Source organism: Burkholderia sp. HI2714 (assembly GCF_002223085.1).
Classification (GTDB): Bacteria; Pseudomonadota; Gammaproteobacteria; order Burkholderiales; family Burkholderiaceae; genus Burkholderia; species Burkholderia lata_D.
Map to the genome: position 1 here is coordinate 516,761 of NZ_NKFM01000053.1, position 56,422 is coordinate 573,182.

A 56,422-nucleotide genomic window follows, 5' to 3' on the forward strand; every position below is an offset into this window, starting at 1 on the left:
CCCTACGTAACCGCTGCCGATGATAGTCAGATTCATGATGTGTCGGACCCCTTGACCAATGATTCGAAATTCGTAAAACCGGAATGCCTGCGTGGCGCGATCTCGGTGCTCAGTACGCGTTGCTGCCGGTGAAGCCTTTCCAGAGCGTCAGCACGACGATCTTGATGTCGAGCCAGAACGACCAGTTCTGCATGTAGTACAGGTCGAGCTTCACGCGTCCCATCATCTTCTCGATCTGGTCGGTCTCGCCGCGAAAGCCGTTGATCTGCGCCCACCCGGTGATGCCCGGCTTGATCCGGTAGCGGAACATGTAGCCCTTGACCAGATCCTTGTAGATGTCGTCGTGCGCGAGCGCATGCGGGCGCGGCCCGACGACCGACATCTCGCCCTTCAGCACGTTGATGAACTGCGGCAGCTCGTCGAGGCTCGTGCGGCGCAGGAACCGGCCGACCGGCGTCACGCGCGAATCGTTCTTCTTCGCCTGCGTGACCTGCCCCGCCACTTCCTCGTGCACCTTCATCGAGCGGAACTTGTAGATCTCGAACTCGTGCCCGTCGATGCCCTTGCGCTTCTGGCGGAAGAACACGGGCCCGCGCGACGTCAGCTTGATCAGGCACGCGATCACCAGCATCACCGGTGCGAGGCCCGTGAGCGCCACCAGCGCGAACGCCCGGTCGAACACGAACTTCGGCAGGATCCGCACGTCGGTGATCGGCGACGCCGCGAGGTTGATCGCCGGCACGCCGAGCACCTCGACCACTTCCTGGTTGAAGAACGACAGCGTGCGCACGTCCGGGATGAAGCGGATATTCACGAAGTCGTGGCGGAACACCGTCACGATCTGGTGAATCCGGCGCTCTTCCGTGATCGGCAGCGTGAGCCACAGCTCGCTGATCGCGCGGCTGCGCACCAGCCACACCAGCGATTCGAACTGCCGCTCGATGCGCACGTCGTCGAGCGCGACTTCGCCCGGCGCTTCGCTTTCGTCGTACACGCACACCGGGTTGAAACCGGCTTCCGGCCGCGCCCGCATCTGGGCGATCAGCCTCCGCGCCGCCGGCGTCCCGCCGACGATCGCGACCGCCTTCAGGTTGTAGCCGCCGCGGCGCAGTTGCCGCAGCACGACGTGCACGCAGGCCTTCGAGCCGGCGAGCAGCGCCATCGTCACGAGCGCCCAGTAACCCAGCCACAGCCGCGACAGGTCGCCCGACTGATGAAAGCTGAAGCTCAACAGGATGCCCGCGAGCTCGACCACCAGCCACGCGAACGCGACCCGCCCCACCAGCCCGACGAGACGCTTGCCGCGCCACGACTGGTAAATGCCGAAGGCGGGAAAGCACACGACGACGAGCAGGCAATCGAACAGCATCATCGTGCGCTGCAGGTCGTTGAGCCAGATGCTGCCACCGTGCAGCGCGGCGGCGATCAGCGCCCCCGTCACGACCATCGCAATATCGATGACTCTCGCCAGCACGCTCAACATGTCTGCTTCCTCTTTGAACAGGCGTTTGCCGAACAGCTCCTTGTGCGACCCGTGCCGCACATTCGATTCAAACGTTGCATGACGTTATTGAAGCGGTAAGAAATTTTCGCCTCAAGCGTACAAGTATTTCGAAAAATAATCGGAAATTATTGCCGCCAAGTTTTTGAATTAATTCGGCACGTTTTCCCGAAACGCCCGGAAACCGGGAATATTTCGGAAGCTTTACGATTTCCGCTCACCCTTTGCGGGCGGTCAAGACCAGCCGATTCATCGATTTATTTTTTATTTTTTTATTTGCATCGGATGCCGGCGCGGAAAATTCTTCCCGATGAATGCGTGGCGAATATCCGGCAATGGACCCGGTTTTATTGTCGATTTACTTCATGCTACAACGACAGGCATTGACTTCAACCGTGGAGAGTGTCCTCATGAATGCTCCGGCCGTGGCTGCCGAAACGCGCCATTCTTCTTCCACCACGCCCGCCGCCGGCACGCGCGTCGCCGTGCAACCGGTGATTCTCGCCGGCGGGTCCGGCACGCGCCTGTGGCCGATGTCGCGCGAACGTTTTCCGAAACAGCTGATCGGCCTGCTCGGCGAACATTCGCTGCTGCAATCCACCGCGCTGCGCCTCGACGGCCTGACGGCCGACCATCCGCTGAACGACGACGTGCTGATCGTATGCGGCGAGGATCACCGCTTCACCACCGCCGAACAGCTGCGCCTGACCGGCAAATCCGCGTCGATCATGCTCGAGCCGATCGGTCGCGACACCGCGCCCGCGCTGACGCTCGCCGCGTTTCGGCTGGTCGCCGGCGGCAACGATGCGGTGATGACCGTGATGCCGGCCGACCACGCGGTCGCCGACCTGCCGCGCTTCCATGCGGCCGTCGCGGCCGGCGTGCACTGCGCGATGCAAGGCAAGATCGCGACGATGGGCATCGTGCCGAAGCACGCGGAAACCGGCTACGGCTACATCCGCGTCGGCGTGCCGCTCGGCGACGCCGCCACGGGCAAACTCGACGTGCGCCGCCTCGACCGTTTCGTCGAGAAACCCCATCTCGAACTCGCTCAGCAGTACGTCGCATCGGGCGAATACTGGTGGAACAGCGGCATCTTCATCGTTCGCGCCTCGGTCTGGCTGAAGGCGATCCGCCAGCTCGAACCGGCAATCTACGCGGCCTGTGAACAGGCCGTCGCCCTGGGCAAGGCCGACGGCGATTTCTTCCGCATCGATCGCGAAGCGTTTGCCGCGTCGCCGTCGAATTCGATCGACTACGCGGTGATGGAACCGCTCGCGAACCTGCCGCAACTGTGCGAAAGCGTCGTCGTGCCGCTCGACGCGGGCTGGTCGGACGTCGGCTCATGGGACGCGATCTGGCAGATCTCGCCGAAGGACGAGGCCGAGAACGTCGGCCGCGGCCACGTGCTGTTCGAAGGCGCGGAATCGACGTTCGCGCATTCGGAAAGCCGGCTCGTTGCCTGCGTCGGCACGCAGAATCTCGTCGTCGTCGAAACGCCGGACGCCGTGCTCGTCGCGGACAAGTCGCGCGTGCAGGACGTGAAGAAAATCGTCGGGCGCATCAAGGCGCAACGCGGCGCGGAAGCGACCGATCACCGCAAGGTGCATCGTCCGTGGGGCCACTACGACTCGGTCGACACCGGCGAGCGCTTCCAGGTGAAACGCATCGTCGTGAAGCCGGGCGCGCAACTGTCGCTGCAGATGCACCACCACCGCGCCGAGCACTGGATCGTCGTGCGCGGCACCGCGCGCATCACACGCGGCGACGAAACGTTCCTGCTGTCCGAAAACGAATCGACGTACATTCCGCTCGGCGTATCGCACCGCCTGGAGAACCCGGGCAAGATGCCGCTCGAGCTGATCGAAGTGCAGTCGGGCGCGTATCTCGGTGAGGACGACATCGTCCGCTTCGACGATACCTACGGCCGGCAGTAACGCGTCATGCAACAAAGGGCGCCGCTTCGACAGCGGCGCCCCGGGCAAGGCAGGCATGGAAAGACGAGACTTCCGCGCGGGCGTCGTGGCACACGACGGCCCGCGCGTTTCAGCGGGTCGGCGATCAGCCGACGCGGTACCCGTATTCGCGGCGCTCCGGCTGCACCGGATCGTTGCGGCTTTCGGACAGCACGCCCGCATGGCGCTCGGCGATGAAGCGCTGGATGTCCGACTCGGCACGCGCAAGCGCGGACAGGCCGGCCAGCACCTCGCCTTGCGGCTCGCGCGCCGGTTCGTCGCTCGCGCCATGGCGATCGATCCACTGGCGCGCCCAGTCGAGCGCGAACTGCTCGGCTTCCTCGGCATCGGTGAAGCGCGGGCCGATCAGGCCCGAGCGTTCGACACGCCGGTCGTCCTGCGTAATCTCGGCCCACGCGCGATACATCAGGTTCTGCACGGGCTGCGCGATGCCGCAGATCGTATAGCCGCGATATCGGTCGACTTGCGGTTCGACCGCGGCGAAGCTCGCCGACGACGCATGCGCATGGCGCAGCTCCGTCGACGGCGCACCGGGCACCGCGAACGACACGGCCGACGGCTCGACGACTTCGTCGACCGGCCTCGCGCTCATCGACGCGCCCTCGCCCTCCCAAACGTTTGCCTGAGCGACCGGCAATTGCCACGACTCGGGGTTCTGCCAGAACACGCCGCGCAAGCGATCGTTATCGGGCACGGGTTCGGCACGGCGCGCGGGCACGACCGGCACCGGTGGCGGCGGGATATACGCGAACGTGCGCCCGCTGAACTGGGTCAGCACGTCGATCATCTTCAGCAGCGTGCCGGACGCGAGCCACTCCTCGTAGCGGCGACGGCACGTCGGCCCGGACGGATAGCGGCCGGGCAGCTTCGACCAGGCTTCACCGGTCGTCAGGATCCAGAGCACCGCGTTGGCAACGACGCGCGGTTCGGCTCGTGGACGCCCACGGCGGTTCAGCCGGATGGGTTCATCGGCGATCAGCGTTGAAAGACGAAACCACTCTTCATCGGTAAGCTCATCGAAGAACATAGTAGATCTCTCCACGCAGCCAGGCCGGGGCTGCGATTGGCGGCGCCGTCGCGACACATCGCATCGCGGGGCGGCCAGGTTGCACATTATGTTTATCCGGAATTGTGCATGCCGGTACGGCACCGCACTTTCACGGTGCCGACATTCCCGGCAATGACGCACAAATCACGGTCTCACTCCAATGTGGGAATTTTTGTGCACGAAGCATACCATCCCTAGGGTTTATCTCAATATGACAATGACTTAATGTTACGCACTGAAACAACCTGCCACGGATGAGTAATGTATTTACGCTTGAATTTTTTTGCTGGATCTTTATGCCCATCGCTGTAAAGGCCCGCCTGGCGGGGCTCTGCAGCGTATCAACCATGCCTTTTCATGGGCATTTTCGGGCTGCTCCGACCCCTGTCGGCAACAATCCCGCGCATTGCTGCCGGACATCGGTAAATCAGGGAAAAAAGCGTAACAAGATATTCACGAATCGGTAAATCATTCAAATTCGACCGATTTTAATTATCTCCATGCACAATCTTTTTATTGTTTCTCTGCGAGTGATGAAAGCATGGTGACGTGTGGCGCACATTTTTCGCCGCGCGCAAACTCGTGACGTCTGTTACATCTTCGGGGCGACGGGCGGGCGATCGCGCCGCCGCAGGGGTGGTCATTGCGTTTCGGGTCGGAACGGAAAAAGGGAAACCGGCGGGCAGGCTGTGCCGGACGTGGCAGCGGACGCGTCAGCGCAGATCGACGGCCAGCGACGCGGTCACGTCCGCGTCCACGCGCTGCGGCGGCATCGTGTAGGCCGGGTGATCGCAACCGATCGACAGCGCCGCCCCACCCCTGAGCGCCGCGCGCATCGGCGCGTCGAGCTCGAAGCGCACGAAGTGCACGGCCGACGTCTTCTCGGCGTTGTCGCGGTCGAGATCCTCGTCCGCGATCGCGTAGACGCGCGCGTGCCCGTCGACCTGCAGGTACACGCGATCCTCGACACCGATCAGCCGCGCGAGCGCCGCGCGCCGTTCGATCTCGTGCTCGTACTCGATCTGCATCGTCGCCTTCAGGTTCGTGCCGTCGGGCACGAGCGGCAGATACGCGTCCAGTTCCCCTTCGATGCCCGCCTGGTCGAAGATCTTCTCGATGTGCAGCATCTCCTGGATCTGATAGCGGATCGTCGTCTCGTCCTCGAACAGGAAGCGCAGGTGGTTGCCCAACGCCACCGCGCGGCGGCGCTTGTACGCGACGAGCCGCGCGTGTTCGGCCTTGCGGATCTTCGCGTACGCCTCGAGCGTCAGCAGGGAATCGCGGGTCAACGTCATGGGAGGTCCTCGTGGGTCGGCCGGCGGCGGCTCAGATGCCGTACGCGCGGCGCAGCAGCGTAAGCGGATGCGCAAGCGGCGCGGACGGCAGCCCCTTGTCGTCGATGCCCTGCACGATGTGATGGCCGGCCAGCGCGCAGTCCGACGACACGACATCCGGCTGCGGCTCGGCCATCGCCTGGAACACGGGCCCGCCGATCCGCATCGCGTCCGCGTGAAATCCCTTCTTCACGCCGAACGTGCCCGCATGGCCCGAGCAGCGCTCGACGACGTTCACGCGCGTGTCGGGCACGAGCGACAGCGCGTCGGCCGTCTTGCGGCCGATGTTCTGCACGCGCGCATGGCACGGCACGTGATACGACACGGTGCCGAGGCCGGTCTTGAAATCGGTCTTCAGCAGTCCGTCGCGATGCCGCGCGATCACGTATTCGAACGGATCCCAGAACGCTTCGGCCACCGCGCGCACCGCTTCGTCGCCGGGGAACATCAGCGGCAGCTCGCTCTTGTACATCAGCACGCAGCTCGGGATCGCGCCGATCAGCGCATAGCCTTCGCGCGCATAGCGTTCGAGCACGGGCAGGTTCACGTCCTTCTTCGCGGCCACGCCGGCGAGATTGCCCTGCTCGAGCAGCGGCATCCCGCAGCAGGCTTCGCGCGTGACGAGTTCGTACGGGATCTCGTTGTGCGCGAGGATCGCGAGCAGGTCGTGGCCGATGCCGGGCTCGTTGAAATTCACGTAGCAGGTTGCATAGATCGCGACCTTGCCGGGCGTGCGTTCGCCGTCGCGCACGGGCAAGCCGTCCGACGGCTTCGCCGTGCGCCGGAACTTGCGCGGCGCGAATTCCGGCAGCCATGCGTTGCGATCGACGCCGAGCGTCGCTTCGAGCGCATGGCGCGCGGGCGGCGTGCGGTTCACCGCGTTCACCGCCTGCGTGACGATCGGAATGCCGGCGAAGTGGCCCAGCGCGTCGGTGTTCGACAGCACCTTGTCGCGCAGCGTCGCTTCGCCGCGCTTGTAGCGCGCGGCCTTGCCGCGCAGCATCAGGTGCGGGAAATCGACGTTCCATGCGTGCGGCGGCACGTACGGGCATTTCGTCATGTAGCAGAGGTCGCACAGGTAGCACTGGTCGACGACCTTGCCGAATGCTGCCTTCGGCACCTCCTCGATATCGCCCATCGGCGTGTCGTCGACCAGATCGAACAGCGTCGGAAACGCGCCGCACAACGACACGCAGCGCCGGCACCCGGCGCAGATGTCGAACACGCGCGTCATTTCCGCATCGATCGCGGCCTGGTCGTAGAACGCATCGGACTGCCAGTCGAGCGGATGCCGGGTCGGGGCTTCGAGACTGCCTTCCTTGTGGGGCATGGGGCGCTCCATCCAGCGTGGCGCGCATGCGCGCCAGCGCCGCCCGCGCGATGCGGGCAGCGATGAACGAACAGGCGGCCGCTTGCCGGTCGCACGGCCTGCCGTGCGGCCCGCGGCGGCCCGTCAGTCGACGAGACTGTCCAGCGCCTTCGTGTAGCGGTTCGCGTGGCTGCGTTCAGCCTTCGCGAGCGTCTCGAACCAGTTCGCGATTTCGTCGAAGCCTTCGTCGCGCGCCGCCTTCGCCATGCCCGGATACATGTCGGTGTATTCGTGCGTTTCGCCGGCGATCGCCGATTCGAGATTCTGCCGCGACGAACCGAACGGCAAGCCCGTTGCCGGGTCGCCGACGGCTTCCAGGTATTCGAGGTGGCCGTGCGCATGGCCGGTTTCGCCTTCGGCGGTCGAGCGGAACAGCGCGGCGATGTCGTTCTGGCCTTCGACGTCAGCCTTCGAAGCGAAATACAGATAACGCCGGTTCGCCTGCGATTCGCCCGCGAATGCGGCCTTCAGGTTCTCTTCGGTTTTGCTGCCCTTGAGTTTAGCCATTTGCGCCTCCGTTCGAGTCGGCGCGGCCGCGTGCGACGCCGGGCCGATCAGGTATGTGGGGAACGATGCGTGTGCCGGGGCGCGCGCATCGTGCTCTTCAATCTAGGCGCTCGCGTTCGCATCCCCCAATAGGCTTTTTCAATCCGGGCGATAGTGCTTGGCGGGACGTGGGGCGCTGCCGGCCGCGTACGGTGCGCGGTGCGCGGTTGCGCGGCATTCGCGCGTGCTGCGTGGGTCACGCGTCCATCGCGCGCCTGAGCAGCAATTCGCGTTCGCGTTCGTTGCGCGTCAGTTCCGCCGCGCGGCGGAACTCGGCCTTCGCCTCGTCGGCACGGCCCAGCTTCGCCAGCAGGTCGCCGCGCACGCTCGGCAACCAGTGATAGCGCACGAGCGCGGGATCGTCGCGCAGCGCGTCGACGAGTTCGAGCGCCGCAGCCGGCCCGAACGCCATCCCGACGGCCACCGCGCGATTCAGCTCGACGACGGGCGACGGTGCGACTTCGGCGAGCGCGTCATACAGCGCGACGATCTGCGCCCAGTCCGTATCCGACGCCTGCCGCGCACGCGCATGGCAGGCCGCCAGCGCGGCCTGCAGCGCATACGGCCCGCGCACGCCGCCGAGCTTCGTCGCGCGTTCGAGCGCCGCGAGGCCGCGCCGGATCAGCAGCGGATCCCAGCGGCTGCGATCCTGGTCGAGCAGCAGCACGGGCCGGCCCTGCGCGTCGGTGCGCGCATGCATGCGCGACGCCTGCAGTTCCATCAGCGCGACGAGCCCGAGCACCTCGCTCTCGTCCGGCGCCAGCCCGGCCAGCACGCGGCCGAGCCGCAACGCCTCGTCGCACAGCGCCGGGCGCGTCCAGTCGTCGCCCGAGGTCGCCGCGTGACCTTCGTTGAACACGAGATAGATCACTTCGAGCACCGACGCGAGCCGCGCGGGCCGTGCATCGGCAGCCGGCACCTCGAACGGCACGTGCGCCGCCGCGAGCGTGCGCTTGGCGCGCACGATCCGCTGCGCGATCGTCGGCTCGGGCGTCAGGAACGCGCGCGCGATCTCGCTTGTCGTCAGCCCGCCGAGCAGCCGCAGCGTGAGCGCGACGCGCGCATCGGTCGACAGCACCGGATGGCACGACGTGAAGATCAGCCGCAGCAGGTCGTCGCCGATGTCGTCGTCGCGCGCGTCGGCGAGCGCCTCCGCGATGTCGGGGACGACATGCGCTTCGAGCGCGTCCATCTCGTGGCCGAGCTGGTCGCGCTTCGCCGCGTGGAGCGACTCCTGCCGGACACGATCGAGTGCGCGACGCTTCACGGCCGTCATCAGCCATGCGGCCGGGTTGTCGGGCACGCCGTCGACGGGCCAGTGCTCGAGCGCCGCGACGAGCGTGTCCTGCGCCAGTTCCTCGGCCACGCCGACGTCGCGCACCACGCGCGCGGCGCGCGCGATGATCTTGGGCGCCTCGATCCGCCAGACCGCTTCGATCGCACGGTGAGTCGCCTCACGCGTCACGACGCCTGCCCCTCGGCGGACGCGTCCAGCGGCATGGCCATCAGCTCCCATGCGTGGCCGTCCGGATCGTCGAACCCGTGACCGTACATGTTCGGGTACTCGCGCGGCGCCTGCGGCGCGGACCCGCCGGCCGCCAGCGCCTTCGCGACGATTGCGTCGACCTCGGCGCGGCTGTCGCACGACAGGCACGACAGGACCTGCACCTGCGTTGCCGGATCGATGATGGTTTTGCCGGTGAACGTCTGGAAGAACGGCCGCACGAGCAGCATCGCGAAGATCGTGTCGCTGATCTTGATGCAGGCGGCCTGGTCGTTGGTATAGGCCGGTACGATCTCGAAGCCGAGCGCCTGGTAGAACGCCTTCGAGCGCGGCAGGTCGGCCACGGGCAGGTTGATGAAGACCATCTTGTGCATGTCGGATACTCCCGGTGAGGTTGGATTCAGGCGGCAATCAATCAGGCGCCGGCGCGGCCGACGTGGAGTTCGCGGAACCGCTCGACCGCGTCGCTCGGCGTGAGGTCGTCGAGTTCGAACAGCGGCCGCACCTCGATCTCGCAATCCATCTCGGCGCCGAACGGCGCGGGAAACCGGCGCGTCCATTCGAGCGCTTCGTCGCGCGAACGCACCTGGATCAGCGTATAGCCGGCAATCAATTCCTTCGTTTCGGCGAACGGGCCGTCGACCACGGTGCCCTTGCCGCCCGCGTAGCGCACGCGCCAGCCGCTCGCGCTCGGTCGCAGCCCGTTCGCGTCGAGCAGCACGCCGGCCTTGGCCAGTTCCTCGTGATAGACGGTCATGGCTTCGACCAGCCGGTTGTCCGGCAACGCGTCGGACTCGCTGACGGCGTTCGCCCGGATCATGATCATGAATCGCATCGTTCACTCCTTGTCGTCGGTGGAAGGCAGCGCCCATTCTTCGGCGCCTTATCCGGACGACGGCCGGACGACCGCCGGATCGACATATTCCGCGACATATCAGGGTAAATACCGAGTCTCGACCTTCACAGGAAGCACGGGCCGACCGCCCGCACCTCGACCGTGCACCATTGCGCGGCCGGGCACTGGCGCGCGATCTCGATCGCTTCCTCGCGCGTGTCGACGTCGACGATGAAGAAGCCGCCGACCATCTCCTTCGCCTCCGCGAACGGGCCGTCGAGCAGGCGCGTCTCGCCGTCGCGCACCTGCACGCGCGTGCCGCGCTCGGAGCGCTCCAGCGACTCGACGCCGCGCAGCACGCCGCGCGCCTTCAGCGTCTCGGCGAAATCGACCATCCGCGCGTACAGCGCCTGACCTTCGTCCAGTGTGCGTTCGGCGCGCTGCTCGGTCGGCTCGACAATCAACAGCATGTAAGACATGGATTTCTCCTGTGGGAACGGGGCGTGGCGGCGTTCGCTGCGCGATCGGGATGCGCCGGCCGATGCAAAAGCGTAGCAGCCGCCGCGCGGCTGCATCGTCGGCCGATCGGCAACTGGCCGGACGGCCAATTCGGCCGCTTCCTGACATTTTGCCGTCAAGATGCCTTCCCGAACCGTCGGATTTTCTTCCTGTGGACCGCCCCATGTCACGCCTGCTTGTGCCGCTTGCCGTTGCACCGTTCATCGCCCTCGCCGCGCTCGCCGCCCTCTGTGCCCGGCCGGCCATGGCCGCGCCGCCGGTGAGTGCCGGCTGCGGCGGCGCAACCACGCCGATTGCCGACTTTCGCGGCGCCGGCGGCCCGTCGCCGCTGGCCGGGCAAACGACCTCGATCGAAGCGGTCGTCACCGCGGCGTTCGGTGGCGCCGACGGCCTCGGCGGCTTCTTCGTCCAGCAAGCCGACGCGCAGCGACGGCACCGGCCGGGCGTCCCGGAAGGCGTGTTCGTGTACGCGCCGAACGCACGCGCGAAGGCCGGCGATCTCGTGCATCTCACGGGCCGCGTCGACGAGCGCTACGGCCGGACGCAATTCACGCTGTCGGGCGGCGTAACCGTCTGCGCCCGCGGGCAAAAGGTCGCGCCTGCCACGCTCACGCTGCCCGTCGCCACCCAGGCGGTGCTGGCCGCGCTTGAAGGCATGCGGGTGCGCCTGCCGCAAACACTGACGGTCAGCGATACCCACGAACTCGGCCGCTACGGCAGCGTCGTCCTCAGCAACGGCCGGCTGCGCATCCCGACCCACGTCGCACCGCCGGCCGAGGCCACCGCGATCGCGACCGCCAACGCACGCAACCGCATCGTGCTCGACGACGGCTCGACCCGCCGCGATCCCGCGACCGTGCGCTATCCGCCGCCCGCGCTGAGTGCCGCCAACACGCTGCGCGCGGGCTACACGGTACGCGGCGTCGAAGGCGTCCTCGAACTGCGCTACGGCGCATGGCGGCTGCAACCGGTGGCCGGTGCGGCGCCGGTGTTCGATGCCGCCACGAACCCGCGTACCGAGGCGCCGGCCCGGCACCCGGATGCCGACCTGCGCATCGTGTCGTTCAACGTATTCAACTATTTCAACGGCGACGGGCGTGGCGGCGGATTCGATGCCCCGGCCAACCGCGGCGCGAAAACGCCCGCCGCGTTCGCGCGGCAGGAGGCAAAGATCGTCGCGGCGTTGCGCGCGCTGCGTGCCGACGTGATCGGGCTGATGGAAATCGCGAACAACGGCCACGGTGAAACAAGCGCGGTACGCCGTCTCGCCGCGCAACTTGGCGACGGCTGGCGCACCGTCGAGCCCGGCACCGCGCGCCTCGGCCACGATACGATCGCAGTCGCGCTGCTGTACGACAGCCGCACCGTCGAGCCGGCCGGGCGCGCCGCGACCGTCGCACTCGGCGGCCGGCATCGCCCGCCGCTCGCGCAGACATTCCGGCGCATCGGCGGCACGCGCGCCTTCACGGTCGCGGTCAATCACCTGAAATCGAAGAACTGCCCGAACGCGACCGGCGCCGATCGCGACCAGTCGGACGGCCAGGGCTGCTGGAATGCGGCGCGCACGCGAGCCGCCGCGCGCGTCGCCGACTGGCTCGCCGCGTCGCCGACCGGCACCACGGCCGATGGCGTACTGCTGATCGGCGACCTGAACAGCTACGCGAAGGAAGACCCGGTGCGCGCGCTCGAGTCGCGCGGCTACGAGAACCTGGTGCCCCGCTTCGTCGGCGATGCTGCGTACAGCTACGTATTTCGCGGCGAAGCGGGCAGCCTCGACCACGCGCTGGCCACGCCGGCGCTCGCCGCGCGCGTGAGGGCCGCACACGTCTGGCACATCAACGCCGACGAACCGGTCGCCCTGCAACCCGTGCCTGATTACAAAACGTCCGCGCAACGGTCGATTTATTACGCACCCGACGCGTACCGGTCATCGGATCACGATCCCGTCGTGATCGATGTCGCGCTTGGCGATGGCGGCACGTCGGCAGCCCCGGGCACGAACCGTGCTCGTCGACCAAGCGTCGATTAGTGCATTTGCATCAGCACAAGGCCTGCAACGGCACTATTTACCGGGTGGCCCTGGCGACGCGATATTTACCGCACCTTCACCGCGTACCGCAGCCCGGTAGCCGCTTCGCCCGGAATACGAATTTTTTTCAATCGCCACGCCGCCCCGTGCGGCGGGACTGTGCGGCAATCCTGCCGACGAATTGAAAATTTGTCTCGAAACAAAATCGGGCCAAGTGAATCACATAGGTTGCTGGGATTCGCCGTATCTTCAAATTTGCCTTGAATCGAAGGAGGATAAACACCATGGCGCTCACCGACTCGATCGAACACAAGCTGGACCGCGGCCTGTCCGACATTCGTCGCACGGGCCGGCGCGTGGGGCGCACGACGCGCTCGGCCGCCCGCGACCTGCATGCCGACGTCACCGACGATCTGCGCGGGCTGGTCGACGAACTGGAAGATCTGCTGAAAAACGATGGCGACGGCGATATCGCCGCGCTGCGCAAGCGTGTGCAATCCAGGCTCGATGAAGCGCGCAGCGCGCTCGACCATGCATCGGGCAGCGCGGCCGCCCGGCTGCGCGAATCGGCCGAACGCGTGTCGCAGGTCGTGCAAGACAACCCGTGGCAAACCGCCGGCGTCGTCGCCGGCCTCGCGTTCGTTGCGGGCCTGCTCCTTGCCCGCCGTTGACCGGAGCCGGCCGCCACGCGCCCGCCCCGTCCGTCCTCAATCAGACAAACGAAGGAGAAACGCCATGCAGAAGACCTTTGCCATGAAAGCCGCCGCCGCCGTCCTGCTCGGCAGCCTCGCGCTCGCCGGTTGCACGACCACCCCGGACAAACCGGAAGGCGCCGCGGCCAGCGCGTCGAAGCGCCAGTCGATCGACGCCAGCGTCAACGCGACGCTGTCGCGCCTCTATTCGACGGTGCCGGGTTCGCGTGAACTCGTCGCGAAATCGCGCGGCGTGCTCGTGTTCCCGAACGTGCTGCAAGCCGGCCTCATCGTCGGCGGCCAGTCCGGCAACGGCGCGCTGCGCGTCGGCGGCAGCACGGTCGGCTACTACAACACGTCGTCGCTGTCGGTCGGCCTGCAGGCCGGCGCACAGTCGAAGGCGATCGTGTTCCTGTTCATGACGCAGGATGCGCTCGACTCGTTCCGCAAGTCCGAAGGCTGGTCCGCGGGCGCCGACGCCTCGGTCGCGGTCGTGAAGGTCGGCGCGAACGGCGCGGTCGACTCCAATACTGCCACCGCCCCGGTCGAGGTGCTGGTCCTGACCAACGCGGGCCTCATGGGCGACCTGTCGGTGAACGGCACCAAGGTCACGAAGCTCAACATCTGACGTGCGGCACGCGGCGTCGCGCCGCGTTTGCTTCCCGGCAGCGCCGCGGCCCCGGCCGCGGCGTTTTCGCATGTGCCGCGCGCAGCGGCTATGATGGCGGCGCCTTTGCGGGCATACTCCGCTTCGGGCCGCCCTGCGTCGCATTTCGCCGCGAACCCGTGACGATCGAGAACCGATCGCGCGCGGGGCAACGAGATTCAATCAAACCACGCATCAATCTGCGCGAACGTCATCCATGGAAAGCGGACACGACCACCAAAAATTCTTCTATTTCCTGCTGGCCGCGGTCACGGTCGGACTCTGCTGGATCCTCGCGCCGTTTTCCGGAGCCGTGTTCTGGGGCACCATTCTCGCGATCCTGTTCCAGCCCGTGCAGCGCTGGCTCGCCGCGCGCTTCGGCAAGCGGCGCAACCTTGCCGCGCTCGTGACGCTGTCGCTGATCGTCCTGATCGTGATCCTGCCGCTCGTGTTCGTCACGGCCACGCTCGTGCAGGAAATCGCGTATGTGTACCAGGAGCTCAAGGACGCCCAGCCGAACTATTCGCAGTATTTCCACGACATCATTCACGCGCTGCCGAGGTCGATCCAGAACCTGCTGCAGAAATACGGGCTGACCAACATCCCGGGCATCCAGAAGAAGCTGACCGACGGCGCCGCGCAAATCAGCCAGTTCGCGGCCACCCAGGCGCTCAGCATCGGCCAGAACACGTTCCAGTTCGTCGTGAGCTTCGGCGTGATGCTGTACATGGTGTTCTTCCTGCTGCGCGACGGCGGCGAGATCGGCCGCCGCGTGCGCCGCGCGCTGCCGCTCGACGAGGAGCACAAGAACCTGCTGCTCGCGAAGTTCACGACCGTCGTGCGCGCAACGGTGAAGGGCAACATCGCGGTCGCGCTCGTGCAGGGCGCGCTCGGCGGCCTGATCTTCTGGATCCTCGGGATCGAGGGCGTGGTGCTGTGGGGCGCGCTGATGGCGTTCCTGTCGCTGCTGCCCGCGATCGGCGCGAGCCTCGTATGGGTGCCGGCCGCGCTCTACTTCCTGATGATCGGCGCGGTCTGGAAGTGCGTGATCCTCGTCGCGTTCTGTGTCGGCGTGATCGGCCTCGTCGACAACCTGCTGCGCCCGATCCTCGTCGGCAAGGACACGAAGATGCCCGACTGGGTCGTGCTGATCTCGACGCTCGGCGGGATGGCGCTGTTCGGCATCAACGGCTTCGTGATCGGGCCGCTCGTCGCCGCGCTGTTCATGGCGAGCTGGGACATCTACGCACGGTCCGAACAGGGCGAATGATGCAGCGCGTGGCCGCGTGCCACGCACCTGCCGGCACGCGCCGTCACGGATGGCGAATGCGGATCACGACGGGCGCCTCGGCGCCCGTTTCTTCATCCGCCGCCAGCGTCATCACGCCGCCATACGGGCCCACGCGATACGTGCGGCCCGATACCAGCGGCACGCTTCGATCGTCGTGCGCATCGCGCCACGTTGCACGCACACGCGAAGCGACATCGGGCGAGAACGGCGCACCGTCGGGCCCGACCAGCGCCACATGGGCGCCCGGCAAACGCCGGCCATGGGCATCAAACCGCAGCGTTGCCGCCGCCCCGCCGTTCGCCACCGCTCGACCTTCGACCACCTCGCCCGAGCGCGCGTCGAGCGTCACGTCGTAGAGATCGACGAGCGCACCCGCGAACCGCACGATGCCGTCCGACGCGACATGCCCGGCCGCCACCGCATTCGACATCGCGAACGCCACGCCCAGCCCGATCGCGGTCTTCCGCACGGCACCGGCCCACCGCACCGTTCGATTGCGCCTCGCCACCGATGCCGCCCGCTTCGCGTCGTTTCGCATGTTCCCTCTCCTCTGCCGTGACCAGAAAAAAAGGCGGCGTGACGCGTCGGTCACGCCGCCTGTCTGCTGGCAATCACTTTAGGGAGAGACGTCCGGACAAGATATGGGACTAGTCCGAAACTAAAGCCCGGTCGTTTGAACGCACCGCGTTCGACACCCGCTCGCAACAGCGTACGAACGGCATCGCACGCTGCGCGGCGGGCCGGTCACGCGCCGGGATCGACGCGCAGCACGAGCTTGCCGCGATGGTCGCCGTCGAACAGGCGATTCAGCACGTCAGGCGCGTTCTCGAGACCGTCCGCAACCGTCTCCTCGGCCTTGAGCCGGCCGTCGCGCAGCCAGCCCGCGAGCGTCTGCACGGCTTCACGGCTCTTGCGATAGTCGAGGATCAGGAAACCGCGCATCGTCAGCCGCTTCGAGATCAGCACACCGACATCGTCCGCCGCGCGCCCGCTGTTGTAGTTCGAGATCACGCCGCACAGCGCGACACGCCCGCCGATCACCATCCGCGACAGCACCGCGCGCATCACCTCGCCGCCGACATTTTCGAAGTTCACGTGCACGCCGTCCGGCGTCGCCGCCTTCAGTTGCTGGCGGAAATCGTCGGCCTTGTAGTCGACGGCCGCGTCGAAGCCGAGCGTCTCGGTCAGGTAGCGGCACTTGTCCGCGCCGCCCGCGATGCCGACCACGCGTGCGCCGTGGATCTTGCCGATCTGCCCCGCGATCGAGCCGACCGAGCCGGCCGCTGCCGATACCACGAGCGTCTCGCCCGGTTGCACCGGCGTGATGTCCGTCAGCCCATAGTACGCGGTCAGCCCGCTCATCCCGCACGCGCCGAGCAGCGTCGGCAGCGGCAGGCCCGACTCCGCGGGCAGCTTCACGAGCTGCGCGGCCTGGTCGGCCGGCACGACCGCGTAGTCCTGCCAGCCGACGAGCCCCTGCACGAGATCGCCTTCCGCGAACCCCGCATGTCGCGACGCCACCACGCGCCCGATGCCGAGCGCGCGCATCACCTCGCCGATCGCGACGGGTGGCAGGTACTGCGGCACGTCGCTCATCCACACGCGGTTGGTCGGGTCCATCGACAGGTAAAGCACGCGCACGAGCACCTCGCCGTCGGCAAGCGCCGGCACCGGCGTCTCGACGAGCGAAAAGTGTTCGCGGCCGACCCGCCCTTCCGGGCGCGTCTTCAGCAGCAGTTGGCGGTTCACGGGTGTGGACACGATGTTCTCCTCCGGTCGTAGTTGTTCGGGATGCGCGTCAGACCGCGCACATGCCGCCGTCGATCACGAGTTCGGCGGCCGTCACGAAGCGGCTTTCGTCGGACGCGAGATACACGGCCGCATGCGCGACGTCGTCCGGCTCGCCGAGCCGGCGCAGCGGGATGCCGCGCGCGAGCTTGCGCGTCGCGTCGCGTTCGCCGAGCGACTGGAACAGCGGCTCGACGATCCCCGTGCGGATGAACGCCGGGTGAATCGAGTTGCAGCGCACGTCAATCTCGCGGCGCGCGCAGTCGATCGCGACCGACTTCGTCAGCGACGCGACCGCCGCCTTCGACGCGTTGTACGCGGTGAAATCCGGCTCGACCTTGAACGCGGCGACCGACGAGATATTGATGATCGACGCGGGGTGGCTTTCGGCCAGATACGACAGCGCATGCTTGCAGCCGAGCACGATGCTCTCGACGTTGATCGCCATCACGCGCCGCCATTCGTCCAGCTCGATCTGCGCGGGCGAGCCGATCGAGCCGACGCCCGCGTTGTTGACGAGCACCGACAGCCCGCCCATCGCATCGACCGCCTGCGCGAGCAGCGCCTGCCAGCGCGCTTCGTCACGCACGTCCTGCGTCGCGGCGAACGCGACCGGCGTCGCGTGGCCCGCGTTGAGTTCCTGCGCGAACGCGTCGAGCACCGCCGCGTCGGCGATGTCGGTCACGAACACGCGTGCGCCCTGCTCGACCATCCGGCGCGCGATCGCGCGGCCGAGGCCGCCCGCGGCGCCCGTTATGTATGCGCACTTGCCGGCAAGGCGCGGAGAAACGATTGTCATGTGACCTGCTCCTGTCGTGAATCGTCGTCGCGGAACGCTGCCGAGACGGGGTGTCCGTGCATTTTCCAGCCGACGTGTGCCGGCTACCGGTGCGCCGACATGACGACGCAGCGCACGGTTTCCACGAGTATATCGAGGTGAATGCGGTACACGCCGGACCGGCCGGGCAGCCCGCCCGCGGTTGAACGACAGCCAGCGTACGCGAATGCCGCCAATCGATGAAATGAATATTCGTTATGCCCGGTCATAGGTATCGTTCATGACCTTGGAATTCGACCGGGCACCGGCCCTTGCGCCTGTGCCCGGGACAACCGGCTTTGAATTCGCGTCCCTGTCCTTCAGGATTCGACGCTACCCGACGAACCGGATCGCGCTGTTCTCGATGGCAGCCTGATTGCCGTATTGCCAAGTGATGTTGCGGCGTTCATGTCCGATCGGCAGACCCGAGTAGATCGGCAGGCCGAAGCCGCCCAGCACGTCGACAAGCATCTGCTCGAGCGTGAAATCCGCGCCGTCCGGGATGGGGCAGCGCGTGAATTGCCCGAGCACGAACGCGCGGGCACCGTCGAACGCGCCGCTCAGACGCAGTTGCGTCAGGCTGCGGTCGAGCCGGTAGCCGAATTCCGTCACGTCCTCCAGCAGTACGATCGCGTCGCGTGAGCGAAGCGACCAGCGTGTACCCGCGACGCTCGCGAGCACCGTCACGTTGCCGCCGCACAGACGTCCGCGCACTGCATCAGCGGCGCCGGACAAATGCCGCAGGCTCAGCGGGGCGCGTTCGCCACCGGTCAGCACGGCGCGCATGTCGGCACGCGTCGCGTCGTCAACCTTGGTTGCCAGGCTGTGGAATGTCGGACCATGCAACAAGCGCACGCCGGACCGGTCTGCAAGCGCGCAGAATAGCGACGTCGCGTCGGAAAAACCGACGATCGTCTTCGGCGTCGCAATCTCGTCGGGCAGGTGCTCGAGCAGATGCGCGCAACCGAATCCCCCTCGCGCGAGCCAGACGATATCGATTGACGGATCCATCAAGGCGCGCCGCAGATCGTCCGCGCGCTCCTCGGCGGTACCGGCGAAATAGCGGTACCGGCTGCCGAGATGAGCGCTCGTCGTGACCTTGAAGCCCCAGCTTTCGACGAGCGCGATGCCGCGCTCGATTCCTTGCGGATCGGGCACACCTGCGGGCGCGACGACGCTCACTGTCTTGCGTCCTGATTCCATTGAACGGATACCGTGTGGACAAGAACCCGCTGAATATACCTGATACCCGTCGCGAGCCGCTCACACCTGCGAGGCAACATTGAACGCGGCGAGATGCCATTCTCCGTCGTCCGCGAATCCGATTCGCTTCCAGCGCCGCTTGAGAATCACAGTCGATGCAAAATCGCCGACCGATCGATGCGGATCCCATTCGATCGACGAACCAAGCAGCGCGTCGAGCGGATGCACCTCGGAGCCGTCCGCGTGACGCGGCCCTTCCCGGCGTCGACGCGTCGGCCGGTACCGCGGCGATTGCATCGCTGTCGAATCCGCGAAACGACGACAGCGCACGCTTCATCTGCGTCAGATACTGAAGGCGACGACGAGAACGCGACAAGCAGGCGGCGCCGAAGCGCCCGCCATGGGCGAAAGTCAGAACCCGTCGCCCGACGGCGCGCGCACGAACGCGCAGAGTTGCGGCGAATGGGTGTCGATCATCTGCTGGAACGGTGCACGGTGCCCGTACGCGATGCCCGACACGAGCAGCAGGCAGACGGCCGCGACGCGCGGCGAGAATGCACGCTGCCGCGCACTGTCGTAGCCGCGCAGGAACACCAGCGCGACCAGCGCGCCGAGCATCCAGCCGACGATCACTTCCGGAACGGTGTGCGAATGATCGAACACGCGCGCGACGGCCGTGATCGCGCCGGCGGCCAGTCCGGCCGCGATGCCGGGCGCCTTGCCCGGCTGGAACGCCTGCCACAGCATCGACAGCGCGACGGTCCACACGGACGTCGACAGCATCGTATGGCCGCTGATCACGCGGAAATCGAATTGTGGCAGCTCGATGCCGCACCCGGCATACAGGATCTTGGTGGCGCCGACGAGGCCCATGCCGGCGGCGAGCAGCACGCCCCAGCGGACGGCGAGGCGCCAGTCGGTCAGCGCGAGCCACGCCGCGCATGTCAGCGCGATCGGCAAGGTCAGCGCGGCATCGCCGATGTTGCTGATTTCACTCCACATAACGGACTTCGGACGACGATCGAAAGGCCGCAGTTTACCGCATGCGCGCCTCGCGGCTGTGTCAGCCTGTGACAGGCTGTATCAGCCCGCGACACCGGTAATCAGCAGCAGGTTCGTGCCGGTGATGACGGCGAACAACGCCCACGCGGCAATCTGCATCCCGCGCCCGATCGTGTGCTCGCCCATCGTGTTGCGATCGCTGACCGAGCGGATCAGCGGCCACATCGCGAACGGCAGCTGCAGGCTCAACAGCACCTGGCTCCACACCAGCAGCTGCCCCACCGAGCTGTCGCCAAGCCACAGCACGCCGATCAGCGCCGGCACGAGTGCGAGCCCGCGCGTGATCAGCCGGCGCTGGTAGCACGGGATCTTCGTGCGCAGGAAGCCGTCCATGATCACCTGGCCGGCGATCGTGCCGGTCAGCGTCGAGCTCTGCCCCGACGCGAGCAGCGCGATGCCGAACAACAGCGCGGCCGCGCCACCCGCGATCGGCGTAATCAGCTTGTAGGCCTGCTCGATGTCGGTCACGTTGTGCAGGCCCGTCGCATGGAACGCCGCGCCCGCGACGACCAGGATCGCCGCGTTGACGAGCATCGCGACGAACAGCGACACGCAGGTATCGATGCGCACCAGCGCGAGCGTGTCGCGGATCACGCCGCGCGTGCCGCCGACCACGTGCCGCGTCTGCACGACCGACGAATGCAGGTACAGGTTGTGCGGCATGATCGTCGCGCCGACGATGCCGAGCGCGAGCACGATCGCGTCCTTGCGGTCGTGGCCCGGATCGCCCGGCACCAGCCCGCCGACCACCGCGTGCCAGTCGGGCGGCGTGATCGCGACCTGCGCGACGAAGCAGAACGCCATCGTCGCGATCAGCGCGAGCACGATCGCCTCGATCTGCCGGAACCCCTTGCCCTGCAGGCCGAGCACGATCACCGTGTCGAGCGCGGTCAGCACGATCCCCCACGCGAGCGGCACGCCGAGCAGCAGCTTGAACGCGAGCGCGCAGCCGAGGACTTCCGCGATGTCGCACGCGATGATCGACACTTCGGCGGTCACCCACTGCACGATGCGGCCGAACCGGCCGTAGCGGTCGTAGCTGGCCTGCGCGAGATCCCGGCCGGCGACGAGGCCGAGCCGCGCTGCGAGCATCTGCAGGAAGATCGCCGCGAGGCTCGAGAACGCGACGACCCACAGCAGCGAATAGCCGAACTGCGAGCCGGCCTGGATGTCGGTCGCCCAGTTGCCGGGATCCATGTAGCCGATCGCGACCAGCAGGCCGGGGCCGAAGAAGCGCTTGAGCTTCTGCCAGCGCGGCGCGCCGGCATCGATCGTGATGCTGCCCTTTACTTCCGACGGGCAAAAAGGGGCGGTGGCGGTGGTGGGGAGGAAGGACATGGAAACCGGGGCTCGAGATCGGGACAGGACGATTCTACGGGTATCCGCCCGATTTTCTCCCGCGTGGCCTCTCACGCGGCGCGATGCCCCTCGGTGCCGTCGCCGGCCCCCTCGCCCGCATCGGCCTGCCTCACGCCACGCGTGAGGATCCTTTCGCGCTCGGTGACGCGGAATTCGGTCGGCGACATCAGCATGCGCTGGCGAAACAGCTTCGCGAGCCGCTCGCCGCTGCCGAACCCGGTGCGGCGCGCGACCTTATCCGCCGGCAGCGTCGTGTGGACCAGCATGTGGCAGGCGCGCTCGAGCCGCACGTGCTGGACGAACTCGGTCGGCGTCACGCCGATTTCCTTCTTGAAGCGCCGCAGGAAGTTGCGCTCGCTCATCGCGGCGGCCTGGGCCGCGTTCGCGATCGAGATGCGGTTCACGCTCTGCGCGCGCAGCCGCTGCGCCGACATCCGGATCGACGGGCTCGCGCTCAGCTCGCGAAAGGCCCACATCGACTGCGTATAGCGCTGCTCGACCGGCCGCAGCAGGTTGCTGGCGATCTCCTGCGCGGCGATGTCGCCGAGCTCGACGCGGAACATGTCGAGCACGGCGGCGAACACGTCGGTTTCGCCGGCCTGCAGCTCGACCGTCGTGGCGACCCGTCGCCCGCCCCGGCCGGGCCGCCCTTCGATCGCCGTCGACGGACGCTGCATGGCCGCGAGCGTGGGCAGGTCCATCCCGTCGACGATCCAGCGCGCATGGCGGCGAATGTCGGAGAGGCGACGCTGCAATGCGTCGTCCCAGTTGACGGTCGCGCGGTCACCGTGAAGATGAAAGAACGCGAGCGCGCGGCGGCCGTGCTCGTCACCGAGCGGATCGGCCGCGATGCTCACGCCGGAGGACGACTGCAACAGCCCCCCGCTTTCGGATACGTACTTCAACTGGTAGTCGGCACTGTGTGCGTGCAGGCGATTCGCCAGGTTGAAAGCCTCGCCAAGACGCGCGGCCTGGGCCAACGAAAATCCCGTACTCAAATAGATAACGACCCATCTCTGATCTGCTGCATTCACTGGCCAAGCCCCCGACTTGTTCGACTTCTTCTAATACCGTCGAACTGTCAGGCTTATATTTGGTTTGAATGCGTGCGACAGGACGGCTATCCCGAAATATGAAGCGACGGCATCTTAGCCGAACGGGTCGCGCCTTTGGCGCGAAATGGCCGACGTGGACAGCATGATGGCGGATTACTACAGGCTGTCGCGGTTTGCTGGCGGCCCGGTGTGGAATTGCCCGGGCCGATATCGCCCATTATTGCGATTGTGTATGTCGCAATCCGCGCATTTCATTACGACTTATTGCGTCGGATATCCGGATAAATGCACAACCGAATATCGGCACAAACGATATTGATTCTTATCCCGTGCCATCGATCGCCACGGAGGAATGCCCGCCTATCCAATGCCTACGCATCCTTTAGAATCGGTCCACCCTTCACCACGCCCCCCGCGCCCCGTGCCCGCCGATCACCGTCTCGACCTGAACCTGTTTCGCGTGCTCGACGCCGTCTACGTGCATGGCGGCATCGGCGCGGCCGCCCGCGCGCTGCATCTCACGCAGCCGGCCGTCACGCATGCGCTCAACCGGCTGCGCGCGCATTTCGACGATCCGCTGTTCGTGCGGCAGGGCAACCGCGTCGTCGCAACCGAACGCACGCGGTCGATCATCGCGGACGTCCAGCTGCACCTGAAGGGCCTGCAAGGCACCGCGCGCGCACCGTCGGGATTCGATCCCGCGACGCTCGACCTGAGCATCGCGGTCGGCATTCGCGACGTGCTCGAATCGATCGCGCTGCCGCGGATCGTCGCCGCGTTCGCCGACGAAGCGCCCGGCCTGCGGCTCGTGAGCCGCCGCATCGCGGTGGCCGACATCGAGCGCGAACTCGCATCGGGCAATCTCGATCTCGCCGTCGATCGCCGCGTGCCGACCGGCCCGCGCATCGCCACCGAACACCTGCTCGACGATTCGCTCGTCGTCGCGCTGCGCGGCGATCATCCGCTTGCGCACGAACCGCTGCGGCGCGGCGATTATTTCGCGGCGCAGCACGTCGCGGTGTCGTCGCTCGGCGAGCCGCAATCGCTCGACGTGCTGCTCGGCAACGACGGCCGCTTCCGCGATATCCGGCTCACCTGCCAGCACTATTTCGCCGCGTGCCAGATCGCCGCGACCGGCAACCTGCTGGTCACGCTGCCGCACACCTATGCGTTGCGGATGGCCGCGCTGCTGCCGATCGTCGTGCGGCCGCTGCCGTTGCGGCTCAAGCCGTTCCCGCTCCTCGCGTACTGGCACGAATCGCGCGACGCCGATCGCGCGCACCAGTGGGTGCGCGAACGTATCGCCGCGCTCGTGCGCAGCAGCGCCAGCGTCACCGACGCATAGCCGCCCGGCGCACGCCGTCCCGATCGGGGCGGTATGCTGACGGCTGCGCGTCACCCTCTTCTCTTTTCCCACTTTCCGCTGACCGGAGACTTGCCATGTCGCTCATCCATGCCGCCGCCGTCCTCGACGCCGATGCGCCCGACTACGTCGTCCAGCTGCAGGCCGGCACGCACGCGTTGACCGGCGACGAAGCGCCCCGCGAAGGCGGCCAGGATCGCGGGCCGGCGCCGTACGAGTTCGTGCTGGCCGGCCTCGCGCAATGCACGGCCGCGACGCTGCGCATGTATATGCAGCGCAAGACGTGGCCGGCCACGCGCATCGACGTGCGCACCGAGCTGCATGCCGATCGCGACGGCACGCAATACGTGCGCCGCGTCGTGACGCTCGACGGCCCGCTCGACGATGCGCAACGCCAGCGCCTCGCCGAAATCTGCGAGAAAACGCCGGTCACGCAGTTCATCAAGCGCGGCACGCGGATCGACACGACGTTGAACTGACACGCCACGCACGAAAGCACACGGCACACGATCACCGCGCAAAAAGAAACGGGGGGCCGCGCACGATGCGCGGCCCCCCGTTTCGTCGAACCCGTCAGGCGTTTACAGCCCGAGCGCGGACAGGTCGAGCTTGCCGTCCTTCAGCGGCGGGCACCAGAAATACGCGCCCGTCAGCGGCCGCGTGAAGCGGAACAGACCGTCGACGATCCCGTCTTCCGCGCCGCTCATCCGGCGCATCTGCACGTCGAATGCGCGGAACGAGCAGCCGAACGCGACGAAATAGAGGCCCGCGCGACGCGCGTCCGACCACGGCGACGAGCGACGCAGCATGAATGCCTCGGGCTCGAAGCTTTCCTGCGCGGTGCGCTTCACGTGCGCGAACTCGGGTGCGTCGTCGAGTTCTTCGTTGTCCGAGCGGCGGCGCCCGATGATGTTGTCCATGTCGCCCGACGGAATGCGCTCCATCTGGTCGAAGTCGTGCAGCCATTGCTGGACCGCGACGAAGCTCGCCCCGTCGAGCCCCGCACCCTGCCCCGTCACGATCGCCGCGGCCACCGCTTCGTCGCCTTCCGGGTTCTCCGTGCCGTCCTCGTAGCCGGACAGGTCGCGATCGTTCGAATAGCGGAAACCGTCCACCGCATCCTGCAACGCAAACGCCGGCGCCAGCGCGCGTTCGATCGCCCGCGCGCGCAGCACGATCTCGCCGCGGTCGTCGCCGCGCAGCCAGACCCACACGTCGGCCGGCGTCGCCGGCAGCGTGCGGTCCTTCACCGCGAACGCCGGGTATTCGGTCAGGCCCGGCACCGGGTGCCCGAGGTACGCCGCCAGCGCATGCCCGAACCCGACCACCGTGTCGCGTCCGTCGACGATCTCGCGCAGCGCGGCCAGCGCCGCTGCCACATTGCCGTCATTCGAAATCGTGAAAGTGAGGTATCGGGCCGCCGTATCGATCGGGGTCAGGATGCCTTGCTGAACGTCGCTCATCGTTTCCTCAGGAATGTATCGTGGTGAATCTGCGAGGGCCGCGGCGGCATGCGCCGCAAACGCCGAAGTGTAATCGATGCGCGTGCCGGCCCTTGCGCTGCCGCATTGTGGCTGGCCCGCAAAAGAAGGGCCAAAAACCCGAATACTAACCGTATCGACGCTGCAACGCCGCATTCATCAGACGTTGCGGCGTGCCCGACACTGCTGATAGAATCTTTTCACGTCTTTTCGGCGTCCTTTCAACCGTTCACTTCAGGGGAGGTGCAGATGTTCCGAATGCCAGCAACCTTCCCGAACGTGGTCCCACGGCGTAGCTGATCCAGCCCGCCGTCCGCGCCGGCTCCCGAGTTTTTCGCTAACCCGTCAGCCGCGCCGTTTCCCGACAGCCCGTTTCGTTTTCCGCCCGCGCGTTTCGCGCGGCCCGGCTGTTGCGTTTTCGATGTTCTCCGAACCGGAAAGTCCCGTCGCGCGATGCGCCGGGCAACGATAAATGACCAGAAAAACCTCCCATCTGGGCGGCCAGGCATTCCAGGCCGTCTTCGGCTTCACCTTCCGTTACTGGCGCAAGCAGCCGGCGCGCACCGCCACGGTCGCGAGCCTTGCGCTGCTCGCCGCGCTCGCCGACGTGCTCACGCCACTGTTCGCCGGCCGCCTCGTCGACGCGCTGTCGACCGGCCTGACCGACCGCGCCGCCGCGTGGCATGCGGCGCTCGTCGCGTTCGGCACGCTCGCCGCGCTCGGGCTCGGCGCGACGGTGCTGCGCCAAGGCGTCTACCTGAACATCATCACGCTCACGTTGAAGATGATGAGCGAGATCGCGGCCGCGTCGTTCCATCGCGTGCAGCGCTTCTCGACCGACTGGCATGCGAACAGCTTCGCGGGCTCGACCGTGCGCAAGATCACGCGCGGGATCTGGGCGCTCGACCTGCTGAACGACACCGTGCTGATCGCGCTGCTGCCGTCGGTCACGATGCTCGTCGGCGCCACCGTGCTGCTCGGCACGCACTGGCCCGTGATGGGGCTCGTCGTCGGCGCGGGTTCGCTGCTGTACATCACGGTGACGGTGGCGGTGTCGCTCGGCATCGTCGCGCCGGCCGCGCGGCTCGGCAACCTGTGGGACACGCGCATGGGCGGCGCGCTCGCCGACGCCGTGAGCTGCAACGCGGTCGTCAAGGCATTCGGCGCGGAAACGCGCGAGGAAGCGCGGCTCGCACGCGTGATCGGCAAGTGGCGGCAGCGCACGCGCCGCACGTGGGTGCGCGGCACGTTGAACGGCGGGTTGCAGGGCGCGATGCTCGTTGCGATGCAGGCCGCGATGATCGGCGTCGCGCTGCGGCTGTGGGCGAACGACGAGGCGAGCGTCGGCGACATCGCGTTCGCGCTGACGATGTTCTTCATGCTGCAGGGCTACCTGCGCGACGTCGGCATGCACATCCGCAACCTGCAGCGCTCGGTGAACGACATGGAGGAACTCGTCGCGCTCGAACGCCAACCGCTCGGCATCGACGATCGTCCCGGCGCGCCGGCGATCCGGATCGGGCAAGGCGAGATCCGCTTCGAGCACGTGACGTTCCGCTACGGCAACCATCCGGTGCCGCTGTACGACGACTTCTCGATGCGGATCGCACCCGGCGAGCGCGTGGGCCTCGTCGGCCATTCGGGGTCGGGCAAGACGACGTTCATCAAGCTGATCCAGCGCCTGTACGACGTGTCGGGCGGCCGCATCACGATCGACGGCCAGGACATCGCGCAGGTAAGGCAGGATTCGCTGCGCAGCCAGATCGCGATCGTCCAGCAGGAGCCCGTGCTGTTCCACCGCACGCTGGCGGAGAACATCGCGTATGCGCGCCCCGATGCAAGCCGCGCCGACATCGAGCGCGCCGCGCGGCTCGCCAGCGCGCACGACTTCATCGCCGCGCTGCCGGACGGCTATGACACGCTCGTCGGCGAACGCGGGATCAAGCTGTCGGGCGGCGAGCGCCAGCGGGTCGCGATTGCACGCGCGTTCCTCGCCGATGCGCCGATCCTGATCCTCGACGAAGCGACGTCGAGCCTCGACAGCGAAAGCGAGCTGCTGATCCAGCAGGCGATGGAGCGACTGATGGTCGGTCGCACGACGCTCGTGGTCGCGCACCGGCTGTCGACCGTGCGTGCGCTCGACCGGCTGCTGGTGCTCGATCGCGGCAAGGTGATCGAGGAAGGCAGCCACGACGCGCTGATCCGGATCGACGGCGGCATCTATCGCCGGCTGTTCGAGCGGCAGGCGCTGGAGCTGGCGAAGGGGCTCGCCGATTCGCCGCGGCGCACGGCGGACGATGAAGCCGGGCCGCTGGGGGAGCCGGCCGAGGTGTGACGCAAGCGTGTCGCAATGCGCGCCGGCGGCGCGGTCATCGCCGCCGGCGCGCGTCAGTAAACGGATCCGGATCGAGGCCGTGCCAGGTGCGCGGCCTTTTTTACGTCCGCGCGTCAGGCCTGCCGCCCCGGCGCCGCGTGCCGAGGAGTGCCCTTTTCCGGTATCCCTTATCATGTCGACCAGGAAATTTGCGACTAGGGATCGACCATGTTTACAGGAATTGTCCAGGGCGTTGCCAGCATCAAGCGCATCGCCGATCACGGGGAACTGAGAACCTTCAGCATCGAATTCCCGGAGCGCTTTACCGACGATATCGAGATCGGCGCCAGCGTGTCGGTCGACGGCGTCTGCCTGACAGTGACGACCATCCATTCGCCGCAGCTGATCGACTTCGACGTGATGCTGCCGAGCCTGCGCATCACCACGCTGGCCGACCTGACGACCGGCGCCCGGATCAACGTCGAGCGTGCCGCGAAGGACGGCGCGGAGATCGGCGGTCATCCGTTGTCCGGCCACGTGGATTTCACCGGGACCATCCGGCACATCGCAATGTCCGAACACAACCGGATGGTGCGCATCGGCGTGCCGGAGGCGTTCAAGCGCTACGTGTTCGCGAAGGGCTATATCGCGATCAACGGCTGCAGCCTGACGGTGTCCGACGTCAACCGCGACGAAGGCTGGTTCGATGTCTGGCTGATTCCCGAAACGCGCCGCGCGACGACCTTCGACGCGAAGGGCGTCAACGACACGGTCAACATCGAGATCGAGCGCAGCACGCAGGTGGTCGTCGATACGATCCGGGAAGCGGTCAAGGAAACGCTCGGCGAACTGAACGGCGTCGTCACCGCGTTGCTGGCGGAAAAAGGCATCGATATCGAGGAACTGCTGGCGCGGCATGTCGCGCGGCTGCCGAAGCAGTAACGGAGCGGGTGTTTCAGGTCCGTCGCCGAAGCCCCGGGATTGGCCGCCCGCCCGCGACCGGATCCGGACGGCCTTCACTCGATGGCATCGACGCCACGATAAAGCGTTCGATGTCGGCCGCCACGTGTTCGGGTGGGCCGTCGCTCGCAAACCGCCTGCAGTTCAAGCGCATGAACGCGGAGAACCGATCGCGGATCTTGCGCATCTCGTCGGCTTCATTCGCATTCAGATACGACCGGGACATTTGCCGGCCCACGATCAGTTTCGCGCAGCGTTCGAGATCGAACGAAGGCAACAGGAGCGGGGTGAACCGGTCCTCCTCGATGCAATGGCGAAGCGCGGGATAGGCCGCCGCGACATCGGCCGGATACAGCATGAAACCGAACGAAGCCGCGCAGATCGTGGGCGCCGACATGCCGCGCTTGAGTTGCTCGTACAGCCGGATGTTGTGCGAAGCGTACTCGACATAGCCGCGGTCCCGGATGAAGTCGGCGATGTTCCCGTGCGCGGCCAGGAAGCATTGATCCACGTCGACGAACCGCCAGTTCAGGCGTGCCGCGACGATCGCCCCGACCGTGGTCTTGCCGGCGCCGCCCGGCCCGATCAGATGTACCAGCAACGACACGCTCTCCCTCCGACATCGCATGCGTCACGTTCCCGGAGGAACCGCGACGAACCTGCCTTCTGCGCCCGCATCACTCCGCTTCTGCCTGCCCGCCCTTCCCCACCGCCACCCGCTGCGCGCGATAAATCCCCGCATGCCCCGAGAACAGATACGCAACGACACACGCGACGATCGCATACACGCCGATATCCGCGCCGAACAGTTCGATCGCCATGATCGTCGACGCGATCGGCGTATTGGCCGCGCCAGCGAACACCGCGACGAAACCGAGCCCCGCGAGCACGGGCACCGGCAATGCCAGCACCTGGCCGAGCGCGTTGCCGAGCGTCGCGCCGATGTAGAACAGCGGCGTCACTTCGCCGCCCTTGAACCCCGACGCGAGCGTGACGACGGTGAACGCGAACTTGCCCGCGAAATCGTAGAGCGGCAGCGGACCATGAAACGCAGCCTCGATCGTCGGGATGCCGAGGCCGAGATATTGCGGCACGTTCAGCGCGGTCGCGGCCGCGGCGACCAGCAGGCCACCGAGCACCGGCTGCAGCGGCGCATAGCGGACGGCTCGCCTGAACCACGCGGTTAACGCATGCGTCGCAAACGCGAACAAGCGCCCGACCACGCCGAACGCCATGCCCGCGACGACCGTCACGGCCAGCCCCGTCGCCGACACGGCCGGCACGAACGGAATCGCATAGGCCGTGTGATGCACACCCCACGCGCGGCAGACGACGTCCGCGACGATCGCCGATGCAACGCAGGTCAGCAGCGCGTCGTACCGCACGCGCCCGATCGCGAGCACCTCGAGCCCGAACACGGCGCCCGCGAGCGGCGTGCCGAACACCGATGCGAAACCGGCCGCGATGCCGCCCATCAGCAGCACGCGGCGATGTTCGCGATCGAGACGGAACACCTGCGTGACGCGATCGGCGAGCGCGCCGCCCATCTGCACGGCCGTGCCCTCGCGGCCGGCCGAGCCGCCGAACAGGTGCGTGACGACGGTCGCGACGAGCACGAGCGGCGCCATCCGCTTCGGCACCAGCGCCTTCGGATCGTGAATCTCGTCGATCAGCAGGTTGTTGCCGCGCGCGACGGACTGGCCGAAGCGATGGTAGATCCAGCCGGTCGCGAAACCGGCGGCCGGCAGCCCCCACAGCAGCCACGGATGCGCGACGCGCGTGCCGGTCGCCCAGTCGAGCGCGATCAGAAACAGGGCGGAAGCCGTGCCGGCCAGCGTGCCGAGCAGGGCCGAGAGCGCGAGCCAGCGGCATACATAGCGCACGGTCGCGAGAAGATCGGCAGAAGTCGTGAAAAACATGATTTCCAGATTCGACGGAACATCAAAACCTGGGCGGCAGAAACCCGCATGGACGGCCTGCGACCTCCTGACGACCCAGGAACACGCAGGCATCATCAGCCGGGCTGACCGGCGGTTGAGGGCCGCACCGAGCGCAACGCGCCGAATACGACCGCTGGGAGGCATGCCATCTCCGCTGGCCGCCATTGTACGCGACGCTGCTCACCGCCCGCAATGCGGCCACGGGACAGCATCGCCCGCCCCCAGGACGCCGTCAGTCGCGCAGCGGGCGCGTGATGCGCGAGATCAGCTGGGGCGCGATCCGCTCGAGCGGCAGGATCGCCGACGCCGCGCCGATCGCCGCGGCCGCCTTCGGCATCCCGTAGACGGCGCTGGTCGCCTCGTCCTGCGCGATCGTGTAGCAGCCCTTCGCGCGCATCGCCTTCAGGCCGAGCGCGCCGTCGCGCCCCATGCCCGTCAGCAGCACGCCGAACGCCTCGCCCTGCCAGCCGTCGGCGACGCTGTTGAAGAACACGTCGATCGACGGCCGGTACGGCGTCTCGACCGGATACCGCGTATAGCCGAGCACCCCGCGCGGCGACAGGGCCAGGTGATCGTTGGTCGCCGCGAGCAGCACCTCGCCGGCCTGCGGCATGCTGCCTTGCCGCGCGACGCGCACCGGCAGCCGCGTATAGCCGTCGAGCCATTCGGCCATCCCGTACGCGAAGGCCTGGTCGACGTGCTGGACGATCACGATCGCGGCCGGAAAATCGGCCGGCAGCGCGCGCAGCAGCGCGGTGAGCGCGGTCGGGCCGCCCGCCGACGCACCGATCGCGACGAGCGTCGGCTGTCCGCGCGCGGGCGTCGGCCCCGGCGGCACGAGCGCCGCGCTGCGGCTTTCGAGCAGCCGGCCGATCTGGTCGATCTTCGCGAGCAGCGCCTGCGGCGACGCATCGGTCGACAGCCCGAGCGCGAGCGTCGGCGTATCAACCGCGTCGAGCGCGCCGGCGCCCATCGCCTCGTACACCGACGACGTGTTCGCGCTGACGCTCGCCGTCACGATCAGGATCGCGCACGGCGCGCGCGCCATGATCCGGCGCGTCGCGGCGACGCCGTCGACCTTCGGCATCACGAGATCCATCAGCACCACGTCGGGCGGATGCGCGACGCAGAAATCCACCGCCTCGTCGCCGTCGGTCGCGACCCACAGCACGCGATGGTCCGTGCGCAGCGCGATCACGCGGCGCAGCGCCTCCACGGCCAGCGGCAGGTCGTTGACGATGCCGATGTTCATCAGAATTTGCTCCGAGAAACCCCGCCATTGATGGCGGGAAGGAAAGGAATGCTGTTGACAGGCAGCTTCTTCGACGGGTTAGGATCACCGGCATGATCCTTGTCTACCGCTACCGCGTGAAGTCGCTCAACGGACTGCTCAACAAGCAGAGCCGTGCGGTGAACTACGTCTGGAACTTCTGCAATGACACGCAGAAGCACGCGCTCAAGTGGAGCAAGAAGTGGCCGACCGGGTTTGATCTGAACGTGCTGACGACGGGGAGCAGCAAGGAACTCGGCATCCACTCCGGCACGATCAACGCGACGTGCGAGCAATATGCGAAGTCGCGCAGCCAACACCGACGCCCTTACCTGCGCTATCGCGGCAGAAAATCGCTGGGCTGGATGCCGCTGAAGGGCCGTGACCTGAAGCGCGAAGGCGAAGCGTTTCGCTTTGCCGGCAACACGTTTCGCGTGTTCAACAGTCGACCGCTTCCCGGAGGCAAGATCAAGGACGGAACCAACTTTGCGCAGGATGCACGCGGCAACTGGTTTCTCAACATCGTGATCGAGGTGCCCGATGTTCAGGCTCGAGCGATCCGTTCTGGCGTTGGCATCGATCTCGGCCTGAAAGACTTCGCCACACTTTCGACCGGCGAGAGACTGCCTAACGATCGGTTCGGTCGATGCGCGGCCGAGAAGCTCGCGAAAGCGCAGCAGGCGCGAAAGCACAAAAGGCATATCGCGAAGCTGCACGCCAAGGTCGCGAATGCGCGTGCCGATTTCCAGCACAAGCTGGCACTCGATCTGGTGCGGCGTTTCGATTACATCGCGGTCGGCAACGTGTCGGCCGCAAAACTCGCCAGAACCAGGATGGCGAAGAGCGTCTACGACGCGTCCTGGTCGTCCTTCCGAAACAAGCTCCGCTACAAAGCGATCGCGCACGGAGTCACGTTTGAGGAAGTCGACGAAAGCGGTTCGACCCAGTCCTGTTCGGCGTGCGGATCGAAAGACAGCACGGCGCGGCCGAAAGGTATCGCAGGACTGAGAATAAGAGAATGGGCCTGCAGTGACTGTGGTGTCGAGCATGATCGTGATATCAACGCTGCGCTGAACATTCTCCGATGCGGACGTGCATCGCCAGGTGTGGGAATCCGCCGCCTTTAGGCGGTGGAGGACGTCAACCGCGCGCGTCCCCGATCAGGTCGTGCACGGCGTCGAGCAACGCCTCGTCGTGGAAGCTGCTCTTCGCGAGGTAGTAGTCGGCGCCCGCATCGAGCCCGCGACGGCGATCCTCGTCGCGATCCTTGTAGGACACGATCATCACCGGCAAGCGCTTGAGCATCGGATCGCCCTTGATCAGCGTGACGAGCTCGATGCCGTCCATGCGCGGCATGTCGACGTCCGTGACGACGAGATCGAACGCATCGCTGCGCACCGCGTTCCAGCCTTCCATCCCGTCGACCGCGACCGTCACGTCGTAGCCGCGCTTTTCCAGCAGCTTGCGTTCGAGCTCGCGCACCGTCAGCGAATCGTCGACGACGAGCACGCGGCGGCGCCGGTCGGCGAGCGCGAGTTGCGGATCACGCGTGAGCCGCGCGAGCTGCCCGCCGCGCACGAGCTTGTCGACCGAGCGGATCAGGTCCTCGACGTCGACGATCAGCACCGGGTCGCCGTTCTCGAGCAACGCGCCGGCCGCGATGTTCTGGATCTTGTGCAGGCGGCTGTCGAGCGGCTGCACGACGAGCATCCGCTCGCCGAGGAAGCGGTCGACCGCGACGCCGTACAACTCGGGCTCCGCGCCGACGACCACGACCGCCGTGCTCGTGCGCGCGACGTCGGGCTCGCCCGCGTCGAGCAGCTGGTGCGCGGCGACGAGGCCCGCGCGCCGGCCGTCGAACGGGAAATGCGGCTGCCCTTCGAGCACGTCGATATCGTCGTGCGCGAGTTCGAGCGTGCGGCGCACGTGCGCGAGCGGAAACGCATACGGCTCGCCGCCCACTTCGACGAGCAGGCTGCGGATCACCGACAGTGTGAGCGGCAACTGCAGCACGAAACGCATGCCCGCGCCCGGCTCGTTGAAGATCCGCACCGCACCGCGCACGCCGCGCACCATCTCCTGCACCGCATCGAGCCCGACGCCGCGGCCCGACACGTCGGTCACCGCATCGCGCATCGAGAAACCCGGCAGCAGCAGGAATTCGAGCAGTTCCGGATCGGACAGCCGCGCGGCCGTCTCGTCGTCGGTCAGGCGCTGGCGCACGACGGCCGCGCGCAGCGCGTCCATGTCGACGCCGGGCCCGTCGTCGATCACGCTGACCAGCAGCGAGCCGGCGCTGTGGCGCGCCTCCAGCGTCACGCTCGCCTCGGCCGGCTTGCCGCGCGCACGCCGTGCGTCCGGCGAATCGACACCGTGATCGATCGCGTTGCGCAGCAGGTGGCCGAGCGGCGCGTCGAGCAGGTCGAGGATGTCGCGGTCGACCTGCGTGCCCTCGCCGACGATCGAGAAACGTACCTGCTTGCCGAGCGAGCGCGCGAGATCGCGGACGATGCGCGGATACGCGCGTGTCGCGTCGCCGAACGGCCGCATCCGGCACTGCAGCGCTTCGTCGTACAACTGCTCGGCGATATGCGTGCTGCGCCGCTCGAAGCGGTCGAATTCGTCCATGCGCTCAGCGAGCGAACGCTGCAGGTCGTTGAGCATGTGCCGCACTTCGTTCATCGACGCGAGCATGCCCGCGTCGAGATCGTCGGCGAATTGTTCGTACATCAAATCGAGCGACCGGGCCGCGTCGCGCTGTGCGCGCTTCACGCGCAGCATCGATTCGGCGAACGGCTTGAGCCAGCGCGATTCGACCAGCGATTCGCCGGACAGGCTCAGCAGCCGGTTCAGCGTATCCGCACGCACGCGGCGCATCGCACCGGCGCCGGCCACGCGGCCCGCCTGAGCCGTATCGGGCACGCCGCCCGATACGGCAAGCGGCGGCACCGCGGCGCTGGCCCCGACGGGTTCGTTCGCGGCGCCCTCGTGCTCCCGATACGGCACGACCGACGGCGGCACCGGCGGCGGGACCGCGGCCACCGCCTGCATCGTCTGTGCGCCGTCGGCGCCGGTCAGCGCCGCCGCGAACACGTCGATCTCCGTCTGCGTGACAGGCTGCCCCTGCGGATCGCCGACGCGCACCAGCAGATCGACGCCCGCCAGCAGCACGTCGACGTGCGTGGCCGTCAGCGCGATCGTGCCCGCCTGCGCGGCGACGAAGCACTCTTCCATCCGCCCCGCGATGTCGACGCCAAGCGGCACGCCGACGATGCGCGCGGCGCCCTTCAGCGAATGCGCGGCGCGCATGCATGCCTCGAGCGCGACGGAATCGGGTTCGCCCGATTCGAGCGCCAGCAGCCGCTCGGACAGCGCCTGGGTCTGCGTGCGCGTCTCCTCGCGATACAGCTCGAGCAGCGACAGGTGGCTCAGGTCGTCATCGCCGCTCATCGCATGCTCCGTGTGACTGCGTCGAACAGGCGGTCGTCGTCGAGCAGGCCCACCGACTTGCCGCGCCACGACAGCACGCCGCGCGACAGGCCGGCGCTCGCGCGCCCGACCGTCGCCGGCACGGGCACCCAGTCGGAGGCGCCGAAGCGCAGCACGCCCTCGACTTCGTCGACCGGGAACACGACCGGCTCGCCCTGGTGCGCCGCCACCAGCAGCCGCGTGAAGCGGCCATCGGCACCGCCGTTGCCGCCGTTGCCACCCTTGCCGGCATCGAGGCCGAGCAGCGCGCCGATCGAGATCGCGATGCGCAGCGTGCCGCGGATGTTGACCACGCCGCGCACGGCCGAATGGCGGCGATGCGGCAGCGAATGGATCGGGCGCGTACCGGCGATCTCGCGCAGCACGCCGATCGGCAGCGCGAGCCATTCGTCGGCCACGCGGAACGCCAGCGCCGCGTGGTGCGTATCGGCATCGGCGTCGTGCACGTGCGGCGCGCCGGGTGCGCTCATCCGGCGCGTGGTGTCGGCCATCTCGGCGCCGTCGAGCGGGCGCTCGAGCAGCTTCGCCGCGTGATACGCGTACACCGGGCAATTCAGGCAGCGCAGGCAGTCGTTCAGCCGCTCGCACGTGCGGTCGCCGCGCGTGCCGATCCGGTTCCAGCAATCGTCGACGTCGATCGTCGTCTCGTCAATGGCAGCGGCGGCGCGGTTCATGAAGTCCTCTCGTCATCGCGGTGTCGTTCCCAACCCATCGTCTTGTCAGCCGGCCGAGCGCCGTGCGCGCTCGAGCAGCCATTGCGCGCCCGCACGATCGCCGCCGACGTCGAGCAGCGTCGCGAGATGGGTCAGCGCTTCGTGGTGCGTGGGCCGCAGGTACAGCGCCTTCCGGTAGAAGTCGCCGGCTTCCGCGGCGCGTCCGCGCGCATCCGCGATCAGCCCGTTCAAGTAGAACGCATCGGCATGCGGCCCGACGCGCGCCGAGAACTGCGCGAGCACGCGCTCGGCCTCGTCGAACGCGCCGGCATTCGCCAGCGCCTGCGCATCTTCCAGCGTCGGCGCGGCGCTCTCCGCAACCGGTGCGAGCGACGCGGCGGGTTCGGCCGCCGTCACCGGCAAGTCGCGCCGTGCGTCGAACGCGGCCGCACTCATGGCCGGCGGCGGCGCCGCGAACGGCTGACGCGTGTCGCCGAGCCAGGCCGGCGGCGCGACCGCCAGCACCGAGCGCGTCGCCGCGAGCGGCGCGACCGTGAAGCGGTCCGCGCGCCGATACGGCGCTGCCGCCGACAGCGGCGCCGCCGGCCGGGCCGCGAATACGTCGGTCGCCGCACCGGCAGGCTCGCGATGAAACGCGAACGCCAGCGGCATGCGCGCCGAGCGCATCCCGTGCCGCATCGCGACGCCCGTTTCGGCCGGCCCGACGAACAGCATGCCGTCGTCGGCCAGACGCGCGTCGAGCGAGCGGATCACGCGATCCTGCGCGTCGCGATCGAAGTAGATCAGCACGTTGCGGCAGAACACGAAATCGTAACGAATGCCGGTATCCACGGCCGGTTCGACGAGGTTCGCCTGACTGAATTGCACGCACGCGCGCACGCGCTCGTCGAGCAGCCAGCCGTCGCGGTGCGGCGTGAAGTGCCGCGCGCGAAACTCCGTCGCGGTGCCGCGGAACGCATTGCGCCCGTAGCAGCCGAGCCGCGCGTGCTCGATCGCGCGCGTGCTGAGGTCGATCGCATCGATCGTGAAGCTGGCCGGGTCGAGCCCCGCGTCGAGCAGCGCCATCGCCGCCGAATACGGCTCCTCGCCCGTCGAGCACGGCGCGCTCAGCACGCGGATCACCCGGCCGGGCAGCGCGGCGAGCCGCTCCGTCGCGAGCCGCGCGAGCGTCGCGAAGGCCTCGCGGTCGCGGAAGAACCACGTCTCGGGCACGACGAACAGCTCGATCAGCGCACGCCGCTCGTCGGCCGATGCGTTGAGCTGCTGCCAGTAGGCGTCGAGCGCGTCCTGCGTGACGGGCGGCCGCGCCGCCGACGGCAGGCGCTCGCCGTCCGCCTGCAGCGCGTGCACGCGTTCCGTCAGCGCGCGGGTCAGGAAATCGTTGCCGAGCGAATCGGGGTCGATGCCGGTCTCGCGCAGCAGCCAGCCGCGAAATCGCGATTCGAACTCTTTCATGCGGACTCTCCCCCGTGGCCCGGCAGGCCGTCGAACAGATACAGGCGCGCGACGTCGTCGACCAGGTCGGACACCGATACCTGCTGCACGACGCCATCGGGCGTATTCGCGACGGGCCCGAGCCAGCGCGTGCGCGCGGTCGAGATGCCGCTCGACCGGAACGCCGCGCGGTCGATCCGCATCGTCTGCGTCGCACGCTCGACGATCAGCCCGATCGTGCGCTCGCCGCCCGCTTCGTCCGCGCGGTAGCGGACCATCACGAGCCGCGTCGAGCGCAGCGCATGCGCGCGGCGCCCGAGCGCCAGCATCGGCACGTCGATCACCGGCACCGGCTGGCCGCCGCGCATCAGCAGCCCGGCGATCCATTCGGGTGCGCCGGGCACGGCCTTCGTGACCGCGAGCGGCAGCACCTCGTCGATGCCGGCTGCGTCGAGCGCATAGCGCCCGCCGTCGAGCTCGAACATCAGGAACAGCGCGTGGGCGCCGTTCTGCGGGTCGGCGCGCGTCACGCGTCGACCTTGAAGCGCGACACGCTGGTGCGCAACTGGTTCGCGACGAGCGTCAGATCGTCGATCGCCTGCGACGACTGGCGCAGCGATTCGGCCGTCTGCTGCGCGGCCTCCGACAGTTGCGACAGCGCCTGCGTGATCTGCTCGGCGCCGTTCGCCTGCGTCTGCATCCCTTCGTTGACCATCTGGAAGCGCGGCGCGAGCGTCTGCACCTCGGCGATGATCTGCGACAACTGCCCGCCGACCTGCTGCACGTCGAGCATCCCGCGGCGCACTTCCTCGGAGAACTTGTCCATCCCCATCACGCCCGCCGACACCGCCGACTGGATTTCCTTCACCGTCTGCTCGATATCGTAGGTCGCCACCGCCGTCTGGTCGGCGAGGCGGCGGATTTCGGTCGCGACGACCGCGAAGCCGCGGCCGTATTCGCCGGCCTTCTCGGCCTCGATCGCCGCGTTCAGCGACAGCAGGTTGGTCTGGTCGGCCACCTTGGTGATCGTCGCGACCACCTGGTTGATGTTCAGCGCCTTCTCGTTGAGGATCGCGAGCTTCGCGTTCACCGAACCGGCCGCGTCCATCACGCTGCGCATCGTCTCGCCCATCCGCGTGAGCCCGCTCTGGCTCACGCCCGCGAGCGTCGCCGACTGCTCGGCCACGCCGGCCACCTCGTTCATCGTGCGCAGCAGGTCGCGCGACGTCGCGAAGATCTCGCGCGAGGTCGCGCCGATCTCGGTCGTCGTCGCCGCGGTTTCGTTCGCGGTCGCCTGCTGCTCGCGCGACGTCGCCGCGATCTCGGCCACCGACGTCGTCACCTGCAGCGACGATTGCTGTGCGCGTGCGACGAGCTCGGTCAGCTCGTCGGCCATCCGGTTGAAGCCCGTCTCGAGCGTGCCGAATTCGTCGCGGCGGCGCAGGTCGAGGCGACGCGTCAGGTTGCCGGTGCGCATCACGTCGTGCACCTCGACGAGCCGCGCCATCGGTACGGTGACCGAGCGGTACAGCAGGTAGCCGAGTCCGAGCGCGGACAGCAGCATGATCGTCAGCGCGCCGACGAGCACGACCTCGGTGTCCTGCACGGATTCGCGGATCAGCTTCGCGGACTGCTCCGCGAACTTGCGGTTCTCCTGCACCAGCACGTTCGCGTTGCGCACGACCTCGGTCCACGCGGGCTGCACTTTCGCGTACGCGGCCACGGCCTCGTCGCGCGATGCGCGGCTCTTCTGCACCGCTTCGTTCAGCAACGGCACGTAGTGATCGTAGGCGCCGCGGAACGCCATGAAGCGCTGCCGGTCGTCGTCGCGGAACGTCGTGTTCTGGTAGTCCACCGACAGCGACTCGACTTCCTTCAGCGCGTCGGCGATCGTCGCGAGATCGTGCTGCGTGGCGTCGGGCCCGGTGTCGACGAAGATCGCGCGTTGCAGCAGCATGAACGATTCGTTGACCGAACCGCGCAGCGACGACGCGAGGTAGACGCCGGGCAGCGAGTCGCGCTCGATGCTGACGGCTTCGGCGTTGATCGCGCGCAGTCGCTCGTACGACACGCCGGCTGTCACCAGCATCAGCACGAACAGCACGCCGAAGCTGAGCAGGATGCGATTGCCGAGCGTCAGCCGGGCAGCGCCGATCGTCGGATGCAGGCTTTCATTGGTCGCGCGGGGCGTCACGGTGGCCATGTTCGTTATGGGCTTTATAAAATCAGCGTTGAAAAAATCCACGCCCGCCTGCGCGCCGGACGGCGCGCCACGAGCACATCAGGGTCTCTCGGGCAGCGCGGCGCCGGCAGGCCGCGCCGCGACATCACCGCTCCGCTTGCGCCGGCAGCCGAAGCGCGACCATGAAGCCGCGCGCCGTATTGCGCATCAGGATCTGGCCGCGATGCCGCGCCGCCGTCGCGCGGACGAACGCGAGCCCGAGGCCGAAGCCGCCGCGCGCCGCGCCATGCGCGGATTCGAGCTGCACGAACGATTCGGTCGCGGCCGTGCGCTGCTCCGGCGCGATTCCCGCGCCGGTGTCCTCGACACCGATCAGCCAGGCGCCGTCCTCGCTGCCCAGCGTGCAGTGCACGTCCGTGCCGGCCGGGCCGTACTTCAGCCCGTTGTCGATCAGGTTCGCGACCGCGCGCGTCAGCATCATGCGGTCGCCCATCGTCACGCATTCGGTATCGGGCACGTGCGCGGCAACCCGGCTGCCGAGCCCGGCCGCCTTCTCCCACAGCTGGTCGACGGCGTCGAGCACGATCTCGTTGAGACTCACGACCTCGTGCGCGCGGCGCTCGGACTGCGCGCGGGTCAGGTGGATGAAGCCGTCGGCCAGCGCGAGCGCGCGCCGCGCATGGCCGGCAATGCGCTCCATGATCGCCGGCATCTCGCCGTGCTCGGTCCGGTAGACATCGAGCAGCGCCAGGATCGACGTCTGCGGCGAACGCATGTCGTGCGACAGGAAATCGAGCGCCTCGTCGCGCTGCCGGGACATCAGGTAAGAATTCGAGTGATAGCGGATGCGGGCAGCCAGCTCCATCGCGTCGGGAAGCTTCACCAGATAGTCGTTCGCGCCGGCGATGAACGCCTCGCGCTTGACGATCGGCTCCTCCTTCGCGGACAGCACGATGATCGGCACGCGAGCGGTGCCGGCGTCCGCGCGCCACGCGCGGACCAGATCGAGGCCGTCGATCTCCGGCATCACGAGATCCTGCAGGATGACAGTCGGCTTCACGTCGCGCGCGACCGCCATCGCCCGGTGCGCGTCGGTGCACACATGCAGGTCGATGTCATGTTCGCTGCGCAGCGCGCGGCGGATCACCTCGCCGACGAACGGTTGATCGTCGACGAGAAGGACCGATAACCCCGATTCAAGACAATCCGAGGCATTATCACCGCTCGATTCTTTCATAAATACAGTTTCAAACGCCGATTCTCCAATCGATTCTTTCATAGGAGTTGTTTATCAGACTTGGGACGCTATCTTATTCCAGCGGTTGAAAAAACCGCCTGATTCCGCCGAATTGGCCTGTCGGCACCGCCTTGCAGGGTTTTGGACGCCGATTTCTCCCCGTTGGCGACCGTATTACCTCCGCATCCTTTCTCTCAATAAACATAACCGGCTGATTCTAAATGAAATTAGAACACAGCATCTATCTCAATCCGGTTTAGTTTTGCCAAATATGTAGAAAGAGACGGGAACAGTTAAATCGGATCATTTCCGGATTCGAAAGACGATAACGTTTGCGAGACCGGCGCGATAAGGTTTGCATGCGCTGCAAGGCTCGCTGCCGTCGCATTTGAGGGCCGGATGAATATCCGCCCAATCGGCGGGCGCGCGAAAGAAAAAAGCGCGCCGGGCAACGTTTGGCCCGGGTGCGCTTCGGGCCGGCTGACGCCGGCCGCTCGATGGCGAGGTGGCGAAGGGGGCGGCCTTACCCGCGCGCGTGCTGCGCGGACACTTCCTGCAGGTCGAGGTCGCGCTCGAGCGCATGCAGCATCTCGTCGTGGATGCGCCCCGAACGGTGCAGGCGCAACAGTTCCGCGCGACCGGCCCGGATCGCGGCCAGCACGACGTCGTAGTGCGCGGCACGCACTTCAGCCGGATACGTCGGCTCGTTCTTCGCCTTTTCCGTCAATTCCGCGCGATACGTGTACTGCTCGAGCAGGCGCGGATGGATCACGACCCCGTTCTCGTCGCGCACGAGCGGCTGGATCGCCGCGAGCTGCGCCGCCTCGACGTACGCCCACGTCTGCGGCTCGGTCAGGTGGTGCGACGCACGTTCTTCGCGCTGCGGCAGGCGCAGCAACCGGATCAACGGCCCGATCGTCGTGCCCTGCAGCAGCACGGTGACGAGGATCACCGCAAACGACGCGACCAGGATCACGTCGCGGCCGGGCATCGCCTCGGGCAGCGACAATGCGATCGCCAGCGTGACGACGCCGCGCATCCCGGCCCAGCTCATGATCGTCGCGGCCTTCCAGTCGGGCGCTTCGCCGCGCCGCACGATCCCGCGCACCGGCCACTTCAGCGCCTCGACCGCGTAGATCCACACGAAGCGCGACACGATCACCGCCGCCAGCACCGCGAGCATCGGCGGCACCATCGTCGCGAGCACCTGCTCGAAACCGCCGAGCCGGTGGATCGCGCCGCGCAGCGACAGCCCGATCAGCACGAATACCATCGCTTCGAGCAGGAACACGATGACCTGCCAGAACGCGGTGCCGCGCGTGCGCACCGCCGCCGAGAACACCTCGTGCTGATGCCAGCCGACGATCATGCCGGCCGTGACGGTGGCGATCACGCCGGACACTTCGACCATTTCCCCCGCGATGTACGCGATCCAGCCGGCGATCACCGCGACGGTGATCACGAGATAGTCGTCGTCGAGCAGCTTCAGGAACCACACGACGAGCTTGCCGACCGCGAAGCCGACCACCACGCCGCCGAGCCCGAGTTCCGCGAAACCCACGACCGCGTGGCCGAGGCTGAAGGTGCCCGACAGCGCCGCGACAACCGCGAAGCGGAACAGCACGAGGCCGGCCGCATCGTTCAGCAGGCTCTCGCCTTCGAGCAGCACCATCAGCCGGCGCGGCAGCGCGACGCGCTCGAGCACGGCCTTCGCTGCCACGGCGTCGGGCGGCGACACGATCGCGCCGAGTGCGAAGCACGCGGCCCACGGCAGCGACGGCGCTACCCAGTGCACGGCGAAGCCGACCGCGAACGTCGTGAACACGACCGCGCCGATCGCGAGCAGCAGGATGCCGCCGACGTTGCGCTTGAACTCCTCCCACACCGAGAAGTACGCGCCGTCCATCAGCAGCGGCGGCAGGAACACCAGCAGCACCAGTTCCGGATCGAGATTGATCGGCGGCAGGCCGGGAATGAACGCGATGCCGATGCCGCCGATCAGCAGCGCGGCCGCGGGCGGTAACCGCAGCCGCTTGGCGATGCATTCGAGCGCGACGATCGCGAGAAACGACAACAAAACCAGCTTGAATGCCGAGACGGGGGACATGAATCGACCTCGTGAAGAATGAATTCGCGCTTTCCGGTGTCGTACCCCGGTCGGCAGTTTCGCGCGATTACATCACGAGGCGAGGCCCGCAGTCGAGCGCGTCGGGCTGCCCGCCGGTCGCGGCGGTCGCGGCGGTCACGGTGCGGCCCGGCGCCGGCCCAAGGTGCGCGGCACCATGAAAAACGGCACGCGGGCTGGCCCGATCGCCCGCCCGCGTGCCGTCCGCGGCACCGCGCCGCCTGCCTGCGCGTTACCGGCGCCGCACGACCATCAGCCGCGGCTCGGTCATGTCCTCGATCGCGTAGCGGATCCCTTCGCGGCCGAGGCCCGAATCCTTCACGCCGCCGTACGGCATGTTGTCGACGCGGAACGACGGCACGTCGTTGATCACGACGCCGCCGACCTCCAGCTCGTCCCACGCGCGCTGCGCATGCGCGAGCGAATCGGTGAACACGCCGGCCTGCAGCCCGAAGTCGCTGTCGTTCACGCGCGCGAGCGCATCGTCGAACCGGTCGAACTTCTCGAGGATCGCGACGGGGCCGAATGCCTCCTTCCGGTACAGGTCCTGCTCGTGCCCGACGTTTTCCAGCAGCGTCGCCTCGAACATCGCGCCATCCACCTTGCCGCCCGCGACGATCTTCGCGCCCGCCGCGACGGCCGCGTCCATCCAGCCCGACAGCCGGCGCGATTCAGATTCGGAGATCATCGGGCCGACGAACGTCGACGGATCCTTCGGGTCGCCCATCTTCAGCGAACGCGTCTTCGCGATCAGCTTGTCGCGCAACGCGTCGTACAGGTCGGCATGCACGAGGATCCGCTGCACGCCGATGCAGCTCTGGCCCGACTGGTAATACGCGCCGAACGCAAGACGCTCGACCACGTAGTCGAGCTGGTCGCGCTGATCCGCATCGACGATCGCGGCCGCGTTGCCGCCGAGCTCCAGCACGACTTTCTTCTTGCCGGCCTTCTCCTTCAGCGCCCAGCCGACGGCCGGCGAACCCGTGAACGACAGCAGCTTGAAACGCTCGTCGGTCGTGAACAGGTCGGCGCCGTCGCGATGCGCGGGCAGCACCGAGAACGCGCCTTTGGGCAAGTCGGTTTCCGCGAGCACCTCGCCGATGATCAGCGCGCCGATCGGCGTGCGGCTCGCCGGCTTCAGCACGAACGGACAGCCGGCCGCGAGCGCGGGCGCGACCTTGTGCGCGGCGAGATTCAGCGGGAAGTTGAACGGCGAGATGAACGAGCACGGGCCGACCGGCACGCGCTTCGTGTAGCCCGTGTAGCCCTGCGCACGCGCGGAGATCTCGAGGTTGATGATTTCGCCGTCGATACGCACCGATTCCTCGGACGCCACGCGGAACGTGTCGATCAGCCGCGTCACTTCGCCCTTCGAATCGTTGATCGGCTTGCCGGCCTCGATGCACAGCGCCTCGGCCAGCTCGTCAAAGCGCTCGCGAAAGCGCGCGACGCAATGATCGAGCACGGCCTGCCGCTTGTAGGCCGGCAGCTCGCGCATCGGCTTCGCGGCATCCACCGCCGCGCCGATCGCCGCGTCGATGGCCTTCGCGTCGGCCAGCGCGACGCGTGTCGCGACCTTGCCGCTGAACTTGTCCGTCACGTCCAGATCGGTGTTCGCGTAGACGGCTTCGTTGGCGAGGTAGTACGGATAGGTTTCCTTCAACATGGAACGACTCCTTCCTGTGAACGTGGCATTCAGAGTTGCGCCGACAAGCGCTTGATCTCGCGGTTCAGCACGCGCTCGTTGTCCGAGTAGTCGATCGGCACGTCGATCACGTGCACGCCCGGCGACGAGAAACACTCGCGCAGCAGCGGCTCGAGATCGTCGGCCGATTCGACGCGATGCCCGTGCGCGCCGTAGCTTTGCGCATACGCGACGAAATCGGGGTTCTGCAGCGTCATCGCGAAATCGGGGAAATTCATGTTCTCCTGCTTCCAGCGGATCATCCCGAACGCGTCGTCGCGCAGGATCATCACGACGAGGTCGAGCTTCAGCCGCACGGCCGTTTCGAGCTCCTGCGAATTCATCATGAAACCGCCGTCGCCGCACACGGCGATCACCTTGCGCTGCGGATGCACGATCTTCGTCGCGATCGCCGACGGCAGCCCCGCCCCCATCGACGCGAGCGCGTTGTCGAGCAGCAGCGAATTCGGCTCGTGCGCGCGCCAGTAGCGCGCGAACCAGATCTTGTACATCCCGTTGTCGAGACAGACGATGCCGTCGACCGGCATCGCGTTGTACAGATCGTTGACGATCCGCACCGGGTACATCGGAAAGCGCGAGTCGTGCTGCCCTTTCTGCAGATGCGCGTCGAAATGCTCCTTGATCATCCGGAAGCGTTCGAAATCCCAGTGCGATTGCGGCGTCACCGCTTCCTTCATCTGCCACACCGCGTTCGCGATGTCGCCGACCACCTCGATCTGCGGGAAATAAACAGGATCGACCTGCGCGCCGAGGAAGTTCACGTGGATCACGGTCTTGTCGTCGGTACGCATGAAGAACGGCGGCTTCTCGATCACGTCGTGGCCGACGTTGATGATGCAGTCCGCGTGCTCGATCGCACGGTGCACGAAATCGCCGTCGGACAGCGTCGCGTTGCCGAGCCACAGCGGATGCGTCTCGTCGATCACGCCCTTGCCCATCTGCGTCGTGAAGAACGGGATGCCCGTCTTGTCGACGAATTCGAGCAGCATCTTGCAGGTGGTCTTGCGGTTGCCGCCCGCGCCGATCATCAGGAGCGGATGGCGCGCGGCCTGGATCGCGTCGACCGCGTGCGCGACCGCCTTCTCCTCGGCCACCGGCCGCCGGCTGTAGCTGCGCGGGATCGGCTTGCCGTCGCCCTCCTCGTGCGCGATGTCTTCCGGCAGCTCGAGGTGCGCGGCGCCCGGGCGCTCTTCCTCCGCGCGACGGAACGCCTCGCGCACGGCCGACGGGATGTTGCCGATCGACACGATCTGCCGCGTGAACTTCGTGAGCGGCTGCATCATGTCGACCACGTCGACGATCTGGAAGTGGCCCTGCTTGCTGGACTTGATCGGCTTCTGCCCGGTGATCATCAGCATCGGCATGCCACCGAGCTGCGCATACGCGGCGGCCGTCACGAAGTTCGTCGCGCCGGGCCCGAGCGTGGCGATACACACGCCGGTGCGGCCCGTCAGGCGGCCGTAGGTGGCAGCCATGAACCCGGCCGCCTGCTCGTGCCGGGTCAGCACGAGCTTGATCTTCGATCGCCGCAGCGATTCGAGCAGATCGAGGTTTTCTTCGCCGGGAATGCCGAACACGTACTCGACGCCTTCGGCTTCCAGCGCCTTCACGAACAGATCCGATGCTTTCATGGGGACTCTCGGTTGATGCCGCCTGCCCGGCCTACGGACACGCAGCGTTCAGAACGCGCGCCGGCCTACGGCACGCGGACGCTTTACCTACTGGACACAAACCACGGCACTGCCCGCCGCGCAACACGCGCTGCGCGGCGGCGCCTCCGGATACCGGAGGACAAACGGACCCGCCCGCGCGCGGCACGCACGCACGGGCGGCAAGGACGTTTTTGATTGTAGACGGATTCGGAAGATCCCGACTTCGGCCGAACGGCCATTTGGCACACAAGCGAAGCGCACGGCCCTACCGTAGCGGCAATGACACTCGACACCTCAGACATGTGAACCATGGTTGACATACTGCAATCCATGCCCTACAGTGCGCCTACGTTCAGCATCCGGACCACCGACGTCTTCGACGCCTGGTTTGCCGGCCTGCCGGATCGCGTCGCGAAGCGCCGCATCCAGGCACGCATCGACCGCCTCTCGATGGGCAATCCGGGCGACTGGAAGTCCGCCGGCTCGCCGGTCGTCGAGATGCGGATCGACCACGGCCCGGGCTATCGCGTCTACTACGTCCGGCGCGGAACGATCTGGGTCATCCTGCTCTGCGGCGGCGATAAATCGGCGCAACAGGCCGACATCCGCGCCGCGCACGCGATGCTCGCGCATCTCGACATGGAGTAACCGATGGACAAGATCAGCACCCGGCCGTGGGATTCGGCCGATCATCTGAAAACCGAAGACGACATGGCCGACTACTTCGAAGCGTGCCTGCAGGAAGGCGGCGACGATCCGGCCTTCATCGCACATGCGCTCGGCGTGATCGCACGGGCACGCGGCATGTCGCAGGTCGCGCGCGATGCGGGCCTGTCGCGCGAAGGGCTGTACAAGGCGCTGTCGCACGACGGCAACCCCAGCTTCGGTACGATCCTGAAGGTCATCAAGGCGCTCGGCCTGCAACTGCACGGCTCGAAAGCGCACGCATGATGCGCGGGCGCGGCCCGTCCCGCCCGCCGCGCGATACCTGTGGCCGTGTCAGTGCAGCCAGCCGGCCGCCCAGCGCGGCACCAGCGACACCAGATACAACCCGAGCCCGATCAGCCCGCCGACCAGCGTGCCGTTGATGCGGATGTATTGCAGATCCTTGCCGATGTTCAGCTCGATCTGCCGCGACATCTCGCGCGCATCCCAGTTGCGCACCGTGTCGCGGATGTGACGCATCAGGAAATCCGCGAAATCCGGCGCCATCTCGTGCACGGCCTTCTCGACGTGCTCGTTCAGCGACGCACGCAATGCCGGGCTCTCCGCGAGCCGCGAACCGAGCCAGCCGCCGAGCATCACGGCCTGCCGGTGCAGCGCCGAATCGGGGCGCGCGAGATCAGCCTTCAGCCACGCGCGCAACTGATCCCACAGGTCGCGCACATACTCGTTGAACGCGGCGCCGTCGCGGATATAGCGCTTGATCTCCTCGCCCTTCTCGATGAAAGCGGGATCGTGCTTCAACCGCTCGGTCAGCCGCACGACCGTCCGGTCGAAACGTTGCCGCAGCTCGTGCTCGGGGTCGGCCGCGACACCTTCCAGCACGCGGCTCACTGCGCTCGCGAGCATTCGCGCGCCGTTCTCGCCGAACCACTGCGTCGGCATGATCTTCTCGACCTTCGGGTACTGCGTCTTCAGCCATTCGACGATGAAACCCGCGATCACCTCGCGGTTCTCCTCCTTGTCGAGCACGTCGACCACCTGTTCGATCGCATCGTCGAGCAGCGCCTGGTGGCGGCCATCCTTCGTCAGCGTGTCGAGGATCGCGCCGGCCGATTGCGACAGGTCGATCCGGTCGATCACCGCGCGAAACGCGTCATGGACGAACGACTGGATCCGCGCGTCGTCGGTCATGTCGAGCGCGAAACTCATCAGCTTCGTCACATAGCCGCCGAGCGCCTCGGTGTTCGCCGGCTCGCCGAGCCACGCGCCGAGCTTCTGCGCGGGATCGTGCTGGCGGATCTGCGCGGCGAGCGCATCGGGACCGAGGAATTTCTCGCGCACGAACACCGCGAGGTTGTCGGCGATCTTGTCCTTGTTCTTCGGAATGATCTCGGTGTGGCGCGACACGAACGGGATCGGCACACGGCGAAACAGCGCGACGACCGCGAACCAGTCGGCGAGCGCGCCGACCATCGCGGCTTCGGCCACGGCCTTGAAGCCGTCGACCCACGGGCCGCGCGGCAGCAGGATCGTCGTGACGAACACCGCGACGGCGGCCAGCAGCAGCCACAGCGCGCGGCGCTTGCTGCGTTTCAGTTCGAGGGCTTTGTCTGGCGTCATGGGCAACGGGTCGGGCGAACGATGCCGCTAATATGCACCGGTTGCGGTGTGGCCGACAAACATTGCGACACGCGTCGAGCGTGTCGGACGCCGCCGGATCGGACCGGCGGATTGCACACGGCGCCGGCCGGCATCGTCACCGCATGCCGGGCCGGACGACCGAGCGCCTGCTACATGAACGTCTTCAGGTTCGCCGCCGGGTCCGCAAGCTTCACCGGGTCCGGCACCGCCCCCGCCGCGATCAACCGGCGCGATGCGCCGATGTCGCGCCCCAGGTTCGCCGCGGCCACCGCGACGATCCTGCCGTCATCCCCCAGCCCGAACACCGTGAACGACCCGTTCGCCGGATCGCCGCGCACGACGATCGTGCGCTCGCTGCCGAACAGCCCGAGCATCTGCAGGTTGCAGTCGTACTGATCCGACCAGAGCCACGGCAGCTCGGCGTAGGTCTCGTCGGCGCCGAGCAGGTTCGCGGCCGCGACGGCCGGCTGGTTTTCGGCCACTTGCCACGACTCGATCCGCACGTGACGCCCGAGCAGCGGATTGAAGTGCATCGTCACCTCGCCCGCCGCGAAGATCGCGGGATCGAACGTGCGGCAGCCCGCGTCGACGCGTATCCCGTTGTCGACATCGAGCCCCGCCGCCTGCGCCAGCTCGACATTCGGCACCACACCGATGCCGACCACGACGAGGTCGGCCGGCACGTCGCCGCGATCGGTCTCGACGATCGCACCGCCGCCCGGTGCGCGACGGATCGCGCGCGGCAGCGTCGCCATCTGAAAGACCACGCCACGTGCATCGTGCATCCGCCGCGCATACGCACCGACCACTTCCGGCAACGCACGCTGCAGCAGGCGCGGCGCCGGATCGATCACCGTCACGTCGCACCCGAGCTGGCGCGCCGCCGCCGCGACCTCCAGCCCGATGAACCCGCCGCCGAGCACCGCCACGCGACGGCCCGGCGCAAGCTGCACGCGCAACGCACGCGCATCGTCGACCGTGCGGACGTAATGCGGCGTGACGCCTTCGTCGATCGTGCCACCAAACATGCGCACCCGCGAACCCGTTGCGAGCACGAGCCGCGCATACGGAAGCGTCGCGCCGTCGTCGAGCCGCACGCGCTGCGCATCGCGCTCGATCGCATCGACGCGCGTGCCGAGCCGCAGTTCGATGCGCTGCGTGTCGTACCACGCCGCGTCGCGCACGAACGCGCGCTGCTCGCCGCCGTCCGTCAACAGCGCATCCTTCGACAGCGCGGGCCGGTCGTACGGCAGCTCACGTTCCGCGCCGATCATCACGATGCGCGCCGCGGCATCGCGCTCGCGCAGCGCCTCGGCCGTGCGCCGCGCGGCATGCCCGGCGCCGACGATCACGAACGGATCAGCCGACATTGACTTCCACCTGCCCGTCGACGATCCGGATCGGATAGGTCCGCACCGGCTCCGTGATCGGCGCGCATTTCGGCGCGCCGGTGCGGATGTCGATCAGCCCCTGGTGCAGCGGGCATTCGACGCAGCCGTCCTCCACATAACCTTCGGACAGCCGCGCGTGGCCGTGCGTGCAGAGGTCGTGCATCGCGAACAGTTCGTCGCCGATCCGGAACACCGCGATCGGCTTCTGGCCGGCGACGCGCGCCGCCGGTTCGTCTTCGGAGAAATCGTCGAAAGCGCCGAGCGGATGCCACTCGGCGAGCGTTGCTTCGGTCATATCTGTTCCTTGCTTCCGTATCAGATCGGGGTGGCGAGCAGCGTCTGCACGCGCGACGTGTCGTAGATCACCCGCTTGGTCTTGTAGCGCAGGCCGTCCGGCGTGCGCACGACCGTGTCGTAGTACTTGCCGGCCTGGTACACGTTCGACTCGCCGTTGCTGCGCGTCTGCACGACCACGTAGTTGCTCTCCGTGTCGATCTCGCCGTCGCGTTCCGCGACGATCGTCAGGCCCGACGTCATGTGCCGGTACGTGTGCTCTTCGTAGATGTTCGCGTGCCGCAGCGACACCACGCGGTCGCGCAGCATCCGCTGGTTCGTACAGTGGACGATCCCGACCGGCAGCCCGAGGTCGGCGTTCTCCTTCGGCACGATTTCGTACGTGCAGTCCTCGGTGAACATCGTCGGCCATGCTTCGAGCCGGTCGTTGTCGAGGTGCCCGATATAGCGGTTCTGGAGCATGTAAATCTCGAACCACGTCTTCATGTCTTCCGTCAGGTTTTCCATCATTCCGCGCTCCCGCTTCAATAGCCCATCAGCTTCTGGTAGCCGACCCAGAACTTGCGGATCAGGCTTTCGGTGATCACCGTGTCCTGCTGGTCCGGATTGCCGCGCGACATCTCGATCACCGACGTCGCGTCGCCGTCGCGCACCGTGCCGCGCTGCACGAGCTCGGTCGCCTCCGTGTCCTCCATCGAGATGTAGCCGGCCGGCCCGACGAGGTTCGCCTGCTTGATGCGCAGCGCGCGCAGCTCGGGCGTATCGTCCGCATAGCCGAAGAAGTGAAAGATCAGTTCGAAGTTGTCGGGGCCTTTCGGCAGGATCTGCCGCGCGACCAGCGTGTTGTGGATCTGCTGGATCACGAGCTGCGGAAAGATCGGCTGGATATGGTTCGTGCAGTCCTCGTCGTATTCCGACACGAGGTCGAGAATCGATTCGTCTTCCAGATGAAAGCCTTCGTCGAACGAGCGAATGTTCTGCTGTTTGTACGCGGCCGACGTATCGTCGCCCGTCTTCGTCACCGTGATGATGCTGTGCAGCCCGTGGTTCGCATCCGGAATCGAGCGCGCCTTCATCCCGACGCGGAAGATGTTGAAGGTCGTATGGAACAGGTGCAGCATGCTCGCGTGATACGGGTCCTTCACGTTCTCCATGTACAGCTTCCAGTTCGACTTCGAGTACTGGCGCGTACAGCCGAGATACTCGATCGGCTTGTGGAAGATCCGGTCGATCCACGGCCGCATCTGCTCGCCGAGATAGTCGGGCAGCGGCATCACGTCGTCGCTGAAGGTGGCGAACACGAGCCCGCGATAGCTGTCGACGCGCAGCTTGCGCAGCCCGTGCTGCTTCGGGTCGAAGTCGGCCGGCATCCCGGACATCCCCTTCTGGCCGCGCCGGAACGGCACGCCAAGCAGGTTGCCCGAGTTGTCGAAGCTCCACTGGTGATAGACGCACGTGTGCGAGCTCGCGTTGCCGCGCGACTTGCGGCACACCTGCGCGCCGCGGTGCGCGCAGCGGTTCACCCACGCGGACAGCGCGCCGTCTTCGGTGCGCGTGACGACCACCGGCGTGTCGCCGACGAACGTGCTCTTGAAGTCGCCGGCGTTCGGGATTTCCGCTTCCAGCGCGACGAAGTTCCACGTCGGGCCGCGGAAGATGCGTTCCTGCTCGCGATCGTAGACCGCGCGCGAGCTGAACACCTTGTACGGCACGCGCGAGCCGTCGTCGTGCGGAAAGCTCACGTCGGACGCGTCGTCGCGCGCGGCGAAAACGACGGGCGATTCTGTCTGCTCCATGTCGGACTCCTTGTCGATCCGTTGCGTTGAATGCATGGAGCCGATTTTTGAAAAGCTAATATTCGCCGTCTATCCGGAAAGTGCGATTGCGGCGGTGCAATATCCACTTTCGGCGGATTTCTGCGCTAGCATGACGGCACACACGACCCGGCGCACGATCGCGACCCATTGATCGGATCGAAGCGCACGCCGTCTACACCAAGGCTGATGCCCATGTCCCCAACGTCGTTCGAGCCGCTCGCGCTGCGCGCGCACCGGCTGTTCGAATCCCGCGATCTCGACGAGACGCGCGAGCGGATCTCGCGCGTGATGCAGCCGCATGCGCTGCTGCCGAACGGCCGCACGCGTGGCGCGTCGCACATGGATTTCGTCAGGCTCGGCGGGCTCGGGATCGGCACGATCGCGTTCGGCGACGCGATGCGCGTGCAGGTCGACGCGGTCGATGGCTATTACCTGCCGATGTTCTGCCTGTCCGGCCAGGCCGAGGTGCGCGCGATGGGGCGGCAGCTCGGCGTCGACGGCCAGACCGGCGTGCTGTGTGCGCCTGGCGAACGCTTCGACGCGGTACTGTCCGCCGATTGCGAGCAGTTCGTGCTGCGCATCGACGCGGCGACCGTCGGCTCGCTGACCGGCGACCCGCGCGCGACGCTCGATCCCGTGCTGCATGTCAGCGACGCCGCACTCGCCGCGTGGCGCCAGCAACTGATGCTCGTCGCCCGCTCGCCCGAACTGCTCGAACGCGCAAACGCGAACCCGCGCGTCGCCTCCCAGCTCGAGCACCTGCTGATCGACCTGCTGATCGAAGGCCACCCGCCGTCCGTGCTGCAGGCGTCGCACCGCGACCCGGCGCCGGGCTTCGTGCGGCGCGCGCAGGAGTTCGTGAACGCGCACTACGCGCAGCCGCTGCAACTCGCCGATATAGTCCAGGCCGCCAACGTGCCGGAACGGACACTGCGCGACGCCTTCCTGCAGTTCCGCGGAATGAGCCCGATGCAATACCTGCGCGCGACGCGGCTCGATCATGCGCGCGAGCTGCTGCGCGGCGCGGTGTCCGACCGGCGGATCGCCGATGTCGCGCTCGATTGCGGGTTTACGCACCTGGGGCGGTTCGCGATCGCCTATCGGGAAAAGTTCGGCGAATCGCCGTCGGAAACGCTCGACGGCAAGCGGTAACGTCGTCGCGCACGCTCGCGCGCCCGGCGGCTTGCGTAACCGCCCAAGCGCTCACACGACAGCGCATGACATCGCGGCGCCCTCCCCGCATCTGCAGGTGCCTGCCGAAACAGACCGTTAGTTGCGATTTATAGGGACGATGACCATCGTCACCCCGCCGGCACGATCATCTCCCGCGCAATCGCGCAAAACGCGGCCGTCAACGCGCTTTCGCCGTGCAGCCGGCGGCTCATGATGATCGGCGACGTCGCGGCCGGCTCCGGCAACCGCCGGTAGACCACGCCCTTCACGCGCACGCCCTCCACGCTCTCCGGCACCAGTGACACGCCGACCTGCGCGGCCACGAGCCCGAGCGCCGTCTGCAGCTCCCGCACCTCGTGAACGGCCGCCGGCACCAGCGCGCCATCGCGCAGCGCGGACAGCTGCTGATCGGCGAAGCTCGGCCGCGGCGTGCTCGGATAGACGATCAGCGTCTCGTTCGCGATATCCGCGAGCGTCAGCGGCCGGGCCGGATCGGCAAGCGGATGCCCGACCGGCAGCGCCGCGATCAGCTTTTCCTCGATCAGCGCCTCGCGCACCAGTTGGTCGTCGTCGAAGCGCAGCCGGCCGAACCCCACGTCGATCCGCCCGCCCTTCAGCGCGCCGAGCTGCTCGAGCGTAAACATTTCGATCAGCGACAACTCGACGTCCGGCTGCGCCTCGCGAAACGCGCGGATCACGTCCGGCAGCGCGCCGTACAGCGTCGACGGTACGAAGCCGATCACGATCCGCTCCGACAGTTGTGCGAGCCGCCGCGTCAGCGGCCCCAGCTCGTCGGCCTGGTCGACCAGGCGCTTCGCCTGCGCATAGAACACCCGCCCCGCATCGGTCAGCTTCAGCGGCCGCGCGCCGCGCTCGAACAGCGGCAGCCCGATCTCGTCCTCGATCGCCTGGAGCTGCCGGCTGAGCGGCGGCTGCGTCATGTGCAGTCGCTCGGCCGCCCGCGTGATGTTCATTTCCTCGGCGACGGCGATGAAGTAGCGGAGCTGACGCAATTCCATTTCATGCCTCAAAGGTATGGAAGTAGTCGGAAAGAGTGTTGGACGACGCGGGGCGGGAATTCCTACCATGTGCACCAACAGGAGGAATCGCATGATAGCAACTGCCGCCACCATCGAACGCATCGAGACGCTGCTCGTCGACGTGCCGACGATCCGGCCCCACAAATTGTCGGTCGCCACGATGAATTGCCAGACCCTCGTGCTGGTGCGTGTTCGATGCACGGACGGTATCGAAGGCGTCGGCGAGGCGACGACCATCGGCGGTCTCGCGTACGGCGAGGAGAGCCCCGAAAGCATCAAGGTCAACATCGACACCTACTTCGCACCGCTGCTGCAGGGCATGGATGCGACCCGCCCGGGCGCCGCGCTGGCGCGCGCCCGCAAGCTGTTCCAGGGCAACCGCTTCGCGAAGTGCGCGATCGAGACCGCGCTGTTCGACGCGCAGGCGCGCCGCCTCGGCGTGCCGTTGTCGGAACTGTTCGGCGGCCGTCGGACCGATGCGGTCGATGTCGCATGGACGCTCGCGAGCGGCGATACGCAGCGCGACATCGCGGAAGCCGAGGCGATGCTCGACGCGCGCCGCCACCGCGCGTTCAAGCTGAAGATCGGCTCGAACGCGGTGGCCGACGACGTCGCGCACGTGATCGCGATCAAGCGCGCGCTCGGCGAACGCGGCGACGTGCGCGTCGACGTGAACCAGGCGTGGAGCGAAACCGACGCGATCTGGGCCGGCGCGCGACTCGCCGAAGCCGGCGTGAGCCTGGTCGAGCAGCCGATCGCCGCGACCAACCGCGCGGGCCTGAAACGCCTCACGCAACTGGCGCAGGTGCCGATCATGGCCGACGAGGCGCTGCACGGCCCCGTCGATGCATTCGCGCTCGCGCAGGATCGCGCGGCCGACGTGTTCGCGGTGAAGATCGCACAATCGGGCGGCCTGCAGGGTGCGGCGAGCGTCGCGTCGATCGCGGCGGCAGCCGGCATCGAGCTGTACGGCGGCACGATGCTCGAGGGCGCGGCCGGCACGATGGCGTCCGCGCAACTGTTCAGCACGTTCGACTCGCTGAAATGGGGCACCGAACTGTTCGGCCCGCTGCTGCTCACCGAGGAGATCCTCGTCGAGCCGCTGCACTACGCGGATTTCAAGCTGCACCTGCCGGCGACGCCCGGCCTCGGCATCACCTTCGACTGGGCCCGCATCGAACGGATGCGACGCGACGCCCGCTGATCCCCACACGACAACCGAAACCGGAGACACAGATGAACAAGCAAGCCATCGACGCACTGCTGAAGACCTTCGACGACGCCGCCGAGAAGCCGGGCAACCCGCGCGTGCGCGCGATCGTCAACCGGATCGTGAAGGACATCTGCTACACGATCGAGGACTTCGACGTGCAGCCGAGCGAATTCTGGACGGCGCTGAACTACCTGAACGAGGCCGGCCGCGAATTCGGGCTGATCGCGGCAGGCCTCGGCCTCGAGCGCTTCCTCGACGTGCGCATGGACGAAGCCGAGGAAAAGGCCGGCATCCAGGGCGGCACGCCGCGCACGATCGAAGGTCCGCTGTATGTCGCCGGTGCGCCGGAATCGGTCGGCCATGCGCGTCTCGACGACGGCACCGATCCGGGCCAGACGCTGATCATGCGCGGCCAGGTGCTCGGCCAGGATGGCGCGCCGATCGCGAACGCACTGGTCGAGGTATGGCACGCGAACCATCTCGGCAACTACTCGTACTTCGATCAGTCGCAGCCCGCGTTCAACCTGCGTCGCTCGATCCGCACCGACGCCGAAGGCCGCTACAGCTTCCGCAGCGTGCTGCCGGTCGGCTACAGCGTGCCGCCGGGCAGCAAGACCGAGCAACTGCTCGACCAGCTCGGCCGCCACGGCCATCGTCCGGCGCACATTCACTTCTTCGTTTCGGCGGACGGTTATCGTAAGCTGACGACGCAGATCAACATCGATGGCGATCCGCATCTGTGGGACGACTTCGCGTTCGCGACGCGCGACGGGTTGATCCCGCCGGT

52 protein-coding genes, 1 pseudogene and 1 riboswitch (2 of these 54 cut by a window edge) are annotated in these 56,422 nt (G+C 67.2%); of the genes and pseudogenes, 15 read left to right on the plus strand and 38 right to left on the minus strand.

Annotation, left to right across the window (positions count from 1 at the left end):
* Together CFB82_RS29085 and CFB82_RS29090 are read right to left on the minus strand one after the other, a co-directional pair.
* Nucleotides 1-36, minus strand: the start of a protein-coding gene (locus CFB82_RS29085) for a UDP-glucose dehydrogenase family protein (RefSeq protein WP_069251043.1). 1,377 nt of this gene lie to the left of the window's left edge; 36 of the gene's 1,413 nt are visible here — the first part of the coding sequence; it begins with the start codon at nt 34-36; its stop codon lies off the left edge, out of view.
* Between the two features lie 73 nt (nt 37-109).
* Nucleotides 110-1,483 carry an undecaprenyl-phosphate glucose phosphotransferase gene (locus CFB82_RS29090; protein WP_069252876.1) on the minus strand — a complete coding sequence of 458 codons (1,374 nt, stop codon included), beginning with the start codon at nt 1,481-1,483 and terminating at the stop codon, nt 110-112.
* A 428-nt stretch (nt 1,484-1,911) separates the two neighbouring features.
* On the opposite strand from CFB82_RS29090, the gene CFB82_RS29095 reads away from it, so the two are divergent.
* Nucleotides 1,912-3,438, plus strand: a complete 1,527-nt coding sequence (locus CFB82_RS29095; protein ID WP_089486258.1) for a mannose-1-phosphate guanylyltransferase/mannose-6-phosphate isomerase — start codon at nt 1,912-1,914, stop codon at nt 3,436-3,438.
* A 124-nt stretch (nt 3,439-3,562) separates the two neighbouring features.
* Here CFB82_RS29095 and CFB82_RS29100 read toward each other — a convergent pair whose 3' ends face one another.
* From CFB82_RS29100 to CFB82_RS29135, 8 genes are all read right to left on the minus strand, one after another.
* Complete coding sequence (locus tag CFB82_RS29100; protein ID WP_089486259.1) at nt 3,563-4,504, minus strand: transposase; 942 nt, start codon at nt 4,502-4,504, stop codon at nt 3,563-3,565.
* Nucleotides 4,505-5,238: 734 nt separating this feature from the next.
* Entirely contained in the window at nt 5,239-5,820 is a 582-nt protein-coding gene (locus CFB82_RS29105; protein WP_089486260.1) for a DUF3501 family protein, read from the minus strand.
* Between the two features lie 31 nt (nt 5,821-5,851).
* Nucleotides 5,852-7,189: a heterodisulfide reductase-related iron-sulfur binding cluster gene (locus tag CFB82_RS29110; RefSeq protein ID WP_089486261.1), complete on the minus strand. Its 1,338-nt coding sequence runs from the start codon at nt 7,187-7,189 to the stop codon at nt 5,852-5,854.
* A gap of 123 nt (nt 7,190-7,312) precedes the next feature.
* Nucleotides 7,313-7,735, minus strand: a complete 423-nt coding sequence (locus CFB82_RS29115) for a rubrerythrin family protein (RefSeq protein WP_089486262.1) — start codon at nt 7,733-7,735, stop codon at nt 7,313-7,315.
* A 235-nt stretch (nt 7,736-7,970) separates the two neighbouring features.
* A complete protein-coding gene (locus CFB82_RS29120) occupies nt 7,971-9,239 on the minus strand; it encodes an RNA polymerase sigma factor (protein ID WP_089447311.1) in 1,269 nt (422 codons plus the stop codon).
* Nucleotides 9,236-9,652 (minus strand): VOC family protein, encoded by a 417-nt coding sequence (locus CFB82_RS29125; RefSeq protein WP_089486263.1) that lies wholly within the window; start codon nt 9,650-9,652, stop codon nt 9,236-9,238. Before CFB82_RS29125 ends, CFB82_RS29120 begins: the two co-directional genes overlap by 4 nt.
* A 41-nt stretch (nt 9,653-9,693) precedes the next feature.
* Complete coding sequence (locus CFB82_RS29130; RefSeq protein ID WP_089486264.1) at nt 9,694-10,113, minus strand: YciI family protein; 420 nt, start codon at nt 10,111-10,113, stop codon at nt 9,694-9,696.
* A gap of 125 nt (nt 10,114-10,238) precedes the next feature.
* Nucleotides 10,239-10,592 carry a YciI family protein gene (locus CFB82_RS29135; RefSeq protein ID WP_069251035.1) on the minus strand — a complete coding sequence of 118 codons (354 nt, stop codon included), beginning with the start codon at nt 10,590-10,592 and terminating at the stop codon, nt 10,239-10,241.
* 203 nt (nt 10,593-10,795) lie between these two features.
* On the opposite strand from CFB82_RS29135, the gene CFB82_RS29140 reads away from it, so the two are divergent.
* The 4 genes from CFB82_RS29140 to CFB82_RS29155 all read left to right on the plus strand — a co-directional run bounded on the left by CFB82_RS29140 (nt 10,796) and on the right by CFB82_RS29155 (nt 15,269).
* A complete protein-coding gene (locus CFB82_RS29140) occupies nt 10,796-12,661 on the plus strand; it encodes an ExeM/NucH family extracellular endonuclease (protein WP_089486265.1) in 1,866 nt (621 codons plus the stop codon).
* 284 nt (nt 12,662-12,945) lie between these two features.
* Nucleotides 12,946-13,332 carry a DUF883 family protein gene (locus CFB82_RS29145; protein WP_069251033.1) on the plus strand — a complete coding sequence of 129 codons (387 nt, stop codon included), beginning with the start codon at nt 12,946-12,948 and terminating at the stop codon, nt 13,330-13,332.
* 64 nt (nt 13,333-13,396) lie between these two features.
* On the plus strand, nt 13,397-13,981 hold the full coding sequence (locus tag CFB82_RS29150) for a BPSL1445 family SYLF domain-containing lipoprotein (RefSeq protein WP_089486266.1): 585 nt from the start codon (nt 13,397-13,399) through the stop codon (nt 13,979-13,981).
* A 235-nt stretch (nt 13,982-14,216) separates the two neighbouring features.
* On the plus strand, nt 14,217-15,269 hold the full coding sequence (locus tag CFB82_RS29155; RefSeq protein WP_069251031.1) for an AI-2E family transporter: 1,053 nt from the start codon (nt 14,217-14,219) through the stop codon (nt 15,267-15,269).
* 43 nt (nt 15,270-15,312) lie between these two features.
* On the opposite strand, the gene CFB82_RS29160 is transcribed toward CFB82_RS29155, so the two are convergent.
* From CFB82_RS29160 to CFB82_RS29200, 9 genes and pseudogenes are all read right to left on the minus strand, one after another.
* Nucleotides 15,313-15,828: a thioesterase gene (locus tag CFB82_RS29160; RefSeq protein ID WP_089486267.1), complete on the minus strand. Its 516-nt coding sequence runs from the start codon at nt 15,826-15,828 to the stop codon at nt 15,313-15,315.
* Between the two features lie 206 nt (nt 15,829-16,034).
* Nucleotides 16,035-17,051 carry an NADP-dependent oxidoreductase gene (locus CFB82_RS29165; protein ID WP_089486268.1) on the minus strand — a complete coding sequence of 339 codons (1,017 nt, stop codon included), beginning with the start codon at nt 17,049-17,051 and terminating at the stop codon, nt 16,035-16,037.
* 37 nt (nt 17,052-17,088) lie between these two features.
* Entirely contained in the window at nt 17,089-17,877 is a 789-nt protein-coding gene (locus tag CFB82_RS29170) for an SDR family oxidoreductase (protein ID WP_069251028.1), read from the minus strand.
* 351 nt (nt 17,878-18,228) lie between these two features.
* On the minus strand, nt 18,229-19,098 hold the full coding sequence (locus tag CFB82_RS29180; RefSeq protein ID WP_089486269.1) for a S66 peptidase family protein: 870 nt from the start codon (nt 19,096-19,098) through the stop codon (nt 18,229-18,231).
* Between the two features lie 60 nt (nt 19,099-19,158).
* Nucleotides 19,159-19,326 (minus strand): hypothetical protein, encoded by a 168-nt coding sequence (locus CFB82_RS43430; protein WP_174947296.1) that lies wholly within the window; start codon nt 19,324-19,326, stop codon nt 19,159-19,161.
* 183 nt (nt 19,327-19,509) lie between these two features.
* Complete coding sequence (locus CFB82_RS29190) at nt 19,510-20,100, minus strand: phosphatase PAP2 family protein (RefSeq protein ID WP_089486271.1); 591 nt, start codon at nt 20,098-20,100, stop codon at nt 19,510-19,512.
* Nucleotides 20,101-20,181: 81 nt separating this feature from the next.
* The gene (locus tag CFB82_RS29195; protein ID WP_089486272.1) at nt 20,182-21,498 is read right to left on the minus strand and encodes an Nramp family divalent metal transporter; all 1,317 of its coding nucleotides are present in this window, start codon (nt 21,496-21,498) and stop codon (nt 20,182-20,184) included.
* Nucleotides 21,447-21,563: pseudogene (locus tag CFB82_RS44620) on the minus strand (helix-turn-helix domain-containing protein); the annotation flags it as partial. The pseudogene CFB82_RS44620 and the gene CFB82_RS29195, both read right to left, overlap by 52 nt.
* A gap of 6 nt (nt 21,564-21,569) precedes the next feature.
* Nucleotides 21,570-22,499: a helix-turn-helix domain-containing protein gene (locus CFB82_RS29200; RefSeq protein WP_373558855.1), complete on the minus strand. Its 930-nt coding sequence runs from the start codon at nt 22,497-22,499 to the stop codon at nt 21,570-21,572.
* Nucleotides 22,500-22,995: 496 nt separating this feature from the next.
* Between CFB82_RS29200 and CFB82_RS29205 the strand changes: the two genes are divergently transcribed.
* Nucleotides 22,996-23,919 carry a LysR family transcriptional regulator gene (locus CFB82_RS29205; protein ID WP_089486273.1) on the plus strand — a complete coding sequence of 308 codons (924 nt, stop codon included), beginning with the start codon at nt 22,996-22,998 and terminating at the stop codon, nt 23,917-23,919.
* Nucleotides 23,920-24,014: 95 nt separating this feature from the next.
* Complete coding sequence (locus tag CFB82_RS29210) at nt 24,015-24,416, plus strand: OsmC family protein (RefSeq protein ID WP_089486274.1); 402 nt, start codon at nt 24,015-24,017, stop codon at nt 24,414-24,416.
* Nucleotides 24,417-24,518: 102 nt separating this feature from the next.
* Here the strand turns inward: CFB82_RS29210 and CFB82_RS29215 are convergent, their stop codons facing one another.
* Nucleotides 24,519-25,400 (minus strand): Dyp-type peroxidase, encoded by an 882-nt coding sequence (locus CFB82_RS29215; RefSeq protein ID WP_089447301.1) that lies wholly within the window; start codon nt 25,398-25,400, stop codon nt 24,519-24,521.
* Nucleotides 25,401-25,890: 490 nt separating this feature from the next.
* Between CFB82_RS29215 and CFB82_RS29225 the strand changes: the two genes are divergently transcribed.
* Nucleotides 25,891-27,753 (plus strand): ABC transporter ATP-binding protein, encoded by a 1,863-nt coding sequence (locus CFB82_RS29225; RefSeq protein ID WP_089486275.1) that lies wholly within the window; start codon nt 25,891-25,893, stop codon nt 27,751-27,753.
* Between the two features lie 207 nt (nt 27,754-27,960).
* Nucleotides 27,961-28,674 (plus strand): riboflavin synthase subunit alpha, encoded by a 714-nt coding sequence (locus CFB82_RS29230; protein ID WP_089486276.1) that lies wholly within the window; start codon nt 27,961-27,963, stop codon nt 28,672-28,674.
* Between the two features lie 13 nt (nt 28,675-28,687).
* Here the strand turns inward: CFB82_RS29230 and CFB82_RS29235 are convergent, their stop codons facing one another.
* From CFB82_RS29235 to CFB82_RS29245, 3 genes are all read right to left on the minus strand, one after another.
* On the minus strand, nt 28,688-29,299 hold the full coding sequence (locus CFB82_RS29235; protein WP_256990511.1) for a shikimate kinase: 612 nt from the start codon (nt 29,297-29,299) through the stop codon (nt 28,688-28,690).
* A 70-nt stretch (nt 29,300-29,369) separates the two neighbouring features.
* Nucleotides 29,370-30,611 (minus strand): voltage-gated chloride channel family protein, encoded by a 1,242-nt coding sequence (locus CFB82_RS29240; protein ID WP_089486278.1) that lies wholly within the window; start codon nt 30,609-30,611, stop codon nt 29,370-29,372.
* 79 nt (nt 30,612-30,690) lie between these two features.
* Nucleotides 30,691-30,794: riboswitch (Fluoride riboswitch) on the minus strand.
* A gap of 70 nt (nt 30,795-30,864) precedes the next feature.
* Nucleotides 30,865-31,884, minus strand: a complete 1,020-nt coding sequence (locus tag CFB82_RS29245; protein ID WP_089447296.1) for a chemotaxis response regulator protein-glutamate methylesterase — start codon at nt 31,882-31,884, stop codon at nt 30,865-30,867.
* Between the two features lie 92 nt (nt 31,885-31,976).
* Between CFB82_RS29245 and CFB82_RS29250 the strand changes: the two genes are divergently transcribed.
* Nucleotides 31,977-33,029: an RNA-guided endonuclease InsQ/TnpB family protein gene (locus tag CFB82_RS29250; protein WP_089486279.1), complete on the plus strand. Its 1,053-nt coding sequence runs from the start codon at nt 31,977-31,979 to the stop codon at nt 33,027-33,029.
* Between the two features lie 13 nt (nt 33,030-33,042).
* Here the strand turns inward: CFB82_RS29250 and CFB82_RS29255 are convergent, their stop codons facing one another.
* From CFB82_RS29255 to CFB82_RS29300, 9 genes are all read right to left on the minus strand, one after another.
* Nucleotides 33,043-35,352, minus strand: coding sequence for a hybrid sensor histidine kinase/response regulator (locus tag CFB82_RS29255; protein WP_089486280.1), 2,310 nt, complete (start codon nt 35,350-35,352; stop codon nt 33,043-33,045).
* A complete protein-coding gene (locus CFB82_RS29260; RefSeq protein WP_089486281.1) occupies nt 35,349-36,065 on the minus strand; it encodes a chemotaxis protein CheW in 717 nt (238 codons plus the stop codon). The genes CFB82_RS29255 and CFB82_RS29260 overlap by 4 nt, the downstream gene beginning before the upstream one ends.
* 45 nt (nt 36,066-36,110) lie before the next feature.
* Nucleotides 36,111-37,520, minus strand: a complete 1,410-nt coding sequence (locus CFB82_RS29265) for a CheR family methyltransferase (protein WP_089486282.1) — start codon at nt 37,518-37,520, stop codon at nt 36,111-36,113.
* Entirely contained in the window at nt 37,517-38,029 is a 513-nt protein-coding gene (locus CFB82_RS29270; RefSeq protein WP_089447291.1) for a chemotaxis protein CheW, read from the minus strand. Before CFB82_RS29270 ends, CFB82_RS29265 begins: the two co-directional genes overlap by 4 nt.
* Complete coding sequence (locus CFB82_RS29275) at nt 38,026-39,702, minus strand: methyl-accepting chemotaxis protein (protein WP_089447290.1); 1,677 nt, start codon at nt 39,700-39,702, stop codon at nt 38,026-38,028. Before CFB82_RS29275 ends, CFB82_RS29270 begins: the two co-directional genes overlap by 4 nt.
* 124 nt (nt 39,703-39,826) lie before the next feature.
* Nucleotides 39,827-40,960, minus strand: coding sequence for a hybrid sensor histidine kinase/response regulator (locus tag CFB82_RS29285; RefSeq protein WP_069251012.1), 1,134 nt, complete (start codon nt 40,958-40,960; stop codon nt 39,827-39,829).
* Between the two features lie 481 nt (nt 40,961-41,441).
* Nucleotides 41,442-43,025, minus strand: coding sequence for a Na+/H+ antiporter (locus CFB82_RS29290; protein ID WP_069251011.1), 1,584 nt, complete (start codon nt 43,023-43,025; stop codon nt 41,442-41,444).
* A gap of 250 nt (nt 43,026-43,275) precedes the next feature.
* The gene (locus CFB82_RS29295) at nt 43,276-44,709 is read right to left on the minus strand and encodes an aldehyde dehydrogenase family protein (protein ID WP_089447288.1); all 1,434 of its coding nucleotides are present in this window, start codon (nt 44,707-44,709) and stop codon (nt 43,276-43,278) included.
* Between the two features lie 29 nt (nt 44,710-44,738).
* Nucleotides 44,739-46,379: an acetolactate synthase large subunit gene (locus CFB82_RS29300; protein ID WP_089447287.1), complete on the minus strand. Its 1,641-nt coding sequence runs from the start codon at nt 46,377-46,379 to the stop codon at nt 44,739-44,741.
* A 351-nt stretch (nt 46,380-46,730) separates the two neighbouring features.
* Between CFB82_RS29300 and CFB82_RS29310 the strand changes: the two genes are divergently transcribed.
* Nucleotides 46,731-47,048 carry a type II toxin-antitoxin system RelE/ParE family toxin gene (locus tag CFB82_RS29310; protein ID WP_256990512.1) on the plus strand — a complete coding sequence of 106 codons (318 nt, stop codon included), beginning with the start codon at nt 46,731-46,733 and terminating at the stop codon, nt 47,046-47,048.
* A 3-nt stretch (nt 47,049-47,051) separates the two neighbouring features.
* Nucleotides 47,052-47,351, plus strand: a complete 300-nt coding sequence (locus CFB82_RS29315) for an addiction module antidote protein (protein ID WP_069251007.1) — start codon at nt 47,052-47,054, stop codon at nt 47,349-47,351.
* Between the two features lie 48 nt (nt 47,352-47,399).
* Here the strand turns inward: CFB82_RS29315 and CFB82_RS29320 are convergent, their stop codons facing one another.
* The 5 genes from CFB82_RS29320 to andAc form a co-directional block, all read right to left on the minus strand.
* Complete coding sequence (locus CFB82_RS29320) at nt 47,400-48,686, minus strand: DUF445 domain-containing protein (protein ID WP_089486284.1); 1,287 nt, start codon at nt 48,684-48,686, stop codon at nt 47,400-47,402.
* A gap of 170 nt (nt 48,687-48,856) precedes the next feature.
* Nucleotides 48,857-50,077: an anthranilate 1,2-dioxygenase system ferredoxin--NAD(+) reductase gene (gene andAa / locus CFB82_RS29325; RefSeq protein ID WP_089486285.1), complete on the minus strand. Its 1,221-nt coding sequence runs from the start codon at nt 50,075-50,077 to the stop codon at nt 48,857-48,859.
* Nucleotides 50,067-50,393, minus strand: a complete 327-nt coding sequence (andAb, locus tag CFB82_RS29330) for an anthranilate 1,2-dioxygenase ferredoxin subunit AndAb (RefSeq protein WP_089486286.1) — start codon at nt 50,391-50,393, stop codon at nt 50,067-50,069. Before andAb ends, andAa begins: the two co-directional genes overlap by 11 nt.
* 20 nt (nt 50,394-50,413) lie before the next feature.
* Nucleotides 50,414-50,902, minus strand: a complete 489-nt coding sequence (andAd, locus tag CFB82_RS29335; RefSeq protein WP_069251004.1) for an anthranilate 1,2-dioxygenase small subunit AndAd — start codon at nt 50,900-50,902, stop codon at nt 50,414-50,416.
* 14 nt (nt 50,903-50,916) lie between these two features.
* On the minus strand, nt 50,917-52,188 hold the full coding sequence (gene andAc, locus CFB82_RS29340; protein ID WP_089457761.1) for an anthranilate 1,2-dioxygenase large subunit AndAc: 1,272 nt from the start codon (nt 52,186-52,188) through the stop codon (nt 50,917-50,919).
* Between the two features lie 213 nt (nt 52,189-52,401).
* Here andAc and andR point away from each other — a divergent pair, with 213 nt between their 5' ends.
* The gene (gene andR / locus CFB82_RS29345) at nt 52,402-53,361 is read left to right on the plus strand and encodes an anthranilate 1,2-dioxygenase regulatory protein AndR (RefSeq protein ID WP_089486287.1); all 960 of its coding nucleotides are present in this window, start codon (nt 52,402-52,404) and stop codon (nt 53,359-53,361) included.
* Between the two features lie 149 nt (nt 53,362-53,510).
* On the opposite strand, the gene CFB82_RS29350 is transcribed toward andR, so the two are convergent.
* Complete coding sequence (locus CFB82_RS29350) at nt 53,511-54,401, minus strand: LysR family transcriptional regulator (RefSeq protein WP_089486288.1); 891 nt, start codon at nt 54,399-54,401, stop codon at nt 53,511-53,513.
* A 91-nt stretch (nt 54,402-54,492) separates the two neighbouring features.
* On the opposite strand from CFB82_RS29350, the gene CFB82_RS29355 reads away from it, so the two are divergent.
* On the plus strand, nt 54,493-55,626 hold the full coding sequence (locus tag CFB82_RS29355; RefSeq protein ID WP_089486289.1) for a muconate/chloromuconate family cycloisomerase: 1,134 nt from the start codon (nt 54,493-54,495) through the stop codon (nt 55,624-55,626).
* Nucleotides 55,627-55,658: 32 nt separating this feature from the next.
* Nucleotides 55,659-56,422, plus strand: the 5' portion of a protein-coding gene (gene catA / locus CFB82_RS29360; RefSeq protein ID WP_089443064.1) for a catechol 1,2-dioxygenase. Its footprint extends 139 nt past the window's final position; the window shows 764 of its 903 coding nt (coding positions 1-764); its start codon is at nt 55,659-55,661; its stop codon lies off the right edge, out of view.

What these genes read in the sequence shown, in the direction of transcription:
- CFB82_RS29090 (WP_069252876.1), bottom strand. Translation starts at nt 1,483, where the DNA reads ATGTTGAGCGTGCTGGCGAGAGTCATCGATATTGCGATGGTCGTGACG.
- CFB82_RS29095 (WP_089486258.1), top strand. Translation starts at nt 1,912, where the DNA reads ATGAATGCTCCGGCCGTGGCTGCCGAAACGCGCCATTCTTCTTCCACC.
- CFB82_RS29100 (WP_089486259.1), bottom strand. Translation starts at nt 4,504, where the DNA reads ATGTTCTTCGATGAGCTTACCGATGAAGAGTGGTTTCGTCTTTCAACG.
- CFB82_RS29105 (WP_089486260.1), bottom strand. Translation starts at nt 5,820, where the DNA reads ATGACGTTGACCCGCGATTCCCTGCTGACGCTCGAGGCGTACGCGAAG.
- CFB82_RS29110 (WP_089486261.1), bottom strand. Translation starts at nt 7,189, where the DNA reads ATGCCCCACAAGGAAGGCAGTCTCGAAGCCCCGACCCGGCATCCGCTC.
- CFB82_RS29115 (WP_089486262.1), bottom strand. Translation starts at nt 7,735, where the DNA reads ATGGCTAAACTCAAGGGCAGCAAAACCGAAGAGAACCTGAAGGCCGCA.
- CFB82_RS29125 (WP_089486263.1), bottom strand. Translation starts at nt 9,652, where the DNA reads ATGCACAAGATGGTCTTCATCAACCTGCCCGTGGCCGACCTGCCGCGC.
- CFB82_RS29130 (WP_089486264.1), bottom strand. Translation starts at nt 10,113, where the DNA reads ATGCGATTCATGATCATGATCCGGGCGAACGCCGTCAGCGAGTCCGAC.
- CFB82_RS29135 (WP_069251035.1), bottom strand. Translation starts at nt 10,592, where the DNA reads ATGTCTTACATGCTGTTGATTGTCGAGCCGACCGAGCAGCGCGCCGAA.
- CFB82_RS29140 (WP_089486265.1), top strand. Translation starts at nt 10,796, where the DNA reads ATGTCACGCCTGCTTGTGCCGCTTGCCGTTGCACCGTTCATCGCCCTC.
- CFB82_RS29145 (WP_069251033.1), top strand. Translation starts at nt 12,946, where the DNA reads ATGGCGCTCACCGACTCGATCGAACACAAGCTGGACCGCGGCCTGTCC.
- CFB82_RS29150 (WP_089486266.1), top strand. Translation starts at nt 13,397, where the DNA reads ATGCAGAAGACCTTTGCCATGAAAGCCGCCGCCGCCGTCCTGCTCGGC.
- CFB82_RS29155 (WP_069251031.1), top strand. Translation starts at nt 14,217, where the DNA reads ATGGAAAGCGGACACGACCACCAAAAATTCTTCTATTTCCTGCTGGCC.
- CFB82_RS29160 (WP_089486267.1), bottom strand. Translation starts at nt 15,828, where the DNA reads ATGCGAAACGACGCGAAGCGGGCGGCATCGGTGGCGAGGCGCAATCGA.
- CFB82_RS29170 (WP_069251028.1), bottom strand. Translation starts at nt 17,877, where the DNA reads ATGACAATCGTTTCTCCGCGCCTTGCCGGCAAGTGCGCATACATAACG.
- CFB82_RS29180 (WP_089486269.1), bottom strand. Translation starts at nt 19,098, where the DNA reads ATGGAATCAGGACGCAAGACAGTGAGCGTCGTCGCGCCCGCAGGTGTG.
- CFB82_RS29190 (WP_089486271.1), bottom strand. Translation starts at nt 20,100, where the DNA reads ATGTGGAGTGAAATCAGCAACATCGGCGATGCCGCGCTGACCTTGCCG.
- CFB82_RS29195 (WP_089486272.1), bottom strand. Translation starts at nt 21,498, where the DNA reads ATGTCCTTCCTCCCCACCACCGCCACCGCCCCTTTTTGCCCGTCGGAA.
- CFB82_RS29210 (WP_089486274.1), top strand. Translation starts at nt 24,015, where the DNA reads ATGTCGCTCATCCATGCCGCCGCCGTCCTCGACGCCGATGCGCCCGAC.
- CFB82_RS29215 (WP_089447301.1), bottom strand. Translation starts at nt 25,400, where the DNA reads ATGAGCGACGTTCAGCAAGGCATCCTGACCCCGATCGATACGGCGGCC.
- CFB82_RS29225 (WP_089486275.1), top strand. Translation starts at nt 25,891, where the DNA reads ATGACCAGAAAAACCTCCCATCTGGGCGGCCAGGCATTCCAGGCCGTC.
- CFB82_RS29230 (WP_089486276.1), top strand. Translation starts at nt 27,961, where the DNA reads ATGTTTACAGGAATTGTCCAGGGCGTTGCCAGCATCAAGCGCATCGCC.
- CFB82_RS29240 (WP_089486278.1), bottom strand. Translation starts at nt 30,611, where the DNA reads ATGTTTTTCACGACTTCTGCCGATCTTCTCGCGACCGTGCGCTATGTA.
- CFB82_RS29245 (WP_089447296.1), bottom strand. Translation starts at nt 31,884, where the DNA reads ATGAACATCGGCATCGTCAACGACCTGCCGCTGGCCGTGGAGGCGCTG.
- CFB82_RS29250 (WP_089486279.1), top strand. Translation starts at nt 31,977, where the DNA reads ATGATCCTTGTCTACCGCTACCGCGTGAAGTCGCTCAACGGACTGCTC.
- CFB82_RS29255 (WP_089486280.1), bottom strand. Translation starts at nt 35,352, where the DNA reads ATGAGCGGCGATGACGACCTGAGCCACCTGTCGCTGCTCGAGCTGTAT.
- CFB82_RS29260 (WP_089486281.1), bottom strand. Translation starts at nt 36,065, where the DNA reads ATGAACCGCGCCGCCGCTGCCATTGACGAGACGACGATCGACGTCGAC.
- CFB82_RS29265 (WP_089486282.1), bottom strand. Translation starts at nt 37,520, where the DNA reads ATGAAAGAGTTCGAATCGCGATTTCGCGGCTGGCTGCTGCGCGAGACC.
- CFB82_RS29275 (WP_089447290.1), bottom strand. Translation starts at nt 39,702, where the DNA reads ATGGCCACCGTGACGCCCCGCGCGACCAATGAAAGCCTGCATCCGACG.
- CFB82_RS29285 (WP_069251012.1), bottom strand. Translation starts at nt 40,960, where the DNA reads ATGAAAGAATCGATTGGAGAATCGGCGTTTGAAACTGTATTTATGAAA.
- CFB82_RS29290 (WP_069251011.1), bottom strand. Translation starts at nt 43,025, where the DNA reads ATGTCCCCCGTCTCGGCATTCAAGCTGGTTTTGTTGTCGTTTCTCGCG.
- CFB82_RS29295 (WP_089447288.1), bottom strand. Translation starts at nt 44,709, where the DNA reads ATGTTGAAGGAAACCTATCCGTACTACCTCGCCAACGAAGCCGTCTAC.
- CFB82_RS29300 (WP_089447287.1), bottom strand. Translation starts at nt 46,379, where the DNA reads ATGAAAGCATCGGATCTGTTCGTGAAGGCGCTGGAAGCCGAAGGCGTC.
- CFB82_RS29310 (WP_256990512.1), top strand. Translation starts at nt 46,731, where the DNA reads ATGCCCTACAGTGCGCCTACGTTCAGCATCCGGACCACCGACGTCTTC.
- CFB82_RS29315 (WP_069251007.1), top strand. Translation starts at nt 47,052, where the DNA reads ATGGACAAGATCAGCACCCGGCCGTGGGATTCGGCCGATCATCTGAAA.
- CFB82_RS29320 (WP_089486284.1), bottom strand. Translation starts at nt 48,686, where the DNA reads ATGACGCCAGACAAAGCCCTCGAACTGAAACGCAGCAAGCGCCGCGCG.
- andAa (WP_089486285.1), bottom strand. Translation starts at nt 50,077, where the DNA reads ATGTCGGCTGATCCGTTCGTGATCGTCGGCGCCGGGCATGCCGCGCGG.
- andAb (WP_089486286.1), bottom strand. Translation starts at nt 50,393, where the DNA reads ATGACCGAAGCAACGCTCGCCGAGTGGCATCCGCTCGGCGCTTTCGAC.
- andAd (WP_069251004.1), bottom strand. Translation starts at nt 50,902, where the DNA reads ATGATGGAAAACCTGACGGAAGACATGAAGACGTGGTTCGAGATTTAC.
- andAc (WP_089457761.1), bottom strand. Translation starts at nt 52,188, where the DNA reads ATGGAGCAGACAGAATCGCCCGTCGTTTTCGCCGCGCGCGACGACGCG.
- andR (WP_089486287.1), top strand. Translation starts at nt 52,402, where the DNA reads ATGTCCCCAACGTCGTTCGAGCCGCTCGCGCTGCGCGCGCACCGGCTG.
- CFB82_RS29350 (WP_089486288.1), bottom strand. Translation starts at nt 54,401, where the DNA reads ATGGAATTGCGTCAGCTCCGCTACTTCATCGCCGTCGCCGAGGAAATG.
- CFB82_RS29355 (WP_089486289.1), top strand. Translation starts at nt 54,493, where the DNA reads ATGATAGCAACTGCCGCCACCATCGAACGCATCGAGACGCTGCTCGTC.